The sequence below is a fragment of the Clostridium sp. CM028 genome (genome assembly GCF_030585565.1).
Lineage (GTDB): Bacteria > Bacillota > Clostridia > Clostridiales > Clostridiaceae > Clostridium_AD > Clostridium_AD estertheticum_B.
Map to the genome: position 1 here is coordinate 2,675,172 of NZ_CP077766.1, position 57,671 is coordinate 2,732,842.

General features: G+C 32.0%; 51 protein-coding genes, 1 pseudogene, 4 riboswitches and 1 other annotated feature (2 of these 57 cut by a window edge). Of the genes and pseudogenes, 42 read left to right on the forward strand and 10 right to left on the reverse strand.

What is annotated here, in order from left to right; all coding sequences use genetic code 11:
* The 9 genes from rpsD to rpsI form a co-directional block, all read left to right on the forward strand.
* Positions 1-228, forward strand: partial view of a 30S ribosomal protein S4 gene (gene rpsD / locus KTC94_RS12680; RefSeq protein WP_165414261.1) — the 3' portion only. 393 nt of this gene lie to the left of the window's left edge; the window shows 228 of its 621 coding nt (coding positions 394-621); the start codon falls outside the window, past its left edge; it ends in the stop codon at positions 226-228.
* A 63-nt stretch (positions 229-291) separates the two neighbouring features.
* Positions 292-1,239: a DNA-directed RNA polymerase subunit alpha gene (locus tag KTC94_RS12685; RefSeq protein ID WP_216302374.1), complete on the forward strand. Its 948-nt coding sequence runs from the start codon at positions 292-294 to the stop codon at positions 1,237-1,239.
* A gap of 12 nt (positions 1,240-1,251) precedes the next feature.
* The gene (gene rplQ, locus KTC94_RS12690; protein WP_165414263.1) at positions 1,252-1,593 is read left to right on the forward strand and encodes a 50S ribosomal protein L17; all 342 of its coding nucleotides are present in this window, start codon (positions 1,252-1,254) and stop codon (positions 1,591-1,593) included.
* Between the two features lie 80 nt (positions 1,594-1,673).
* The gene (locus KTC94_RS12695) at positions 1,674-2,519 is read left to right on the forward strand and encodes an energy-coupling factor transporter ATPase (protein ID WP_220319772.1); all 846 of its coding nucleotides are present in this window, start codon (positions 1,674-1,676) and stop codon (positions 2,517-2,519) included.
* Positions 2,504-3,358, forward strand: a complete 855-nt coding sequence (locus KTC94_RS12700) for an energy-coupling factor transporter ATPase (RefSeq protein ID WP_165414265.1) — start codon at positions 2,504-2,506, stop codon at positions 3,356-3,358. The genes KTC94_RS12695 and KTC94_RS12700 overlap by 16 nt, the downstream gene beginning before the upstream one ends.
* 78 nt (positions 3,359-3,436) lie before the next feature.
* Positions 3,437-4,240, forward strand: a complete 804-nt coding sequence (locus KTC94_RS12705) for an energy-coupling factor transporter transmembrane protein EcfT (RefSeq protein ID WP_216302376.1) — start codon at positions 3,437-3,439, stop codon at positions 4,238-4,240.
* Between the two features lie 62 nt (positions 4,241-4,302).
* Positions 4,303-5,043 carry a tRNA pseudouridine(38-40) synthase TruA gene (gene truA, locus KTC94_RS12710; protein ID WP_165414267.1) on the forward strand — a complete coding sequence of 247 codons (741 nt, stop codon included), beginning with the start codon at positions 4,303-4,305 and terminating at the stop codon, positions 5,041-5,043.
* Between the two features lie 164 nt (positions 5,044-5,207).
* Positions 5,208-5,642: a 50S ribosomal protein L13 gene (gene rplM / locus KTC94_RS12715; protein WP_165414268.1), complete on the forward strand. Its 435-nt coding sequence runs from the start codon at positions 5,208-5,210 to the stop codon at positions 5,640-5,642.
* Positions 5,643-5,666: 24 nt separating this feature from the next.
* A complete protein-coding gene (rpsI, locus tag KTC94_RS12720; protein WP_165414269.1) occupies positions 5,667-6,059 on the forward strand; it encodes a 30S ribosomal protein S9 in 393 nt (130 codons plus the stop codon).
* A 115-nt stretch (positions 6,060-6,174) separates the two neighbouring features.
* Here the strand turns inward: rpsI and KTC94_RS12725 are convergent, their stop codons facing one another.
* Entirely contained in the window at positions 6,175-6,819 is a 645-nt protein-coding gene (locus KTC94_RS12725) for a superoxide dismutase (protein WP_220286296.1), read from the reverse strand.
* Between the two features lie 393 nt (positions 6,820-7,212).
* Here KTC94_RS12725 and KTC94_RS12730 point away from each other — a divergent pair, with 393 nt between their 5' ends.
* Positions 7,213-8,829, forward strand: a complete 1,617-nt coding sequence (locus KTC94_RS12730; protein WP_216302378.1) for a Na/Pi cotransporter family protein — start codon at positions 7,213-7,215, stop codon at positions 8,827-8,829.
* Between the two features lie 224 nt (positions 8,830-9,053).
* Positions 9,054-9,767 (forward strand): N-acetylmuramoyl-L-alanine amidase CwlD, encoded by a 714-nt coding sequence (gene cwlD, locus KTC94_RS12735; RefSeq protein ID WP_220319773.1) that lies wholly within the window; start codon positions 9,054-9,056, stop codon positions 9,765-9,767.
* Positions 9,768-9,941: 174 nt separating this feature from the next.
* Here the strand turns inward: cwlD and KTC94_RS12740 are convergent, their stop codons facing one another.
* Positions 9,942-10,721, reverse strand: coding sequence for a DUF3048 C-terminal domain-containing protein (locus KTC94_RS12740; RefSeq protein ID WP_216302380.1), 780 nt, complete (start codon positions 10,719-10,721; stop codon positions 9,942-9,944).
* Positions 10,722-11,279: 558 nt separating this feature from the next.
* On the opposite strand from KTC94_RS12740, the gene trxA reads away from it, so the two are divergent.
* On the forward strand, positions 11,280-11,597 hold the full coding sequence (gene trxA, locus KTC94_RS12745) for a thioredoxin (RefSeq protein WP_216302381.1): 318 nt from the start codon (positions 11,280-11,282) through the stop codon (positions 11,595-11,597).
* Positions 11,598-11,807: 210 nt separating this feature from the next.
* Positions 11,808-12,677 (forward strand): NAD(P)/FAD-dependent oxidoreductase, encoded by an 870-nt coding sequence (locus KTC94_RS12750; protein WP_216302382.1) that lies wholly within the window; start codon positions 11,808-11,810, stop codon positions 12,675-12,677.
* Between the two features lie 130 nt (positions 12,678-12,807).
* Here the strand turns inward: KTC94_RS12750 and KTC94_RS12755 are convergent, their stop codons facing one another.
* Positions 12,808-13,362 carry a cell wall hydrolase gene (locus KTC94_RS12755; RefSeq protein ID WP_216302383.1) on the reverse strand — a complete coding sequence of 185 codons (555 nt, stop codon included), beginning with the start codon at positions 13,360-13,362 and terminating at the stop codon, positions 12,808-12,810.
* Positions 13,363-13,484, reverse strand: a riboswitch (cyclic di-AMP (ydaO/yuaA leader).
* Between the two features lie 78 nt (positions 13,485-13,562).
* Positions 13,563-14,597, reverse strand: a complete 1,035-nt coding sequence (locus KTC94_RS12760) for a hypothetical protein (protein WP_220319774.1) — start codon at positions 14,595-14,597, stop codon at positions 13,563-13,565.
* A gap of 235 nt (positions 14,598-14,832) precedes the next feature.
* Here KTC94_RS12760 and cdaA point away from each other — a divergent pair, with 235 nt between their 5' ends.
* The 7 genes from cdaA (at position 14,833) to glmS (ending at position 23,699) form a co-directional block, all read left to right on the forward strand.
* Complete coding sequence (gene cdaA / locus KTC94_RS12765; RefSeq protein ID WP_165414282.1) at positions 14,833-15,681, forward strand: diadenylate cyclase CdaA; 849 nt, start codon at positions 14,833-14,835, stop codon at positions 15,679-15,681.
* Positions 15,651-16,925, forward strand: coding sequence for a YbbR-like domain-containing protein (locus KTC94_RS12770; protein ID WP_220319775.1), 1,275 nt, complete (start codon positions 15,651-15,653; stop codon positions 16,923-16,925). Before cdaA ends, KTC94_RS12770 begins: the two co-directional genes overlap by 31 nt.
* Positions 16,906-18,504: an NAD(P)/FAD-dependent oxidoreductase gene (locus tag KTC94_RS12775; RefSeq protein ID WP_216302386.1), complete on the forward strand. Its 1,599-nt coding sequence runs from the start codon at positions 16,906-16,908 to the stop codon at positions 18,502-18,504. The genes KTC94_RS12770 and KTC94_RS12775 overlap by 20 nt, the downstream gene beginning before the upstream one ends.
* A 358-nt stretch (positions 18,505-18,862) precedes the next feature.
* Positions 18,863-19,249: a DUF2089 domain-containing protein gene (locus tag KTC94_RS12780; RefSeq protein ID WP_220319776.1), complete on the forward strand. Its 387-nt coding sequence runs from the start codon at positions 18,863-18,865 to the stop codon at positions 19,247-19,249.
* Positions 19,249-19,662 (forward strand): hypothetical protein, encoded by a 414-nt coding sequence (locus KTC94_RS12785; RefSeq protein WP_165414278.1) that lies wholly within the window; start codon positions 19,249-19,251, stop codon positions 19,660-19,662. The genes KTC94_RS12780 and KTC94_RS12785 overlap by 1 nt, the downstream gene beginning before the upstream one ends.
* Positions 19,663-20,043: 381 nt before the next feature.
* Positions 20,044-21,393, forward strand: a complete 1,350-nt coding sequence (glmM, locus tag KTC94_RS12790; protein WP_220286300.1) for a phosphoglucosamine mutase — start codon at positions 20,044-20,046, stop codon at positions 21,391-21,393.
* A 479-nt stretch (positions 21,394-21,872) separates the two neighbouring features.
* A complete protein-coding gene (gene glmS / locus KTC94_RS12795; protein ID WP_220286301.1) occupies positions 21,873-23,699 on the forward strand; it encodes a glutamine--fructose-6-phosphate transaminase (isomerizing) in 1,827 nt (608 codons plus the stop codon).
* Between the two features lie 375 nt (positions 23,700-24,074).
* Here the strand turns inward: glmS and KTC94_RS12800 are convergent.
* A pseudogene (locus KTC94_RS12800) lies at positions 24,075-24,896 on the reverse strand (sensor histidine kinase); the annotation flags it as partial.
* Positions 24,897-25,246: 350 nt separating this feature from the next.
* On the opposite strand from KTC94_RS12800, the gene KTC94_RS12805 reads away from it, so the two are divergent.
* A complete protein-coding gene (locus tag KTC94_RS12805; RefSeq protein WP_220319778.1) occupies positions 25,247-26,593 on the forward strand; it encodes a radical SAM protein in 1,347 nt (448 codons plus the stop codon).
* A 248-nt stretch (positions 26,594-26,841) separates the two neighbouring features.
* Here the strand turns inward: KTC94_RS12805 and KTC94_RS12810 are convergent, their stop codons facing one another.
* The gene (locus tag KTC94_RS12810; RefSeq protein WP_220319779.1) at positions 26,842-29,283 is read right to left on the reverse strand and encodes a transglycosylase domain-containing protein; all 2,442 of its coding nucleotides are present in this window, start codon (positions 29,281-29,283) and stop codon (positions 26,842-26,844) included.
* Between the two features lie 544 nt (positions 29,284-29,827).
* A riboswitch (SAM riboswitch) is annotated at positions 29,828-29,946 on the forward strand.
* A 93-nt stretch (positions 29,947-30,039) separates the two neighbouring features.
* A riboswitch (SAM riboswitch) is annotated at positions 30,040-30,143 on the forward strand.
* A gap of 117 nt (positions 30,144-30,260) precedes the next feature.
* On the opposite strand from KTC94_RS12810, the gene KTC94_RS12815 reads away from it, so the two are divergent.
* From KTC94_RS12815 to KTC94_RS12840, 6 genes are all read left to right on the forward strand, one after another.
* Complete coding sequence (locus tag KTC94_RS12815; RefSeq protein WP_220286305.1) at positions 30,261-31,268, forward strand: methionine ABC transporter ATP-binding protein; 1,008 nt, start codon at positions 30,261-30,263, stop codon at positions 31,266-31,268.
* Entirely contained in the window at positions 31,258-31,902 is a 645-nt protein-coding gene (locus tag KTC94_RS12820; RefSeq protein WP_216302393.1) for a methionine ABC transporter permease, read from the forward strand. Before KTC94_RS12815 ends, KTC94_RS12820 begins: the two co-directional genes overlap by 11 nt.
* Before the next feature lie 50 nt (positions 31,903-31,952).
* The gene (locus KTC94_RS12825) at positions 31,953-32,756 is read left to right on the forward strand and encodes a MetQ/NlpA family ABC transporter substrate-binding protein (protein ID WP_220319780.1); all 804 of its coding nucleotides are present in this window, start codon (positions 31,953-31,955) and stop codon (positions 32,754-32,756) included.
* A gap of 223 nt (positions 32,757-32,979) precedes the next feature.
* Positions 32,980-34,509: a sodium:alanine symporter family protein gene (locus KTC94_RS12830; RefSeq protein ID WP_220286307.1), complete on the forward strand. Its 1,530-nt coding sequence runs from the start codon at positions 32,980-32,982 to the stop codon at positions 34,507-34,509.
* A gap of 148 nt (positions 34,510-34,657) precedes the next feature.
* On the forward strand, positions 34,658-35,242 hold the full coding sequence (rbr, locus tag KTC94_RS12835) for a rubrerythrin (protein WP_165414776.1): 585 nt from the start codon (positions 34,658-34,660) through the stop codon (positions 35,240-35,242).
* Between the two features lie 200 nt (positions 35,243-35,442).
* A complete protein-coding gene (locus tag KTC94_RS12840) occupies positions 35,443-35,766 on the forward strand; it encodes a hypothetical protein (protein ID WP_216302396.1) in 324 nt (107 codons plus the stop codon).
* Positions 35,767-35,871: 105 nt separating this feature from the next.
* Here KTC94_RS12840 and KTC94_RS12845 read toward each other — a convergent pair whose 3' ends face one another.
* Positions 35,872-36,414, reverse strand: a complete 543-nt coding sequence (locus KTC94_RS12845; RefSeq protein WP_216302397.1) for a DUF1003 domain-containing protein — start codon at positions 36,412-36,414, stop codon at positions 35,872-35,874.
* 73 nt (positions 36,415-36,487) lie between these two features.
* Positions 36,488-37,429, reverse strand: coding sequence for a YncE family protein (locus KTC94_RS12850; protein WP_220286308.1), 942 nt, complete (start codon positions 37,427-37,429; stop codon positions 36,488-36,490).
* Positions 37,430-37,737: 308 nt separating this feature from the next.
* On the opposite strand from KTC94_RS12850, the gene KTC94_RS12855 reads away from it, so the two are divergent.
* From KTC94_RS12855 to KTC94_RS12910, 12 genes are all read left to right on the forward strand, one after another.
* Complete coding sequence (locus tag KTC94_RS12855) at positions 37,738-38,082, forward strand: metalloregulator ArsR/SmtB family transcription factor (protein WP_216302399.1); 345 nt, start codon at positions 37,738-37,740, stop codon at positions 38,080-38,082.
* A 47-nt stretch (positions 38,083-38,129) separates the two neighbouring features.
* A complete protein-coding gene (arsB, locus tag KTC94_RS12860) occupies positions 38,130-39,194 on the forward strand; it encodes an ACR3 family arsenite efflux transporter (RefSeq protein WP_216302400.1) in 1,065 nt (354 codons plus the stop codon).
* Between the two features lie 85 nt (positions 39,195-39,279).
* Entirely contained in the window at positions 39,280-39,675 is a 396-nt protein-coding gene (arsD, locus tag KTC94_RS12865) for an arsenite efflux transporter metallochaperone ArsD (RefSeq protein ID WP_220319781.1), read from the forward strand.
* A gap of 204 nt (positions 39,676-39,879) precedes the next feature.
* On the forward strand, positions 39,880-41,622 hold the full coding sequence (gene arsA / locus KTC94_RS12870; protein ID WP_220319782.1) for an arsenical pump-driving ATPase: 1,743 nt from the start codon (positions 39,880-39,882) through the stop codon (positions 41,620-41,622).
* Positions 41,623-41,711: 89 nt separating this feature from the next.
* Positions 41,712-41,777, forward strand: a riboswitch (Fluoride riboswitch).
* Between the two features lie 64 nt (positions 41,778-41,841).
* Positions 41,842-43,023: a sodium:proton antiporter gene (locus KTC94_RS12875; RefSeq protein WP_220319783.1), complete on the forward strand. Its 1,182-nt coding sequence runs from the start codon at positions 41,842-41,844 to the stop codon at positions 43,021-43,023.
* A gap of 421 nt (positions 43,024-43,444) precedes the next feature.
* Complete coding sequence (locus KTC94_RS12880; protein WP_165413837.1) at positions 43,445-43,687, forward strand: hypothetical protein; 243 nt, start codon at positions 43,445-43,447, stop codon at positions 43,685-43,687.
* Between the two features lie 96 nt (positions 43,688-43,783).
* Positions 43,784-44,215 carry an arsenate reductase ArsC gene (locus KTC94_RS12885; RefSeq protein ID WP_220319784.1) on the forward strand — a complete coding sequence of 144 codons (432 nt, stop codon included), beginning with the start codon at positions 43,784-43,786 and terminating at the stop codon, positions 44,213-44,215.
* A 607-nt stretch (positions 44,216-44,822) separates the two neighbouring features.
* A complete protein-coding gene (locus tag KTC94_RS12890; RefSeq protein ID WP_165413835.1) occupies positions 44,823-46,505 on the forward strand; it encodes a ribonuclease J in 1,683 nt (560 codons plus the stop codon).
* A 324-nt stretch (positions 46,506-46,829) separates the two neighbouring features.
* Positions 46,830-47,735 carry a metal ABC transporter substrate-binding protein gene (locus KTC94_RS12895; RefSeq protein WP_304518728.1) on the forward strand — a complete coding sequence of 302 codons (906 nt, stop codon included), beginning with the start codon at positions 46,830-46,832 and terminating at the stop codon, positions 47,733-47,735.
* Positions 47,736-47,920: 185 nt separating this feature from the next.
* Positions 47,921-48,163, forward strand: a complete 243-nt coding sequence (locus KTC94_RS12900) for an HAD family hydrolase (RefSeq protein ID WP_304518729.1) — start codon at positions 47,921-47,923, stop codon at positions 48,161-48,163.
* A 117-nt stretch (positions 48,164-48,280) separates the two neighbouring features.
* Entirely contained in the window at positions 48,281-49,318 is a 1,038-nt protein-coding gene (locus KTC94_RS12905; protein ID WP_220319786.1) for a Gfo/Idh/MocA family protein, read from the forward strand.
* Between the two features lie 201 nt (positions 49,319-49,519).
* Positions 49,520-51,178 carry a glutamine--tRNA ligase/YqeY domain fusion protein gene (locus tag KTC94_RS12910; RefSeq protein WP_220319787.1) on the forward strand — a complete coding sequence of 553 codons (1,659 nt, stop codon included), beginning with the start codon at positions 49,520-49,522 and terminating at the stop codon, positions 51,176-51,178.
* Between the two features lie 53 nt (positions 51,179-51,231).
* Here the strand turns inward: KTC94_RS12910 and thrS are convergent, their stop codons facing one another.
* Both thrS and KTC94_RS12920 read right to left on the reverse strand, forming a co-directional pair.
* Complete coding sequence (gene thrS, locus KTC94_RS12915; protein WP_165413831.1) at positions 51,232-53,169, reverse strand: threonine--tRNA ligase; 1,938 nt, start codon at positions 53,167-53,169, stop codon at positions 51,232-51,234.
* 134 nt (positions 53,170-53,303) lie between these two features.
* Positions 53,304-53,506, reverse strand: a binding site (T-box leader).
* A 102-nt stretch (positions 53,507-53,608) separates the two neighbouring features.
* Positions 53,609-54,361, reverse strand: coding sequence for a polysaccharide deacetylase family protein (locus KTC94_RS12920; RefSeq protein ID WP_220319788.1), 753 nt, complete (start codon positions 54,359-54,361; stop codon positions 53,609-53,611).
* A 275-nt stretch (positions 54,362-54,636) separates the two neighbouring features.
* On the opposite strand from KTC94_RS12920, the gene KTC94_RS12925 reads away from it, so the two are divergent.
* The 3 genes from KTC94_RS12925 to KTC94_RS12935 all read left to right on the forward strand — a co-directional run.
* On the forward strand, positions 54,637-55,704 hold the full coding sequence (locus KTC94_RS12925) for an NlpC/P60 family protein (RefSeq protein ID WP_220319789.1): 1,068 nt from the start codon (positions 54,637-54,639) through the stop codon (positions 55,702-55,704).
* 633 nt (positions 55,705-56,337) lie between these two features.
* Complete coding sequence (locus KTC94_RS12930; protein WP_165413827.1) at positions 56,338-57,018, forward strand: response regulator transcription factor; 681 nt, start codon at positions 56,338-56,340, stop codon at positions 57,016-57,018.
* Positions 57,019-57,021: 3 nt separating this feature from the next.
* Positions 57,022-57,671, forward strand: the 5' portion of a protein-coding gene (locus KTC94_RS12935) for a cell wall metabolism sensor histidine kinase WalK (protein ID WP_258280609.1). It continues 772 nt past the right edge of the window; only the first 650 of its 1,422 coding nucleotides appear in the window; it begins with the start codon at positions 57,022-57,024; the stop codon falls past the right edge of the window.

Consider the following 57,671-nt stretch of genomic DNA (forward strand, 5'->3'; position numbering starts at 1 on the left):
GTAGATATTCCTTCTTACAGTTTAACAGCAAATGAAGTAGTATCTGCATGTGAAAAGAGCAGAGCTACTGAGAAGTTTAAGGTTTTCATTGAAAATCCTAAAGCTTTACCAAATTGGTTAGAAGCTAACTTAGAGAAATTTGAAGGAAAAGTTTTAGCACAACCAACTAGGGAAGATATAGATGTTCCTGTTAATGAAACGTTAATCGTCGAGTTATACAGCAAATAGTCATTAATATAGAATCAGTTGCCCTCATAATAGGTTGCCAATTAAAAAAGAGGAGGGTTTATTATGTTAGAGATAGAAAAGCCAAAAATAGAATGTGTAGAAACAGCTGAAGATGGTTCTTATGGTAGATTCGTAATTGAACCATTGGAAAGAGGCTATGGTATAACTTTAGGGAATGCATTAAGAAGAATTCTTCTTTCTTCATTACCTGGAGTTGCTACAAGTGCAGTTAAGATTGATACAGTACTTCACGAATTCTCCACTGTTAAAGGTGTTAAAGAAGATGTTACAGAATTAATTCTAAACATCAAAAGCTTAGCACTTAAAATGGAGGGAGAAGGTCCTAAAACAATTTATATTGATGCTAAAGGACCTGGAGTAGTTACTGGAGCAGATATTAATACTGATGGAGATATAGAAGTCGTTAATACCGATTTACATATAGCAACATTAGATGATGATGCTAAATTATACATGGAACTAACTGTTAACAAAGGTAGAGGATATGTGTCTATGAGTAAAAACAAGACAGATGAATTGCCAATAGCTACAATACCAGTAGATTCAATTTACACTCCAGTTAAGAGAGTAAATTTTGCTGTTGAAAACACTAGAGTAGGCCAGATTACTGATTATGATAAATTAACTATTGAAATTTGGACTAATGGAACAATTAGACCAGATGAAGCTATTGGTTTATCAGCTAAAATCCTTATCGAACACTTTAAGTTATTTATGACATTAACAGATCATGCTGATAATGTTGAAATAATGGTTGAAAAAGAAGAAGATAAGAAAGAAAAAGTTCTTGAGATGACTATTGAAGAACTTGACCTTTCCGTTAGAAGCTATAATTGCTTAAAAAGAGCTGGAATTAATACAGTTCAAGAACTAACAGAAAGATCAATGGATGATATGATGAAAGTTAGAAATTTAGGTAAGAAATCACTTGAAGAAGTTGAACAGAAACTTCAAGCTTTGAGTTTGAACTTAAAACTAACTGAAGAGTAAGGAGGAGAACACATGGCACAATATCGTAAATTAGGACGCGCCACTGATCAAAGAATTGCAATGTTTAGAAGTCTTGCAACTAATTTGTTGAAATATGGAAAAATTGAAACTACAGTAACTAGAGCAAAAGAAACTAGAAAATTTGCTGAAAGAATGATAACTCTTGGAAAAAGAGGAGATCTTCATGCTAGAAGGCAAGCACTTGCATTTATTACTGAAGAAAGCGTTGTTAAAGATTTATTTGAGAATATTGCACCCAAGTATGCTGAGAGAAACGGCGGATATACTAGGATAATGAAAATGGGTCCAAGAAGAGGCGACGCAGCAGAAATGAGCATAATAGAATTAGTATAGTTTGAGAAAAGGGGATTAAGTGGGAACAAACTTAATCCCCATTTTCATATTCATATTTATAAACGTAGGGAGTGACACTTATGGGTGAAAAAATGGTTATATGTAATAAACTTGTTTATAAGTACCCTCGAAGTGAAGATGAACAACCTAAAGTAGCCATAGATGGATTAGATTTAGAGGTTAACAAGGGTGAATTTTTAGTAGTATTAGGTCATAACGGCTCAGGAAAATCTACCTTTGCTAAACATGTAAATGCACTTTTAATACCAACTGAAGGGGAAATCTATGTAGATGGATTGCAAACCTCTGTAGAATCTAATCTATGGAAAATTAGGAATGTAGCTGGCATGGTATTTCAAAATCCAGATAATCAAATTGTTGCAACGATTGTAGAAGAAGATGTAGCATTTGGTCCAGAGAACTTAGGCCTAGATCCTAAAGAAATTAGACAAAGAGTGGATGAATCATTAAAAAATGTAAAAATGTACGAATATACAAAACATGCTCCACATTTACTTTCAGGTGGTCAAAAACAAAGGGTAGCTATCGCTGGTATTCTTGCTATGAGGCCGAAGTGTATTGTTTTTGATGAACCAACAGCTATGCTTGATCCATTTGGGAGAAAAGAAGTTATTAGAACTATTAAAGAAATAAACAAAAAACATGGCATAACAATAATTTTAATAACCCACAACATGGAAGAATCAGTAGAAGCTGATAGAATTGTAGTTATGGATAGTGGCAAAATCGTAATGAATGGAAAACCTAAAGAAATATTTAGAAATGTACCTGTTATGAAAAAAATAGGTTTAGATGTTCCAATGGTGACAGAACTAGCGTATGAACTTAAGCAAAGTGGTATTAATATAGAAACAGATATATTAACTATAAATGAGATGGTGAATGCATTATGTCAATTAAAATAGAAAACTTAACGTATATATATATGCCAAAAACTCCTTTTGAAAAAAAAGCTATAGATAATGTATCTATAGAAATAAAGCAAGGGGAATTTGTAGCACTAATTGGGCATACAGGTTCAGGGAAATCTACCCTAATACAACATATAAACGGACTGTTAAAACCAACATCAGGTAGAATATTAGTAGACGACATAGATATAACAAACAAAAATGTGAAATTGACAAACATAAGAAAAAAGGTTGGACTAGTATTTCAGTATCCTGAATATCAACTTTTTGAAGAAACTATTGAAAAAGACATTGCTTTTGGGCCACAAAATTTAGGCTTAGATAATGATGAAATAAACAAAAGAGTTCAGCGAGCTATGAAAATTGTTGGACTGGATTATGAAGAGTATAAGGACAAATCACCTTTTGAAATAAGTGGTGGTCAAAAGAGAAGAGTAGCTATTGCAGGAGTAGTGGCTATGCAGCCAAAGGTCTTAATTTTAGATGAACCAACTGCAGGACTCGATCCAAAAGGAAGAGACGATATCTTAAGTAAGCTTGTTGAATTGTACAACCAAAATGACATGACTATAATTTTAGTATCGCATAGTATGGAAGATGTGGCCAAGGTTGCAAATAGAATTGTAGTAATGGATAAAGGAAAGTGTATTCTAGACGGGTCGCCACAGAAGGTATTTAGTGAAATAGAATTATTAGAAAGTGTAGGTCTAGCAGTGCCACAGGCAACATACTTAATTAGGGAACTACGTAATAAAGGATTCGATTTATCACAAGATATATTTACCTTAGAAAAAGCTAAACAAGAATTGCTTAGAATATTAAAAAAGAATTAGTATAAATTTTTTGTATTAAGAAGACATCATATATAAAGCAGTAATATGTGCTTCTTTCAGCACAGTGGAGGAATTTGTATGATCAAAGATATTACAATAGGTCAATATATACCAGGGGAGTCTTTTGTACATAAATTAGATCCAAGATTTAAGATACTAATATCCCTTTTGTTTATTGTGGACCTATTTTTGGTAAATAATTTTATAGGCTATTTATTTATAATTATATTTCTTTTGGCCACAATAATAATAGCTAATTTGTCATTTAAGTACATTTATAATGGGTTAAAGCCTATTTTAGTTTTATTACTTATTACAGCAGTATTAAACATTTTTATGACTAGCGGGAAAGAGTTAAATTTAATTTTTCACTATGGGTTTATAAATGTTTATAAAGAAGGTCTAATAGTTGCAGCGTTTATGATTCTTAGACTTGTGTTTTTAATTATGGGAACATCAATATTGACATTGACTACATCTCCAATAGAGTTAACAGATGGCATAGAAAATCTTTTAAATCCATTTAAAAGAATAGGCGTGCCAGCCCATGAGTTAGCAATGATGATGACTATTGCATTAAGGTTTATTCCCACTCTTATGGATGAGACTGATAAAATTATGAAAGCACAAATGGCAAGAGGTGCTGATTTTGAGTCTGGGAATTTGATAAGTAGAGCAAAAAGTTTAATCCCTATTTTAGTACCCTTGTTTATAAGTTCTTTTAGACGGGCTGATGAATTAGCAATGGCTATGGAATCAAGATGTTACAAAGGTGGAGAAGGAAGAACTAGAATGAAACAACTAAAGATAACAAAAAAAGATTATGTTGCAAGTTTTGCTTTTACACTGTTGTTTATTATTACTATTGTTAGTAGAACATAATATTCTACTAAAGTGCAAAGGATTATTAAATCCTAGGTATAAATAGAAAAGGACGTGGAATAGTGAAAAATATAAAGCTCATAATAGAATACGATGGAACAAACTATTCAGGTTGGCAAAGGCAAAAGCAAAATAATGTTAGAACTATTCAAGAAAAAATAGAGCTTGCTATTGAAGAGATTACAGGTGAAAAAACTCAAATTACGGGGTCTAGTAGAACAGATGCCGGAGTTCATGCAAAAGGGTATACAGGAAACTTTTATACTGATAGTAAAATATCTGCGGAAAAATTCACAGGAGCTATAAATAGTAAGCTCCCCTTAGATATTGTGATTTTACATTCTATTGAGGTTCCATATGAGTTTCATTCAAGGTATAATAGTAAAGGGAAGCGGTACAGTTACACTATACTTAATAGGCGAGAGTCTGTTGCCGTAGGACGTAATTACATATATAACCATAAAGAGATATTAGATGTAGATGCTATGAAACTAGGGGCGTTATATTTTATAGGTACTCATGATTTTTCTGCATTCAAAAATCTGGGCAGTTCGGTTAAAACTTCTGTACGAACTATTTCGCAACTAGATATAATAAAGGATGAAGAACTTATAAAAATATATATTGCTGCTGACGGATTCCTTTATAATATGGTTAGAATAATAGTTGGAGCGCTAATTAGGGTTGGAGAAGGAAAAATTAAACCTAATGAAATTAAAGATATAATTGAGTCAAAAGAGAGAGCAAAGGCTGGAAAATCTGCTCCACCCGGGGGATTATGTTTGGAGGAAGTTTTTTATTAAAATAAAAATCAATAAAATTCAAACAGCACGTGTAAAAACATTGACACACCCGGTAGAATGTATTATACTTATTAATGTTTGTATAAAATATCGTGTATAAGATCCACTAGCCCCGGATCTTTAGCATAGGAAGTTAATTGTTAAAAGTTCAGGGAGGGAAAATAATGAAATCATACTTAGCAAAACCACTAGAAGTAGAAAGAAAATGGTTCGTTGTAGATGTAGAAGGAAAAGTTTTAGGAAGAGCAGCTAGTCAAATAGCAGCTATATTAAGAGGAAAGCACAAACCAACATTTACACCACATGTTGATACAGGTGACTTTGTAATTGTAATAAATGCTGATAAGATAGTTTTAACTGGTAAGAAATTAGACCAAAAAATGTTAAGACATCACTCTTTTTATCCAGGTGGATTAAAAGAAGTTCCATATAGAATAGCAATAGTTAAAAAACCTGAGTTTATTTTTGAAGAAGCAGTAAGAAGAATGCTTCCAAAGGGACCATTAGGTCGTCAAACACTTAAAAAATTAACTGTATACAGAGGATCAGAACATAAAAATGAAGCACAAAATCCAGAACCATTAGTGCTTAAATACTAATTAGATTCGGAGGGAGGATACATAATGGCAAAGGTTCAATATATAGGAACAGGAAGAAGAAAAAAATCAGTTGCTAGAGTAAGACTTGTACCTGGCGAAGGTAAAATTGTTATAAACAAAAGAAACATAGAAAATTATTTTGGATTAGAAACTTTAATTCTTATAGTTAACCAACCTTTAGTATTAACTGGAACTAAAGATAAATTTGATATTCTAGTTAATGTAAATGGTGGTGGATATACAGGTCAAGCTGGAGCAATAAGACACGGTATTTCTAGATCTTTATTAAAAGCTGACGAAACTTTAAGACCAGAGCTTAAAAAAGCAGGATTTTTAACAAGAGATCCAAGAATGAAAGAAAGAAAGAAATACGGCCTTAAAAAAGCAAGAAAAGCATCTCAGTTCTCAAAGAGATAGTCTTTATAAAGTCAAAAATCCCTCAAACAATCATGTTTGGGGGATTTTATTTCTTTTAAACTTATAAAATGATTTAAAATCACCTATAACTGACAAATGTTTAGAAAGTTATCTATTAAAAAAGACTATATGGATAATATCTATGTTGGTTCATATTCGCCGATCTCATTGAAAAAACGTATTTTTCGAATCTGTCATTTAAAATACTCCAATTTATATTTTCAATAAATGTAGAAATATATTTTTTCTTATCTGTTCCAAAATCCATGAAATATGCATGCTCATAAACATCCATTACTAATATGGGGAAAGATTGCCATACTGCTCCAGTATCGTGTGAATCGCTTCCTATTATGTGTAATTTGCTATCAAGCGAATCAATAGAGAGAACTACCCAACCTCTCATGGATAATCCTACATTTGTAAGATAGGAGATAAAATCATCATAGGTCGCAAACTGATTTATTATAGCATTAAATATGGGACCATAAGGGGTGTTACTTCCCCCAGTCATGTTTTCAAAATAAAGGTTGTGAAGCTTTACCCCATTCAGTGCATATGTTTCGCCCAGTTTTAAACTGCGCATTTTGGAATAAGTGGCATTGCTATCAGTATAATTACCGGGTATATAGGGAATGTTCCAAATTTCATTTAATTTGCTTACGTAACCCGAATATAGTTTGTAATGCTCATCTAGCTGCTTCTTGGAAAAGCCATTCACCGATTTAAAATCAAAAATGTAAGGCTTTAAATTGTACATTAGATCACCTCTATAAAATATTTTATTCCATTATATTTTAATTATATGATATGTAATGGAAATTTATTATAATATTATTTTATATGGATAGTTAAATCATCTCCTGTGGAGCTGCAACAGCTTTGAAGAAGCTGCATTGACGGCTTTAGAAGGAGCTTTATACTCCTACTGAAGTTTTTATTTGTTAGGGTATATAACTACCACTTATAGAAGTGGGAGACTTCCCCTCTGGAATGTCGTTAAAAGTAAATACCTCATATGTTATGTTTGTGTTAAGTTTTTTAAAGTCTATGTTAAATATGTCGTAAATTACTTAACATAAAGTATAAACCTATAGTATTATTTGTGTGAATGATTAAAATACTTATAATACATTAGACATGGAGGAATTTTATGCAGGCTATAAATATGGTTATAGGCCTTTTCGGAGGCGTCGGGTTATTCTTATATGGAATGAAAATGATGGGTGATGGGTTAATAAATGCATCAGGTGAAAAACTCAAAAAGATATTTGATAAAATAACATCTAATCCTATTAAAGGTGTAGCTACAGGAGCTGCAATAACAGCAGTTATTCAAAGCAGTAGTGCAACTACAGTAATGGTAGTTGGTTTTGTTAATGCAGGACTTATGGACCTATATCAGGCAGCGGCGGTAATTATGGGAGCGAATGTTGGAACCACTATAACAGCGCAGCTAATTGCATTTAAACTTGATAATATAATGCCAGTATTTTTAGGAATAGGTTCTTTAACAATATTATTTTCAAAAGATAAAAAGGGTAGGGAAACAGGCAATATTATATTAGGCTTTGGTATTCTTTTCTTAGGAATGGAATTAATGAAGAATGCTATGTCTCCACTAGCTAATTCGCCAGCTTTTGCAACTTTAATAATGAAATTGGAAGGAAATACTATCTTAGCAATTTTAACAGGAGTACTTATGACTTCAGTACTCCAAAGTTCTTCTGCGTCCACGGGTATTTTAGTAGCATTAGCTTCTACATCAGCACTGCCACTCGGAGTGGCGGTACCAATTTTATTTGGTAATAATATAGGCACATGTATAACGGCTTTATTATCGAGTATAGGAACGTCTAAAACAGCAAAGAAAGCAGCTCTAATACATCTGTTTTTTAATATATTTGGTACATTAATTTTTATTCCACTAATAAACCCAGTAATACAACTTGTACAAGTTATAACACCGGGTGGGAGTATAGGTATAAAAAGACAAATTGCGAATGCCCATACAATATTTAATATAACAAATACCATAATTATGGTGCCATTTATTAGATATCTCGTTTTACTTGTTAACAAGATTATACCTGGAGAAGATGAAGTTGTAATAATGGGGGTTAAGTATATAGATGATAGATTACTAGAGACACCAGTTATTGCGGTTGGGCAAACATCGCAAGAGGTAGTTAGAATGGCTAACTTAGCAAAAGAAAATGTACAGCTTGCTATGGAGTGTTTTACTAACAATAACGAAAGTAATATAAGAACTGTTTATGAAAATGAAAAATTAATAAACTTACTTGAAGATGAAATTACATCATATTTAGTAAAGCTTTCATCAACACAATTATCGGAGGAACAAACTAAAATAGTAACTTCTATGTTCAATGTAGTAAATGATATAGAGCGTATAGGAGATCATGCTGAAAATTTAGTGGATTTAACTAGTGAAAAGATTCAAAAGAATTTGAAATTCTCAAAAGAAGCTATAGAAGAGTTAGATGGAATGTATAAATACATAGTAAATGCCCTAGAAATTAGTATTGAGAGTTTTGAAAACAATGATATTATGAAAGCAGAATCCGTTATGGCAATAGAAAGTAGAATTGACAGTTTAGAAAACGAATTAAGATCATCACATATAAGAAGATTAAATAGTAGCGGATGCGGGGCTACAGTTGGGACAATGTACCTAGATATTATTAGCAATTTTGAAAGAATAGGAGATCATGCAACCAATATCGCAGAAGTGGTAATAAACAAATAATCATAATTTATATAAGTGAAATATATTTACATAGAACTTGAGGAAAGCAGAAAGCAGTCGCTATAATTTTTAGCGGGTGCTTTTTGTTTTCCGTTAAATTGTAAATATAAATACTGCATATAGATTTTTATAAAAAAGGATCTAAAGCAAATATGAAAATACTAATAAATCATCTGCAAGTTGAATAAAGTTAACATATATTAATAAATAAAAGGGTGGATGAATTGAGGTATAAAAATAACAAATTAGTAGCAATTATCATAGTAATCATTGTAGGGATGGTAGGCTTTATAGGCGTAAATCTAAGCTTTTCAAAAGAAACTATGAATGCTAGTAAAGGGAATAAAAAAATACTCATCGATGCCGGACATGGAGGGATGGATGGTGGCACAAGCTCTCAAAATGGTACTGTAGAAAAAGATATAAATTTAAGTATAGCAAAAAAGCTTAAAGAGAGCTTAAAAAAAGCAGGATATGAGGTAGTTATGACAAGAGAAGAAGATACAGGATCTTATTCAAAAAGTGGAACTATAAGGTCAAATTACAATGAAGATTTAAAAAATAGATGTGATTTAAAGAAATCAAGTAATTGTGACATGTTAATTAGCGTTCATTTAAATTATTTTTCACAGAGTAAATATTATGGAGCACAAGTATGGTACTCAGATTATAAAGATAGCGTTACATTAGCTAGTACAATTCAAAAAAACCTTAGGGTAGATTTGGATCCCAATAATAAGAGAATACAGAAGCCTGCTAAAAATGCTTACAAGTTATTAAGGGTGAATGACAATATGCCAAGCGTTATAGTGGAATGTGGATTTTTATCAAACAATGAAGAAGAACAAAAATTAAAGTCAGATGAATATCAAAGAAAAATTGCAGACTCCATAAGCAAATCTGTAGACGAGTTTTTTAACAGTAATCCAAAAGAGTAAATAAGTATAATGGAGCAAGTTTGGACTAGTTTGAATAATAATACTTATTTAAATGTGGGTAACCTAAAAAGGCATATTATTTTAGAAATATGCTTTTTGGTTTGTAATTAAATTTTCATAATAATACAGCTTTGAAGATGACGATGAACAGATTTAAAAAGGATAATTTAATTGCTAATCGTAGGCTATAGAAGAGGTTTCATCAATAAAAGTCCACCATGTAGGGCCTGGCATTAGTGAAATAGGGTCTCCTTTTCGGTCTGTAATATTTATTTTAGAATTATTCTTCCTATCCCATTTAATATCTTGAGCTTTTCCGCTACAAAACAATAATCCGGTGCCACAAGATTCAGATGAAGCTAAGGTTTCATCATTTACAATGTTACCGTGTACAAATTGCACAATAACATTAGTTAGCTTTACAGGAGTATTATTATCATTATCAATGTTTAAGCCTCTATAATGATAATACTCTCCATTTTGATATAAAAAATTTGAAGATGAATCTTCATTAAAACTTATAAAAATGGAAGTTGCATTGATACCTTTAAGGGCTTTTGTTTCAACGTTATTGGAAAATTTTAATATTGGTAAATATGAATTACAATAATCTTTTAAATTAATTGTTGAACTAACATTTTTAGCACTTTCTTGGCTAAACATAGCTTTATAAGTAAGGCCATTAGACTTACTTAAAAACTCAAGGATCAAATCTGCATTACTAAGTCCCTTAATAGATGGTTCATTAGTAGTATTAATAAAAGTTGCAATTTTTTTGAGCTGGGCAGAATAAGTTTTAGAAACTCTTTCACCTGTATATTTTGGTGTAGTTATTTGATCATGTAAATTAAGGTAACAAATATGCATAGTAAACCTATAAACAAATAGTGAAAGAACTAATACTAAAATAGAACTTAAAAAATATATGATAAAAGTAAAATTTTTCTTTGCCATAAGGTCCTCCCATAGTGTCTATATATAATATTTTAATAGTCTTATTTAACTAGGAACAGGTCGTAAGTAGTAAAATTATTAGAAGATTAACGAGATTTTCTTTATTCAGAGAACCTCTTTATAATTAGTGGCATTAATATCATAATATGAAATAATTAAAATTTTAATACAAAATAATAATATATTTTGTATTATTATTAATCTAATTATATTAAAAAAAATAAATCCTGTGATATAATTAGATTAATCATAAGTACAATCAAAGTATAAGTAAGAATAAAAAAACACAATATAATAATGCTATAGTGAAAAAGATGTTAGGAACATAAAAATAAATAACGATACAAAGGTATTTCGGACATTTTTAAGATTTGGTTTGGGTATACTAATTCTGAAATGTGTATATAAATTTAGAAATTTTACAACAATGACAGTTATACAAAAAAAATTTAAATCCAACAGATTTAAGTTTGAAATATTATTGACTAGTAAAATAATAAGGTATACAATTAAGCTATAAATATACCCTGGTGGGGTATAATAATTGGAGGTAATAATATGATTAAAGAAGTTAATGATAAAAATTTTAATGAGGAAATTGGAAATTCAGATAATATAGTTGTAGTTGATTTTTGGGCGCCTTGGTGTGGACCTTGTAAAATGTTGACTCCAGTAATTGAAGAATTAGCAAAGGAAATGGGAACAAAAGTTAAATTTGCAAAAGTAAATGTAGATGAGAGTCCTATGATATCATCAAAGTATAAAATTTCAAGTATTCCAACAGTTATGGTATTTAGCAAAGAAGCAGTTAAAGAAACTATGGTAGGATTCAGACCTAAAGCAGACTTAAAGAAAATAATAGAAAATCATATATAAAATATTACAGCACTAAAAATGATGATTGATATGGTAATAAAGTTAAATAAAGTAATGTAAGTATTAAATAGAAATGTTTGGAGATAGATATTTTAAATTTTTATAATTTAAATAAATATCTCCATTTTCTAAGTGAAGAATTTTTATTTATCATAGGGACAAATAAGTAGAATGGCAGATACTAGGATGAAAACATAAGGAGGAGAAATTATGGGTGAGAGATATGATATAGCTATAATTGGAACAGGCCCAGCAGGCCTTGAAGCAGCTATTAGTGCTAAAATTAGAAATAAAAACATAATAATTTTTGGAAGCAAAGAATTAAGTCCAAAGCTAGTAAAAGCAGCAAAGGTAAACAATTTTTTAGGGTTCTATAACGTTTCAGGAAAGGACCTTAAGAATGAATTTGCAGCACATGTTGCTGCCATGGGGATAGGTATTGTAAATGAGAGAATAAATAATGTTTATGCCATGGGGGATTATTTTGCTTTGATGGTAAATGAAAAAATATATGAGGCTAAAGCAATAATTTTAGCTACGGGGATAGAATACACGAAAGCATTAAAAGGAGAAGAAGAGTTTTTAGGAAAAGGAGTAGGGTACTGTGCTACTTGCGATGCTCCATTATATAAAGGAAAAACAGTTGTTATAGTCGGATATAATAAAGAAAGTGAAGAAGAAACTAATTATGTAAGTGAATTGAGTGGAAAAACATATTATATCCCTATGTACAAAGGGGAATACGATTTAAATTCTAACGTGGAGATAATAAAAAATAAGCCTTTAGAAATAGTTGGTGAGGATGTGGTAACTAAGGTTATTTTAGAGAAGGGCGAGATAACTACAGATGGAATTTTCATGCTAAGAGATAGTGTGTCTCCTAGTCAATTGGTGCCAGGTCTTGAAATCGAAGAGGGACATATAAAAGTTGATAGAAGTATGAAAACCAATATAGAAGGATGTTTTGCAGCAGGCGACTGCATAGGTAAGCCATATCAGTATATTAAGGCTGCAGGTGAAGGATTAGTAGCAGCATTAAGTGCAGTTACCTATTTAGATAAAGAACATAAAAATAAATAAGATAGATGCTGACTATTTATTTTTATGTTATTAACAATAAAATTAGGTAGCTAACTGTAGTTAGAACTAGCTGTAGCTAGAATTAACTAAAGTGAGCTACCTGGCTGTAGCTTATAACTACAGTTTTTTTTTATTTAACTACAAAGAAAACATGATTTCCTATAGTTTTTACATTTGTTTTTTTTATACCTATCATCCACTGAGAAGTAGATATTTCAGGGTTATAAAAGAAAACAGCATTATATGTAGGATCTTTACCTTTTAATGCATCTAATACAGCAGTGTAACAAGCAGAATCGGGAATAACATTCGCTTTGCCATTGTGAATTATTTTCCCATCTTTAACACAAGAAAAAGCGTTTTTTTGATTTATAACACCAGAAATAGATTTTGGGAAATGACCATCACGAGCACGATTTAGTATAACGGATGCTACTGCGAGTTTGCCGATATCAGGTTCACCACAACTCTCGGCGTATACAACTTGCGACATTAAATAAATGTCGTTATCAGTAATGTAAATTGAGCTATTTGACTGTTTAAATACTGCTACTGCTTCTAGTTTATCGTTATATAAATCTTTAATTTCTGAATCAAATGAGTATAAATTTTTACCATTTACTCTTAAACTAGGCAATACTAATAATAATGTTAGCATACAAGATAAAAAAGCAAATTTTTTCATAGTATCTCTCCTTTTGCCTACGGAGTTAGCTGACGGGTTCGGGAAAGGTTTAACCTACACAATAAGTGATTCACCCCAAATGCTTGGTTCCTCCGTATTTTTTACTTCGGCTAATAATAGTGTGACCAAGAGTACGAAAATAATACGCTAAATTTTTATATTATAACGAAAAACAATGAAGTTATAAAATATATACGTATTTATTTATTATTCTTTAGCTGAGTATAGACTTTAATAAAATCATTATAAGAACGTTCCACTTGTGTAAATAGCACATTAGAAGAATTGTATAGAGCATCTAATGCGGCGGTGTCTACAGCCGTACTTAAAGTTTGAACTTTCTCACTTGTTAGCGCAAGTTTAAAATCCCTTAAATAGCTTTCCTGGTTATCTAATAAAAGTTTGAAGGATTCATAAGTAGTAATAGCCGCAGGAGGCACAGATAAACCTTTAAATGTAGTTTGCATTTCGCTTAATTTTGTAAAATCACTATCTACTAGCGACAAAAGGTCATCATAGGATATCTCTTTTTTTCTCGCTTTTATTACATTTGAGTAAAAATCAGTTTTAGCATCTAAAAAATCCACGGATAAGCTATCAGTTTTATTGATAAATTCCTGAGTTTGTTCCGATTTAATATCTGTTTCTTTTCTTATCATTACGGCGCTATAACTGTAATTAAGTACATTATCAATGAAGACTAAAGATGTTCTTGGCAGTGTTATTTCAATATTACGAATATCTACTAAGGAGTAAAAATTCATGCAATCATTTCTAAAGGTTTTAAGATCCTCCACGGATTTTTCTACATCTCGACCAGAAGGATTATTTAAAATTGCTAGTGTTTGTCTGTATATTAATAGGTTTTTGTCTAAGCCTGATTTTAAATTTTCATGATCTTTTTTATATTTCGCGGTAGGTTCTGAATTTGATAAATTATCGCGGAGCTTAGCTAAATCTTTAATAATACTAGGCAATTGTTCTTTGGCATAACCAACATCTATTGTTTGACCACTATTAAACTGTCCTGTATTGTTATTAACTGTATTAATAATATTAATATTAGTTATTAAGGCAGTTTTATAGGAATCATATACCTTATTTATAGATTTGTAATAGATAGTTAAGGAAATACCTATGGAGATCATGATAATAGATAGAAAAAGTATGATTTTAAATGTTTTTCTTTTGTTATTAGTATCTATAATATCTACATTTTCTTTTTGCTCGTTCAAAAAAACTCACTCCCTTATTATTTGTCTTGTATTCATATATTAATTTAATACATATATTATTCTAGTTTAGTTACAGAATTATACTCTTAGAATGTAAAAGTGGTATATGTTGAATAAAATTACTTTGAAATGTGTGCTTAATTGTTATAATAAAATTAAATTATAATATATACTAATAAAGCAAATCATGGTGTATAATTGTAAATAGGAGTTTTAGTAGAGGGGTGTGGGCTTTATGGAAGTATTTAAATTAATGATAAGCACAATCAAAAATATAAGCATATTTTCAATTTTGGATATATTAGTGGTGGCGTTTATATTCTATAAAAGTTACATGCTAATGAAAGAAACAAGAGCTATACAGTTATTAAAAGGAATGATTTTTATTTTTGTGCTTATTCCGATAAGCCAATTGCTTAATTTAACAGTATTAAATTGGGTTTTAAATAAGACAATAACAATTGGTGTTTTGACTATTGTTATCATCTTTCAACCAGAAATAAGAAGGGCGTTAGAGCACATCGGAAGGACCGCTTTTGCTGATAAACACGTATTTGAAGATGAACAAATAATGGAGAAGGTTATAACTGAAATTGTCAATGCCGTTGAAATTTTATCAAAAAGTAAAACAGGGGCACTAATAGTAATAGAACAAAGGACAGGTATTGCAGAAATTATTAAAACAGGAACCGCATTGGATGCTGTAATATCTACAGCTTTACTAGAAAATATATTTGTAGTTAATACCCCCCTTCATGATGGGGCTACAATAATTAGAAATGATAGAATAATCGCGGCAGGATGTTTTCTGCCTTTAACAAATAATGATGTAATAAGTAAGAAACTAGGGACGCGGCATAGAGCGGCAATAGGAATAACAGAAACTTCAGATGCTCTAACAATAATAGTATCAGAAGAAACAGGAACTATATCTATAGCAATGAATGGAAGATTGCTAAGGAACTATGACAAGGATAAGCTTAAAAAAATACTTCTTCAAATAATAAAAAGAAGACAAACTAAAAAAATAACCTTAAAGGAGAGAGTAAAGGCATGGATAAAAACGGAAAACAAGAATTTATAATTAAAATTTGCTGCGTAATAGCTGCCTTTGCTTTATGGCTTTTTATATCAAGCACAGAAAATCCACTTACTGCTTATAAGCTTCAAAACATACCTGTACAGCTTTTAAATACAAATGTATTAACCCAGTCAAATCTCGTTTTAGTACCAGGGCAAGATTTAACAACATCCATAAATATCAAAGGGGCTAGTACTAGTATAATTTTGGGTAAGAAAGCAGAAGATTTCACATTAGTTGCAGATTTAAGTGCATATGCTCTTAAAACTGGAGAACAAATGATTCCTATTGAAATAAGAAAAAGCCCTAATAATATAACAGTGGTAAATAGTAATGGTCTTTTTATAAAGGTAAACTTAGATAAACGGATTGAATCTAATCTACCTATAAATGTAATTACAAGTGGAAAACCCAAAGAAGGCTTCTATGCATCTGAACCAGAAATATCCCAAAGTAATGCTAAAGTAGTAGGTGGGTCAAAGTTTGTAAATGTAGTGAAAAAAATATTAGTAGAAGTTAATATACAAGACGTGGAATCAAATATTGCAAAAACATACACGCTTAAACCAGTAGATGAAGAAGGTAAGGAAGTAAAAGGAGTGGTTGTAAACCCAGTTCAGATAGATGTTAAGATTCCTATAAGGAAGACTAAGTCTGTAGGAGTAACGGTGAAAACCATAGGAGTTTTGAATCCTAATTTTACGCTAAAGAGCATAAAAGTGCAACCAGAACGGTTTGATGTAACAGGAAGTGTAGATGCACTTAAACAAGTGGAAAATTTAAACACGGAAGCTATTGACCTAAGTAAAATAAACAAAAGTACTACGATGAATGTTAAAGTATTAATTCCAGGTGGATTAAGTTTAGTTAGTGGTACTGCTTTAGTTAAGGCTGAGATTAATTTAGATGAGGTAGTGAAAAAGAATATAGATGAGGTAGTGCAAAAAAAACTAAGTCAAGACATCAAATATATTAATTTAGATGAAAAATATCAAGTGAAACTCGAAAAAAATAATGACTCACTACTGGTTTCAGGTACGCAGGCCGTTATGGATTCTTTGGATTTGACAAAAATTAGCGCCGTAGTAGATTTAGCTAATTTAGTAGAAGGAGAACACTCTGTGAAAGTAGTGGCAAGTATGCCAGAAGGAGTAAATTTAATATCACAAGACCAAGATAAAATATTAGTAACTATTACGAAGAAACAAACGGAGGTAATGACAGGAAATGACAATAAGAGTGAATAACATAGTCCTAGATATAGACGATACTATAGATACTATAAAAACAAAGGCAGCAAAAATAATGAGAGTTGATGAGAACGAAATAAAAGATTTTAGAATAGCTAAAGAATCCATAGATGCTAGGAAAAAAAATAACATTAAATTTAATTATGCTGCTTGTATTAAAATGGATGATGAATTAAAAATTGTAGAGAGGGCAAATCATAAAGATGTTAAACTTGAAGAAGTTAAGTATAATGCTGAGTTTGAATTTGGAACGAGTGAGATGCAGCATAGACCTATAATCGTAGGAATGGGTCCAGCAGGTATGTTTGCTGGGCTTCTTATGGCGCAAAAGGGATACAAGCCTCTAATTATTGAAAGAGGAGAACAGGTAGAGCTTAGAACAAAAAGCATAAACAAATTTTGGACTAGGGCGGTGCTCAATACAGAATCAAATGTGCAATTTGGTGAAGGTGGAGCGGGAACCTTTTCAGATGGAAAGCTAACTACAAGAATAAAGGACACTAGATGTGACTACATATTAGAGGAATTTGTGAAAGCTGGTGCACCTGAGGAAATATTGTATATTGGCAAGCCTCACATAGGTACAGATGTGTTAAAAGAAGTTGTGAAAAATATAAGGGAAAGTATTATTAAACTAGGTGGAGAAGTAAGATTTAATAGTAAGCTTTCCGATATAAAAATTAAAGATAAAAAGGTGAAAAGCATAATAGTAAATGGGGAAGAGTTGCCTTGTGATAGCTTAATTTTAGCTCCAGGACATAGTTCCAGGGATACATATGAAATGTTATATAAAAAAGGCGTATTTATGTCTAGTAAGCCATTTGCAATGGGGGTTCGAATAGAGCATCCTCAGGATATGATCAATGAAAATCAATATGGAAAATATGCTAACCACCCAAGGTTAAAAGGTGCTGATTACAAGCTTACTTATACAAGTGGAAAATCTGGAAGAGCAGTATATAGTTTTTGTATGTGCCCAGGCGGACAAGTAGTCTCGGCAGCTTCAGAGCAGGGATGCCTTGCAATAAATGGTATGAGTGAATATAAGAGAGATAAGGCTAATGCAAACTCAGCTGTAGTGGTATCTGTAGGACCTAAAGACTTTGGAACAGACGACCCACTTGCTGGTATTGAGTTTCAGAGGCATTATGAAGCACTAGCTTATAAAATTGGAGGATCAAACTATAATGCACCCGTGCAATTAGTTGGAGATTTCCTTAAAGGAATAGACAGTAACAAAATAGGGAGTATAAAACCAAGCTATACACCGGGATATAAATTTGCTGATCTTACTGGGTGTTTGCCTAGTTATGTAACAGATGCTATAAAAGAGGCTTTACCTAAATTTGATTATAAAATAAAGGGTTTTGCAAGAGAAGACGCAGTTATGACTGGTATTGAAACAAGAACATCGGCGCCAGTAAGAATTGATAGAAATGAGGAATTACAAAGTATATCTCTAGAAGGATTATACCCAGCAGGAGAAGGAGCGGGATATGCGGGTGGAATAATTTCTGCGGCAGTTGATGGATTAAAAACAGCAGAAAGTATAATGAAGAAATGGAAACCTGAATAAGAGCTCATCCTTAGTAAGTGGCTTAGAGCGTGGTTTGTTTTCTAGCTTTATAAAATAATCTATATAGGCAGCTCCAAAAAAATTGACTAGCATACCAGCTAGTTATTTTTTTGTAACACCTGCCTTAAATCATCTCCTGGGTCGCTGAACAGCTATGAAGAAGATGAATTAACGACTTCAGAAGGAGATTTATACTCCCACTGAAGTTTTCTATTTGTTAGGGCATATAATTCCAACTTATAGAAGTAGGAGACTTTCATTCTGAAATATCGTTAAAAATACTGGAATAATTAATTTCTATGTTGAATATTTCAATTAATGATAATATAATGAATACAATGGAAGAAGGTGGTAAAACATGGCATGCAAAATATTAAGTAAATGTCCAGTTTGTAGCTCTAGATTAAAAGCAACTAGATTGAAATGTGATGGATGTAATACTGTGGTAGAAAACCAATTTGAATTATCTAGATTTGATTATTTAAATAGTGAACAGTTAAATTTTGTTGAAGTATTCTTAAAAGCTAGAGGAAACATTAAGGATATGGAAAAAGAGCTTGGCATAGCATATCAGGCAGTTACAGCAAAGCTAGATGAGGTTATTGAAGCACTTGGGTATACTTTTTTAAAGCAAAAACCAGCCACTGATAAAAAGGATGTATTAGATATGTTAGACAAAGGTGAAATTACTGCTGATGAAGCATTAATAATGCTAACAACATTTCAGAAAAAGGAGGGGAAATAATGAATGAAGAAATCTCAAGAATATTAAGAATGGTTGAAGAAGGTAAAATTAATTCAGAAGAAGCTATGCAGCTTATAGACGCTTTAAATGGAGAAAGTAAAGAATTTATTATTTTGGATAAAGTAGCAGCAAATAATAGCCACACTAAAGGCAGAACACATGCTAAAATGCTTAAAATAAGGATAAAATCTAAGGGAAATGACAATGCAAATATTAACATTCCACTGAAATTTGTAAGCGGTATGATAAAAACATTTGGAAGAATTCCAAACGTAAATGTAGATGGCATGGAAAATGTAGATATGGATGCAATGACTCAAAGTATATTAGATGCCATAGATAATGGAATGGATGGGAAAATTGTAGATATAAAAAGTGGAGATGGAGACGCAGTTGAGATTGTTATAGAATAAGCCAGCTTCTTAGAAGCTGTGAAGCTACCCAGGAGATGATTTAGCCCAACCCAAATAAGTGAGTTGGGCTATTTTTTTGATAAGTATATTGTAAAATACTGAGACTTTTTTTACAAATACTTATACCTGTAGTATAATATGATTAAGTTTTATTCATTTATGCAAAAAAAGCTTTGATATATATGTACATAAATAGTAAAATAAAACAATGAATTTTCCGCATAAATATAATTTAAGTTAGAAAGTAGTTTTCAGTGAATTAATATAAATAAAAAAAGGCCAATGAGGGTTTAAAAATAAAACACTAGCAAATTGATTAGTTGTTTTGTTTAGGATGACCTGTAATAAATCCATATAATATTGAGAAAGAGGTAGAAAAATATGAGTAGAATGTTCGGGACAGATGGAGTACGTGGTATAGCAAATACAGAATTAACAGTGGAGCTTGCATATAAGTTAGGAAGATCAGGAGCGTTTGTATTAACAAGCGGAGCTCATAAACCTAAAATTTTAGTAGGAATGGATACAAGAGTTTCGGGAGATATGTTAGAATCGGCCTTAGTTGCAGGGATTTTATCGGTAGGGGCAGAGGCAATATGTCTTGGAGTAGTTCCTACACCCGCTATAGCATATTTAACTAGAAAATATGGAGCAGATGCAGGGGTTGTTATTTCAGCTTCTCACAACCCGGTAGAATATAATGGAATAAAATTTTTTAACAACAATGGGTTCAAGCTGTCTGATGAATTAGAGGATACAATACAAGCAGTCATAGAAAGTGATTTTAAAGGAGTACCATCACCAATAGCAGGTGATTTAGGTAAGAAAACAGTTAATCACAGTGCTGTAGAGGATTATATAGAATTTGCTAAATCTACTATTTCAGGAGACTTAAAAGGACTTAAAATAGCATTAGATTGTGCTAATGGGGCTTCGCATATTACTTCAGTAAAAGCTACAAGAGATCTAGGAGCTGAGGTTTTAGTTATTAACAATGATCCAGATGGCATAAATATAAATAGAGACTGTGGATCTACTCATCCTGAGCATTTAATGGCTTTTGTTAAAGAAAATAATTGCGATTTAGGACTAGCGTTTGATGGTGATGCAGATAGATGTTTAGCTGTAGACGAGAAAGGAAATCTCATAAATGGAGATTTTATAATTGCTATTTGTGCTAAACACTTAAAGGATATTGGTAAATTAACTAAAAATACAGTAGTAGTAACAGTTATGAGTAATTTGGGCCTTGATATTGCGATGAAGGAAGAAAACATAACTACAGTTAAAACTAAAGTAGGAGATAGGTACGTACTTGAGAAAATGCAAGAAGAGGGTTATAGCCTAGGTGGAGAGCAATCAGGACATGTAATTTTCCTGGATTTTAATACTACAGGGGATGGACTTGTATCAGGACTTCAATTAGCCACTGTTATTAAAGAATCAGGAAAACCATTATCGGAGCTTGCAGCAATGATGACAGAACTTCCGCAAGTATTAGTTAACGCAACAGTACCTAATGATAAAAAGGACATACATGAAACTGATAGTGAAATAGTTGAAGAGATTAGAAAAATAGAAGAAAAATTAGATGGTTGTGGAAGAGTGCTTATAAGGCCTTCAGGTACAGAGCCTTTAGTGAGAGTAATGCTCGAGGGTAAAGTACAAAGTGAATTAGATGTAATGGCGCATGCTCTTGCGAAATTAATCCAGGAAAAAGCAAATAAGTAAGATAGTATAAAATTTCATGATTACTAAATAATATGGAAAATAACATGAATTATAGTAGAAAAAAGTAACTATTAAGTTAACTTATCATTAAAAGCATTGACGTTTAGGCTATAAAATGAATATAATAGACTGAAAGCTTATGTGAAAGGTTCATAAGCTTTCAGTTTACGTATTTGTGAATGTAAATATTATGGTAAAGGAGGATAGAGAGAATTAGATGATTTTAAAGCGCCAGGACTCATAATGAGCATTAGTAGTTATTATGCATTATGAGTTGACGAGGATGGGGAGTATCGAATCTTCGGCGGATGCCCCGCGGTAGCGCACTACCGTTAATGGTTGATAAAAGCGATTAGTGATTTTCGTTACAAGATCAATCTGGTGTTAAAACCTTTATAAATATTACGAATAGCACTAAAGGTAATAAAGCACTTTAGTGTTGATTTGTGTAAAATTTTAAATTTGAGAGGAAGATGAATATGTGCGGAATAGTTGGATATTTTGGAAAAAAACAGGCTTCACCAATCTTGGTAGAAGGTCTTAGTAAATTAGAATATAGAGGATACGATTCAGCAGGAATCGCAATTATAAATGATGGAGTTTTAAGCGTTACAAAGTGCAAAGGAAGACTTGCAAATTTAGAGGCTCAATTATTAGAAGAGCCGCTTATTGGACAAGTGGGTATAGGACACACTAGATGGGCCACTCATGGTAAACCATCAGATGAAAATTCTCACCCACATACTAATGAAAAAGGAACTATTAGTGTAGTTCACAATGGGATCATAGAAAATTATATACGTTTAAGAGAATGGTTAATGACAAAAGGATATAAATTTACATCTGAAACTGACACAGAAGTAATACCACATCTTATAGATTTCTACTTTGATGGAAATATTGTTGAAGCGGTAATGAAGGCTACTACTAAAATGGAAGGTAGCTATGCAATAGCAGTAATATCAAGTGATGAACCAGATAAATTAGTGGCAGTAAGAAAAGATAGTCCGTTAATAGTAGGTATTGGCAAAGATGAATTTTTTGTAGCTTCAGATATACCAGCAGTATTAAACCACACAAGAGAAGTATATTTATTGGAAGATAACGAATTTGTTGTAATTTCAAGTGATGGAATAAAGCTTATTAATGCTGAAAACGAAGTTATAGAGAAAGAAGTATTCCATGTAACTTGGGATGCAGAAGCCGCTGAAAAAGGTGGATATGAGCACTTTATGCTAAAAGAAATCCATGAACAACCAAAGGCAATCAGAGACACAATGACTTCAAGAGTAGTTCTAGGAGAGCCAATATCTCTAGATAAAATAACTATAACTAAAGAGCAAATTCAAAATTTAAATAAAATATATATAGTAGCATGTGGAACTGCATACCATGCAGGAGTTGTAGGTAAATATGTTATAGAAAAACTTGCAAGAATACCAGTAGAATTAGATATAGCTTCTGAGTTTAAATATAGAGACCCAATAATGGACGAAAATACATTGATGATAGTTATTAGTCAATCAGGAGAAACTGCAGACACTATGTCCGCTTTAAGGCTTGCAAAGTCAAAAGGTGCTAGAGTTATAGCAGTAACTAATGTAGTCGGTAGCGCAGCTTCAAGAGAAGCAGACGACGTACTATACACTTGGGCTGGACCAGAAATAGCAGTTGCATCTACTAAAGCTTATGTAACTCAGCTTATAGCGATGTATATAATAGCATTATTCTTTGCTCAGAATAACGAAACATTAAGCGTAGATGAATTAGAAGAAATTAAAGCAGCTATGCTAGAGCTTCCAGAAAAGGCAGAGCAGGTGCTTAAAAATAAGGAAACTGTTCAAAAATTCACAGCGAAAACTTATATGCATAGAGATATGTTCTTTATAGGCCGTGGACTTGACTATGCAGTTGCAATGGAAGGTTCATTAAAGCTTAAAGAGATATCATATATCCATTCAGATGCCTATGCGGCAGGAGAGTTAAAGCATGGTCCTATAGCGCTTATGGAAGAAGGAACTATAGTTATAGCACTAGCTACTCAAGAAGAATTATTTGATAAGATGGTAAGTAATATAAAAGAAGTAGCTACTAGAGGAGCAAAAGTATTTGCTTTTGCGCCAGAAGGACACACTGAAATTGAAAAATCAGTATACTCCGTAACTTATATACCAAAAGTAATGGATATATTAGCACCAGTAATTTCAGTAATTCCACTACAATTATTATCTTACTACATGGCAATTCAAAAGGGTTGCGATGTTGATAAGCCAAGAAATCTTGCAAAATCAGTAACGGTGGAATAAGAAAAAATAGATGATACACAAACATGTGTATGTTTTAAGAAAGTCTTAAACTGATTGCTGTTTAGCGACATTGCAGCTCCGCAGGAGATGATTTAACGTATAAATTTTTAAAAATAAAGCATGAAAAAATATATGATAAATATATTTTTATTCATGCTTTATTTTTATGAGCAAAAAAAGTATATATTTTATTACACTTGTTCTTCATTTAACGACATTTCAGAAGGAAAGCCTCCCACTTCTATAAGTGGGAGTACCTACTATAAGTAGGAGTTACTTGCCCTAACAAATAGAAAACTTCAGTTGGAGTATAAATCTCCTTCCGAAGTCGTCAATTCATCTTCTTTAAAGATGTTCAGCTCCGCAGGAGATGATCTAATTAAATGTAACTGTAACCTTAAATAAATCCCCATCCACAGTTATATTTAATTGTCCACCTTGGAGTTCTACAAAGCTTTTGGCTATGGCTAGTCCAAGTCCCGAACCTTCTGTGTTACGTGCTTTGTCTCCTCTTACGAATCTTTCCACTATGTCATTAACATTAAATTCAATTTCAATAGCTGTCATATTTTTCAATGTTATTTCAATTTTATCTTCTCTAGAAACAATATCAATGTAAACTCTAGAACCTTTCATAGAATACTTTGTTATATTGATTATAAGGTTTTCAAACACTCTAAACATACGCTGGCTATCCAAATGCAATATTACTTTTCCTTCTGGATACTTTGTTTTTACTACTAGTGATGCTGCTGATATTTTATCATCTAGTTCTAATAAGGTTTGTTTCATTAAGGCCACAACATCCACATCAACTAAATTTAAATTTATATTTCCACTTGTAGCCTTGCTCACTTCAAATAAATCCTCAATTAATTCCTGTAATCTTTGTGATTTCCTATCTAATGTATCTAAATACTCCTTATGCTTTTCTGCTGAAAGATTTTCATCCTTTAATAAATCTGTATAAGTAATAATAGATGTTAAAGGAGTTTTTAAATCATGAGATACATTGGAAATAAGCTCTGTCTTCATTTTTTGACTCTTTACCTCTTCGATAACTGCCTTTTTAAAGCCCTTTTGTATACTTTCGATTTCTTTCTTAAAATCATTGAATACACCTAAATTTTCTTCAATAGTTACATCTAAATTGCCTTCCGCTATTTTACATGTAGCTTCAAAAAGCTTATTATATTTGTAGGTCATCTCATTATAAATTTTTCTTACCACCTCTCTCAATTTCATATCTTTATGACACTCTTAACTTTTAAAGATAATGTTGGGGTAATTCTAAAGATTTTCTAAAGACTTATCCCTATTCTAACTTTGAAAACAAGATTAATACATACTCGAGAAGTGACTCCAAATAAGAAGAGCAGAAATCCCACGTTTCAATCTCTTATGTGGAGTCACGCAGGAGAAAGTTATACGGGCGGGGAAAATAGAAAAAATAGTAAGTTAATTATGGTATGTAATGGTATAATTTATTAGGGTCGTCTCACTAGCGTAGAATATTATGCGATATCGCTTTATTTAAGGAGGATTATATGAAAATCAAATTAATTCAACCTGCAATGGTACAAAGACCTATGGATACAAAATTAAAAACAAGAATGTCTCCTTCGTTAGCTTTATTAACAATAGCAAATCTTACGCCAAAAGAGCATGAAGTTAATATTGAGAATGAAAATGTTGAAAAGATAGATTTCAATGAGCTGGTAGATTTGGTGGTTATAACTGTTACTGTAGATGTTATGAATAGAGCAGTAGAAATATCAAAGGAGTTCCAAAAGCGTGGTGTAACAGTAATTGCGGGGGGGATACACATAACATCAGATCCAGAGGGAACTGTTGATAGTTTTGACGCAATAAGTGTGGGAATGGCTGAGAGAGTTTGGGTAAAGATACTTAAGGATAAAGAAAACAATTCGCTTAAAAAGATATATTATGATATGGAAAATATTTCGGGAGAAGAAATAGTATCACCTAATTATGATATTATTGATAATAAAAAATATTTATATACTAATATAATTAGCACAAGCAGGGGATGCCCATTTCAATGTGATTTCTGCTATAATAGTTGCAAAAATGTACTTAAAACCTATATTAATAGACCTATAGATGATGTAATTAAAGATATAAATAAATTAAAAAGAAGACATATAATGTTTATTGATGATAATTTTGTTGGAAATCCAAAATGGACAAAAAAATTATTAAAGGAAATGAAACCTCTTAAATTAAAGTGGAATGCAGCAGTTACTTCTAATATAGTTGACATGCCTGAACTATTAGATGAAATGAAGGCGGCAGGCTGTCAAAGCCTTTTTATAGGTTTTGAAAGTATAAATAGTAAGTCATTAAAAAGTGTTCATAAAGTACAAAATAGTGTGAATAGATATGAGAAGCTTGTGGATGAAATTCATAAAAGAGGAATAATGATAAATGCTAGTTTTGTTTTCGGATTAGATGAAGATGATGCCTCAATATTTAAGAGTACATTAGAATGGGTAGTTAAAAATAAAATAGAAACGGTAACATCCCATATTCTTACCCCCTATCCTGGCACAAAGTTATACTTATCATTATTCGAGGAAAATAGAATAGTAGATTTTAATTTGTCTAATTATAATACTGCCCAAGTTGTATATAAACCCAGGAGTATGACAGCAAAAGAATTATATAATGGCTATCTATGGATATATAAAGAGGTGTACACGTTTAAAAACATAATGAAAAGACTGCCGAAATCCAAAAAACAATGGATTCCATTTTTAACATTTAATTTTTGTTATAGAAAATTTGGAAAACTAACTGAGATCTTGTGCAATATAGTTTCTTTTAAAAATATAGGAAGATTTTCTAGCTGGTTGGCTTATAGAACAAAGTAGGTGGCGGAAACTAATAAAATTTTGAGAAAAGAAGGCAAACTCATAATCTTCCAATACGATTGTTTAAGAAAGGATTTGTATATAGGATATCAACGGTATGCTTAAATATAGCGGTAAAAAAAGAGGGGAAGTATTTTTAAATACTTCCCCTCTTTTAAAATAAAATATAATTACTGATTAATGACACTTCAGAAGGAAAGTCATTAATAGTGCAGCAGCGTAGGTGATGATTTAACGTTCGCGCTGGTTTATTGTGCAGGGGGTGGGGTTGGGTCTGGGGCTGGGGTTGGGGCTGGAGCTGGGTCTGGAGCTGGGGTTGGGGCTGGTGGTTGTTCATTTGCGGCTGCGTCTGCAGCCGCTTTGTCTGCAGCTGCTTTGTCTGCAGCTGCTTTTGCTGCGGCTTCATTTGCAGCTGCTGCGTCAGCAGCTACTTTGTCTGCTGCTGCTTTATCCGCAGCTGCTTTGTTTGCAGCATCATCGCTTGCTTTTTTTGCAGCATCATCGCTTGTCTTTTTTGCAGCATCATCGCTTGCTTTTTTTGCAGCATCATCACTTGCTTTTTTTACATCATCATCACTTGGTTTTTCTATGACTTTCTTTTCTGCTTTTATTTTACCATTTTCATTTAATTTGATATATAGAGTATTCATTAATACCCCATTTCTATCAACTACTGTATTAGGACGAGTAAAGTCTTTTTGTTCTAGACCTTGGTGTAGGTACTCCATATATTCTTTCCATATCTGACCTGGTTCTTGAGCTCCATACATGTTTTGTGGCGCTGGAATATCATCTCCTACCCATACAGAGGTTGTATAATAAGGTGTATATCCTACAAACCAAGCATCTTTTGATTGATCTGTAGTTCCTGTTTTACCTGCAGTAAAGGGATAGTTACTAAGGGCTAAATTTGCATGACTTTCTGTTTTTGTTAGTACACCCTTTAAAGTATCTGTCATAAGATAAGAGGCACCACTATCATACACTGTAGTTTGCTTATGTTTATTTTCAAATAATACTTCATTAACTATTGTATTTGTTATTTTACGTACATTAGTCGGACTTATAAATTCGCCGTTTCTTGCAAGGGTTGAATAACCTGAAGCCATTTCAACTGGCGTAACACCCTTTGTAAAACCACCTATAGCAATTATAGGGTAAATATCTTGAGGAGTTGTATATTTAAACTCCATGTTTTGTAAATATTTCAACGAATTCTTTACGCCCATTTCTCCCACTAATCTAACCGGGATAGTGTTTATAGATATCTCAACTGCATATCTTAAAGATACAGAACCTCTGTATTTAAAATCAACATTAGCGGGACCATTATCAAAGGCTTTGTCTTCATATTCACTAGCGGGAATGTAGCCTTTTTCAAATGCAGGGGTATATGCGATTAATGGCTTTATAGCGGAACCTGGCTGCCTTACACCTAAGAAGGCTCTGTTAAAGGTGTTACCATCTTGGCTTCTACCTCCAACTATAGCTACTACTTCTCCAGTATTATTATCTATAGTAACGCTTGCACCTTGCTTTTCATATAAATCTGTTTTGTTATTGGTGCTTGTATATTGAGCCAAATGACTATCTACTACACTTTGTAATTTTTCTTGTTTTGCAGTATCAATAGATGTATCTATTCTATATCCTCCACTAAGAAGTTGTTTTTCTTTAGACTCATATTCATCATTATACTTAGTGAAATAAGTGTTTCTATCATTATCATTACTAAAAGAATATTTAGAAACGAAACCATTTTGCTCCATTAACTTTAAGGTTGCATTGTGAACAGCATATTGAATATCATAGCTCATAGGTTCAGGTGCTGTACGAGGTTTAATATTTAATTTAATAACTTCTGATTTTGCTGTATCAAAATCATTTTGTGAAATTTGTTCTAAGCTTAGCATTTTATCTAAGACTAAGTCTCTCCTCTTTATAACATTGTCCAGCTGAGTCACGGGGTTATAAACAGATGGATTATTAGGTATTGAAACAAGCATAGCTATTTGAGATAAATCTAAATCCTTATTATTCTTTTGAAAGTAAAATTGTGAAGCACTTTCAATACTATAGCATCCATTGCCGAAGTTTATATTATTTACATAAAACTCTAATATTTGATCTTTTGAATATCTTTCTTCTAATTTATTTGCTATAACAGACTCTTCCAATTTTCTCGACAAGGTTACGTCAAATGTAAGGAATACATTTCTTGCAAGTTGTTGCGTTATTGTTGAACCACCTTGTACGATAGCTCCCTTGGATTTTATATATACCCAGACAGCTCTCCTTATACCTTTATAATCTATACCACCATGTTTATAAAATCTTTGGTCTTCTATTGAAGTGACAGCTTTACCTACATAGGGATTTAAGTCTGCTTCTTTTGTGTAATAATATGTATTGGTCTTAAATTCTTTTAATAGTTTACCATTAGTATCAAAAAATTGTGTTGGTTTTCGGGTATTAAAGGAGGTTTCGTTTATGGTTTGTGCTATATTGTTAGCATCTTTTATAGTTGCCTCTATTTTAGGCCCATATTTAATATAACCATATCCTAAAGTTATCGTAGCCGATACGAAAATTATTGCAGAAAATATCAATAAACCTTTAACGATTTTTTTCCAAAGTTTCTTTTTAACCGGTGCTGTTTTTATGGGTTCTACATTTTTATTATCATCCATTAATATCTCCTCCTTTTTTTATTATACAAAAAATGTCCAGGGTTAGCCCTAAATGACCACGCTTCATACATACTGTAAAGGGGGGGCTTACTTGGTCGCCATAAGTATTTTCCTGTTTTTAGTCCTATATTCAATTGTTATTACTGAATTCTAATACTAGGTCACATAAAAGAGACCTTATGGGTCTCTCTTATACTATTAAAAAAGTGCTTAGTTTATGTGTGTATAATACAATTATTTTACAATTTTGTCAATAACACTAAGTTATATGATGTGATTTCTATTGATGTTAATTATTTCTTATTGGCATTTCAAACATTAGCCATACAATGTATCCTCCTAGAACAATATAATTATTACAATATATTATAACATAAATAATGTAACATGAATATTTATGTTATATATAAAGTATGAACAAAATATATATTATGATGAAACATCATTAGACAGTTGCATGATGTTTGGAGAAGGTGTATATAAAAACTTCTTTACATAGCATTCATATAGTGATATTATAAATCTAATTTAATAAATAAGTTAATTCTCATCAAGAGAGATAGAGGGACTGGCCCGATGACATCTCGGCAACCATCAGACGTATTGTCTGAATAGGTGCTAAATCCTGCGTTAATTTCATTGTAAATTAGCGGAAGATGAGAGAGGTGTCTTTGTAATTTTATACCTCTTTCATCATTATATAATGATGAAAGAGGTTTTTGTTTTTTTGAATAGATGTAAATAAAATTTAATAGTGTCTTATCAAGAGAGGTGGAGGGACTGGCCCTATGAACCCCGACAACCAGTATCATATTATGATACATGGTGTTAATTCCTGCAGCATTGCTGCAAGATAAGAATAAGTTTGGAAGTAGTGCCCAAGTTTATTCTTGGGCTCTATTTTTTTAGAGTGATGTTTAAAGAAAGGATCAAAAGGTAAAGATGAATTATAAGAAATGAAAAGGAGAAGGGATATCATGATTAAAGTTCGAGGTGTAAGTAAAAGTTTTTCAGGGGTTAAAGTGTTAAATGATGTTTCATTTACAGTGGAGGAGGGTGATATTTATGGTGTTATTGGTCACAGTGGAGCTGGTAAATCCACTTTACTTAGATGCTTTAATGGGCTTGAAACCTATGATACAGGTACCATTAATATAATGGAAAAAGGGGTGAAACAGCTAAGTTTGAAAGAACTTCGCGAGTTTAGGAAAAATGTAGGCATAATATTTCAAAGTTTTAATCTTATTAACAGTAAAAATGTTTTTGAAAACATAGCATTTCCACTAGAAATATGGGGAAACGATAAAAATTTTATTAAAAAAAGAGTAGATAGCTTAATAGAGTTAGTAGGACTTAAGGATAAAGCAAACACCAATGTAAAACAACTTAGCGGAGGGCAGAAGCAAAGAGTTGGAATTGCAAGAGCGCTTTCACTTAATCCGAAAATATTACTTTGTGATGAAGCTACCTCTGCACTAGATCCTAAAACTACAAAATCTATATTAGAGCTTTTAAGGGCTATCAATAACAAATTTAATATAACAATTATTGTAGTTACCCATCAGATGGAAGTGGTCAAAGAAATTTGTAATAAATTTATTCTTTTAGAAGGAGGGGAAATTAAAAGCCATGGCATTACCGATGAACTATTTATTAGGCCAACAAAGGAAATGCAAACACTTATGGGAGAGGAAGAATTACTACCTAGCACGGGATATAACATTAAAATATTTTTTACAAAGGAAATTACCCAGAGTTGCCTTATAACATCAATTGCCAGGGAGTTAAATATTGATTTTTCAATAGTATGGGGCAGGCTTGAAAAATTTAGGGATAACGTAATGGGAAGTCTCATAATAAATGCAAGTAAAGAGAATAAGAAGAAGATATTAAACTATTTAGATGAAAAATCTATAGAGTGGGAGCTTATTAATTATTCTGTGCAGCTTGAGAAGCACAAGGGAGAGAGTATAAATGCTATTTAAAGATATTTTATTACCTGCACTAAAAGAAACTATATATATGGTAACATTATCCACGATTTTTACAGTTATTTTAGGGTTTATTTCAGCAGTAGGATTAATTATAACTGGACCTATTGGCCTAAGGCCAAACACTTTAATCTATAAAATCTTAAATTTAGTAATAAATGTACTTAGGTCTTTTCCGTTTATTATACTAATGATATCTATATTCCCTTTAACTAAGCTTATAGTTGGAACAACAATAGGTACTAATGCAGCTATAGTTCCTCTAACGCTTGGTGCAGCACCTTTTGCTGCAAGAATAATAGAATCTGCACTTTTAGAAGTGGATTATGGAATTGTTGAAGCAGCTAAGTCATTTGGTGCAAAAACCTATCAAATTATATTTAAGGTTATGTTAAAAGAGGCAATGCCGTCTATAGTTCTTGGAGTTACGTTAACAATAATAAACATTATAGGTTACTCAGCTATGGCTGGGACAATTGGTGGAGGGGGACTTGGAGATGTAGCCGTAAAATATGGTTACTATAGATTTAAGTCAGATATCATGATATACACTGTAATTATATTAATTGCAGTTGTGCAAGTAATTCAAGCCTTAGGAAATATATTGTACAGAAAAATGATTAAATAAGTTTTGAATTATAAAAATATTAAAAGAAAAATAAGAGGAGGAAATTAAAAATGAAAAAAACATTAAGCATATTATTGACAATAGTTGTAATTTTTACACTGAGTGGATGTGGAGCAAAAAAAGAGGCGGATGTAACTGAGAAAAAAATCATTAAAGTAGGTGCGTCACCAGTGCCTCATAAAGAAATATTAGAGGCTATAAAGCCGATTCTCGCAAAAGAGGGATATACTCTCGAAATAGTAGAATTTACTGACTATGTAACACCAAACACTGCACTAGCCGAGGGACAATTAGATGCTAATTTCTTTCAACATATTCCTTATTTGCAATCCTTTAGTAAAGAAAAGGGAGTGGACCTAGACTATACTGTAAAGGTTCATCTTGAACCTATGGGTGTGTACTCTAATAAATATAAAAAGCTAAGTGATTTAAAAGATGGAGCTAAAATAGCCATTCCAAGTGATCCTACAAATGGAGCAAGAGCACTTAGAGTGCTTGAGAAGGAAGGGCTATTAAAACTAAAAAGTGGAGATCTTATTTCTAAACTTGATATTACTGAAAATAAAAAGAATTTTAAAATAACTGAATTAGACGCTCCTCAGCTTCCAAGGATTTTAAAAGATGTGGATGCAGCAGTTATAAACTCAAATTTTGCAATAGAAGCCAATTTAAATCCGACAAAAGACGCACTAGCAATTGAATCAAAAGATTCGCCTTATGCAAATGTGCTTGCAGTTAGAAAAGAAGATAAAACTAAACCTCATATAGAAGCACTTTCAAAGGCATTAAATTCTCCAGAAGTTAAAAAAATTATTGAAGATAAATATAAAGGAGATATAATTCCTGCTTTCTAAAAAAAATATAAAACCATTAATCATTTTGCTTTGGGCGTAATAGTCGAAAGTAAGATGATTTTTTTATAGTAAAGCATAAAGTTTAACGACATTTTTATACTTTTATTTTTTAAAAAATTCATTTTATACCTTATTAGTGTATAATTACCGTATGCAAATAATTTTTGGAGTAATTAATTCTAAAATGCAAATAAGGATAACATTATAATATGGAGGTTTAAAAATGAGTGTATTATTTCAAGCAATAAATAATTTTTTTGATTTTATAGTTCCTATTGCGGATTTTCTATGGGAATTTCCAACTAATTTTAAGTGGTATCAAAACATCCCGGTTTTAGGTAATTTTGCCTTTGCAGTTATTTTACTTTTAGGAACAGGAATTTATCTTACATTTAAAACTGGATTTATTCAAGTTATGGCATTTAAAAAAGGAATTAAGATTCTTGCTACAAAAAAGGAAACAGATACTGGGGTTAGTTCATTAGCATCATTTTTACTAAGTTCTGCTATGCGTGTAGGTCCAGGTAATATTATGGGGGTTACAGGTGCAATATCTGTTGGCGGACCAGGGGCACTATTTTGGATGTGGGTTTCAGCTTTCTTTGGTATGTCCACGGCTTTTGTAGAATCTGTACTTGCACAGCTTTTTAAAGAGAAAAATGGCAAGGAGTTCGTAGGTGGACTCCCATTTTATGGTCAAAAGATTTTGGGCAATAAACGGTGGGTAGGTATTGTACTGTCTTCACTTTTTATAATATATGCACTGTTTGTTATCCCATCTCAAGCTTTTCATTTATTTACAAGTTTCGGTTCAATAGCTGATACTATAGCTGGAAAAACCTTTGGACGTCAATCTACAGTTTATTATGGTATAGCAATAGTCTTAATAATTACTGTTCTTTTGACTGTAATTGGAGGAATAAAAAGAGTTACTGCAGTTACAGATATACTAGTACCTATTATGGCAGTTATTTATACACTTATAGTTATTTTAATAATATTAGTTAATTTAGATAAAGTTCCGTATTTCTTTAAAGAAGTGATTGGTGGAGCATTTAAGCCCAATGCATTATTTGGTGGGGCATTTGGTGTAGCTTTAGCTCAAGGAATTAAGCGTGGGTTAATGTCCAATGAAGCTGGGCAAGGAACAATTACAATGGCGGCTGCTACAGCGGAGAATAAACATCCTGCAGAACAAGGTTTTGTACAATGTCTAGGAGTTTTTCTTGACACAATGGTAATATGTAGTATGACTGGATTTGTTATTGTTATGGCACATGTTTGGACAGGCACTGCTGGAGTTTCATGGGAAAGTATAGAAGCGTCGAAACTTACAGTTTACCTATCCTCAATCAAATACTTAGTTCCTGGTACTGCATTAGATGGAACAGTTACAATTATTGTTTCGCTATGCTATGGAATGTTTGCATTTACAACATTGCTCGGTTTAATATTGTTTGCAGAAGTCTCCGCAAATTTAATATCTAGAAATAAGAAATTTATTATGGGAATACGTTTGGTTGGTGCATTATTCTTTGTTCCATTTGGCGCATTAACAGTTCTTGCTGGTTTAGAACTTACAAATTTATGGTACATAGGTGATTTTGTAAATATTGTTTTAGTTTATGTAAATGTTCCAATTATATTAATTGGGTCTAACTATGCATTAAAAATATTGAAAAATTATAAAAAAACCGATGGAACTAAATTCAAATCAAAATCTATTGGTGTTGATACTGATGTTTGGAAATAAGGTACATACTTAGAATAAACTTAATTAATAGGTAATTTAGTAAACTTTCTTAAAATAGTATGGATTAAAAGAAGCAAAGTATACTATTTAGGGTATACTCTAATAGAGGTAATTATTTTCTTTAAGTAGAAAAACAAGGAGGCATTTTATGAAAACATTAAAGGGTACAAAAACAGCTGAAAATCTTATGAAATCATTCGCAGGTGAATCACAAGCTAGGAATAGATATACTTATTATTCATCTATAGCGAAAAAAGAGGGGTATGTACAAATAGCTAATATATTCATAGAAACAGCAGATAATGAAAAAGAACACGCTAAAAGATTTTTTAAGTTTTTAAATGAAAGTTTAAATGGAGAAGTGGTAGAAATTAATGCCACATATCCTGTAGGTCTTGGAGATACTAAAGCAAATTTATTGTCAGCAGCAAATGGAGAAAATGAAGAGTGGTCAGATCTTTACCCAGCATTTGCGAAAGTTGCGCAGGAGGAAGGCTTTGATGATATCGCGTTTGTTTTTAGAAAAATTTCTGATGTTGAAAAGCATCATGAAGAAAGATATAGAGAACTATTAAGTAATATAGAAAATAATACAGTATTTAATAAAGAAGAATCAGTTATTTGGAAATGTAGAAACTGTGGTTATATTTTTGAGGGAAAAAGTGCTCCGAAAATATGCCCAGCTTGTGTACATCCTCAAGCATATTTTGAAATATTCTCTGAAAAATATTAATAGCATTTCAAATGATGCAGTATTAAAAATGCCGTAGCAACCTTCGTGGATTCTTAATATAAAAAATAAAAACAACCCCCATTTTGATTTAATTAATTTGGGGGTTGTTCTATATCACGCTTTGACTTGGTAGTTGTAATGTATAAATATTCAGTGTAAATTATTTAACGACATATATTAATGTAGCAAGAGAAGGGAAAATGTACAGTGCATTTACGGTTCTGGGGAAAGATAAAGATAAAATATATATTTGGTTATTAAAGGAAGGTTATTTTAAAGAGGGAGATAAGCTAATCCTAGAAAGTGGAATAGCAATTCCCGTAGTTCTATATATCAAGAATGGTAAGAATGGAATTGAAATTACCAATCATAAATATCCAGAGGATGGAATTGGCTATGAGAAAGGCATGAAAAAACGGTTTGCTTATTATGTTAAAAACACAATTGGTAGTAATTACAATGAACGTGCAGACAAACTTGAAAAAATTATAAAAAATAGATCTGATGAAGATTTTAAAAATTAAAATATAACTCAAAATATGAATTCAATAGATTTAAAGTAAACACTGAACTAAACTTGTATCAACAATGCGAGTATCGCTTTCAAGAAATTTTGGGTTTTTACTCAGTTATTTTGTTTTTTGTAAACTTTCAATATATTCAAGCATTATAGATTGATTCTTAACTAACATTTTTTGATCTTCAATTAATAAATCTATTTTCTTATGCAAATCTTGAACGATCAACTCTGATTTCAGATTTATTTTATAATCATTTTTTGATTTTATTCTATCTTTATCTTCCTGTCTATTCTGACTCATCATTATTACAGGTGCTTGTATAGCGGCAGTACACGATAGTACTAGATTAAGAAGTATAAATGGAAAGGGATCAAATGAATTCTTTAAGATGATATTTAATACTATCCATATTCCTATAATTGCTAATGCTGCAATTATAAAACCCCAGCTGCCTACTGATGCGGCTATTTTATCAGCCATCTTGTTTCCAAAAGTAAGAGTTTGTTTATGAGTAATCGTAGTATCTTTGGATATCTTATTTCCTATTAAGTCATGCAATAGATCTTCTTCAATATCGTTAAAAATCTCTCCTTGCTCTAATATTTCGTTTACAATTATTTCTGTATCTAAAGTATCATTTCCATTTGACATAGTAATACCCCCTTAGTTGTCTAAGTACCCCTATTTTAATAGGGAAATTGATATAAATTAAAGATATGTTCCTTTAGATTTTTCGCGTTGATTTATTAAGTATTTGCGAATTATGAAGTTTTTTATTTTCGTTGCTTCTTAGAATATAAATTCTATTTGGGTGATTATATCCCATAGATAGATATGAAGTTCCGTGATCTGTTGCCATTGTTAAGCCTTCACTTTCTCCTGCTTTATTTATAGGATAAGAGGTAATTATTTTACCCTCATAGTTAAATACTGTAACTTTATTATCTGTATATAAATAAATATACATCCCATCAACATCTAAACCTTGTGGAACGCCTTGATTAGGAATACGAAAGGTAGTCACTGTACTCATATCAGCTAAATTTATAATAGTAAACATAGGGGTTCCATTATCACCACCATTTAAAACGGTATGCAATATTAAATAATCATGGACATTATCTATTGCAAGTAATGCCGATGTTCCTAAACTTGAATAATTTAAATCAGCTTGTATTGTACTTGAATCATAATCAACTACATAAACATGAGTTGGATTAATGCCGCCTCCATTTGCAACATAAATTTTTCCTGTACTAGCTCTATATGCAATTTCGGCAGAATGACCCATAGCCATAGGGTCTGTTTCAGAGATTTTATTTCCTGTTAGATTATATTTAACTATTTTCCCACTTCCATTTTTTAAATCAAAACTACAATAAAAATATCCATTATGGAATGTAAGCCCTTGCATAACACCTGTATCTGGTAAATCAAATAGTAGTTCATATTTGTTTTTTTTAGTTGTAATAGGAATATGGTTAGATAATGGCTTATCGTAAATAGCATTTGATGAGTCTAATTTTTTTACCTTACAATTAATGGGATCCGTTGTATGCACAGCTACCTGTGCCGTCATTTTTAGTGCTTCTTTTGGCTTAATAGAACATTCTATTATAATAAAAAATAAAGCTAAGATAAATATACATATTTTACAAACTTTCATTTAAAAACCCCTTCCTTTTGCTTTGGGTTTGCTTAGCGATGCTGACAATATTAGATTATACTATATTGTTAAATAATTGACAACTGTGGGAATGTTAGGAAAGTAAATTATTTAATATGTATTAAATAATCACATAGAAGCTATTGACAATAAATTCTATTTGGTATAGTATATGAGTAGATGTTCATGTACGAATTAGTAACGAAATAATATTCGGTTAGATCCCATTGTAACAAATGGGGTTTTAGAGACATACTATATGATTATAGGAACATATAAAGATACAAGAAAAAGTAGGAGGGAAAAGAGTGGTTGATATATTTAAAGCATTAGCGGAAGAAAACAGACTTCGTATAATGGCACTTATTATTCAAGGTGAAATGTGTGTATGCGAAATCGAAGAGTGTCTAAATATGACGCAGTCAAATGTTTCACGGCATTTAACATCACTTAAAAAGTGTGGGATATTAGAAAGTTACAAAAAGGCACAATGGACATACTACAAAATAGATAATAAATTTATAGAGAAAAACCCAGACTTATTTGCTTATTTAATAAAGGAACTCAAACAGATATCTTGTTATAATAGCGATTGTGAAAAACGGGATAAATGTAAACTACAAAATTTATGTGATTGTAAAACACAAAGTTAACGACATTTCAGTACCACAGGTGATGATCTTAGGAGGAGTGATTAATTATGAGTGAAGTTAAAACACCAGAGATTGGATTTTTTCAAAAATACTTGACTGTTTGGGTAGCTATTTGTATGAGCGTAGGTGTGCTTATTGGCAAGTTTATTCCAGGGATTCCGGAATTCTTAAATAAGTTTGAGTACTCCAGGGTTTCCATCCCAACTGCTATACTCATTTGGGTAATGATTTATCCCATGATGATGAAGGTAGACTTTCAAAGCGTTAAAAATGTAGGAAAGAACCCTAAAGGGTTATATGTAACATGGATAACGAATTGGCTTATAAAACCATTTAGTATGTATGCAATAGCTTCATTTTTCTTTTTTGTAGTATTCAAAGCATTTATAACACCGGAACTAGCTACACAATATCTTGCAGGAACCATATTACTTGGGGCCGCTCCATGTACTGCCATGGTATTTGTGTGGAGCCACCTTACTAGAGGTAATCCTGCATATACTGTTGTGCAAGTAGCCACAAATGATTTAATCATTCTGGTTGCATTTATACCTATCGTGAAATTTCTTTTAGGTGTCAGTAACATCACAGTTCCTTGGAATACACTCATTTTATCAGTTGTTTTGTTTGTTGTTGTTCCACTAGTTGGGGGCATTTTAACTAGAATTACGGTAACAAAGAAAAAAGGCACAGAGTACTTTGAAAATACATTCCTCCACAAGTTTGATAATGCAACTACCGTTGGATTGCTACTTATGTTGGTATTGTTATTCTCATTCCAAGGTGAAACTATAATAAACAATCCAATGCACATTTTACTAATTGCTGTACCACTAACTATTCAAACATTTTTGATTTTCTTTATTGCTTATTTAACAAGTAAAAAATTAAGACTAACGCATGATATTGCCGCACCTGCTGGAATGATTGGGGCATCAAACTTTTTTGAACTTTCAGTTGCTGTTGCCATTTCTCTGTTTGGCATGGATTCTCCTGCAGCTCTAGCTACAGTGGTAGGAGTGTTAGTTGAAGTGCCAGTAATGCTGATTCTTGTAAGAATAGCAAACAAAACCAAGCATTGGTTTCCACAACCAGTAGTTCATAATAATTAAGAATATTAAAAATATTAAAAGTGATAATAATAATAAAAAGTAATAAAAAGTATTAAAATAATAAAAATGATTGGAGAGATTATTAATGAAAAAAATGCAAATATTTGAACCAGCTATGTGTTGCTCAACAGGACTTTGCGGCGTAGGCGTAGATCCAGAGCTTCTTAGGATTTCGACTGTCCTTAGTGCATTAAAGAAAAATGGAGTTGAGGTTGAGAGGTTTAACCTCACAAGTTCACCACAGGAATTTGTGAATAACAAAGTAGTTAATGACTTTATAAATGAAAAAGGCATTGATGGGTTGCCTGTTACTGTTTTGGACGGTGAAATCGTGTTAATAGGTAAGTACCCAACCAATGAAGAACTAGTTAAATTTCTAAATATAGAATTTAGCTTTTTAGGTGAAGAGCGAAAGACTTTCAAAATAAAAGTAACTCCTAAATCAGGGGATTGTGGCTGTTCTGGTGGGAAATGCTGTTAACGACATTTTAGAAGGGAAGTCTCCCACTTCTGTAAGTGGGAGTTACATGTCCTAACAAATAGAAAACTTCAGCGGGAGTATAAATCTCCTCTGAAGTCGTTAATATGCAGCTCCGCAGGAGATGATTTAATAATGTAACCGAAGCGTATCAAATACAAGCCAAATTACAAAAGTACTTAATAATGAAGCTGGAGGTAAATAAACATGGGAATTTTTAATCCGCAAAATATTAAACTTACAAAATATTTATTTTACACAGGCAAAGGTGGTGTAGGTAAAACTTCAACCGCTTGCGCTACAGCAGTCATCCTTGCAGACGGTGGGAAAAAGGTGCTTCTTATAAGCACTGATCCTGCGTCAAATTTGCAGGATGTTTTTAACACTGAGCTGACAAATAAAGGTATCCCAATTAAGGAAGTTCCAAATCTCGTTGTTGCTAATCTTGACCCAATTCAAGCGGCAGCCCAGCACAGAGAGAGCGTAATCGCACCTTACCGTGGTAAGTTGCCAGATGCAGTGCTTAAAAACATGGAAGAACAACTTTCTGGATCCTGCACTGTTGAAATCGCAGCGTTCAATGAATTTTCAAAATTCATAACCGATGAAAGATTGCAGGAGGAATATGACCATATTATATTTGATACTGCGCCTACTGGTCACACACTTAGAATGCTTCAATTACCATCGGCTTGGAGTAATTTTATTAGCGAAAACACACATGGTGCATCCTGTTTAGGCCAGCTTTCTGGTCTAGAGAGTAAAAGAGAAATCTATAAAAAAGCAGTAGAAACATTATCCGATGGAGAATTAACAACACTTATGATTATCTCTAGGCCTGAAATGACACCACTTAAAGAGGCGGAAAGAGCATCAAAAGAACTTTCGCAGATTGGTATAAACAATCAAACAATGATAATTAATGGTGTGATGAGCTCTTATGATGACAGCGTGTCCGAAAGTCTGTATCAAAAACAGCAAAAGTCACTTAAGGAAATGCCACAGGGACTTCAGGGAATTACTACCTACATGGTACCCCTCAGAGCTTACAATATAACAGGTATGGAAAATGTCAGGGCACTTCTTACCAAAGATAATTATAGTGTCAGCAATGAAAAGATAAACGCTGAAACCATTCCTCAGTTAAAAGATGTTATTGAAGAACTGTATAAAAGCAACAAAAAGGTAATCTTCACTATGGGCAAGGGTGGCGTAGGTAAAACTACAATTGCGGCGGCCATTGCTTTGGGATTATCAGCAAAGGGTAAAAAAGTACACCTTACCACAACTGACCCTGCAGCCCATCTCAAATTTGTTATTAATGAGAGTAGTAATATTACGATGAGCCACATTGATGAGCAGGCTGAACTTGAAAAATATAAGGATGAAGTGCTGTCTAAGGCAAGAGAAACTATGGCAGATGATGATATTGCTTATGTTGAGGAGGACCTCCGATCTCCATGTACACAGGAGATTGCAGTATTTAGAGCATTTGCAGAAATAGTAGAAAAAGCGGTCGATCAGATCGTTGTCATCGATACCGCTCCAACAGGGCATACTTTACTGCTACTTGAGTCAACTCAAAGCTATAACCAAGAAATCAAACGCTCACAAGGCGATATTCCACAATCTGTGAAAAAACTGTTGCCAAGGCTCCGAAATGCTGATGAAACTGAAGTCATCATTGTAACTCTTGCTGAAGCTACACCTGTATATGAAGCAATTCGTCTTGAAGAAGATTTAAAACGTGCAAAAATTGCGACAAAATGGTGGGTTATAAACTCATCACTACATGCGACAGGTACAACCAATAAATTGTTAGCCGCAAAGGCAAGCAATGAAATTGAATGGATTAACAAGGTTGATGCGCATGCAAACGGTAAATTTGCGCTCATCGCGTGGAGTCCTGATGAAATTAAAGGTGACAAGTTAAATGAGTTATTACTATAAATTCTAGATATCAGGAACTTTGGTGGAATTGGTATTCGTTTTCATGTGCCTAACTATTGATTTAATTTATTTGTGGAGTATAATATATTTATAAGATAGGTGATGGAGTTCACCTTAACCATTGCAATTTTGCAATTAATGACTCCTACTTAGTGGTTTATGCTAAGTAGGAGTCTTTTGTTTTGTAAAAAACATCAAAGAAAAGGGAGGGATTGTAATATGGCAATGAGTTTAGCGATTATAATTATTCTAGGACTAATGGCCAATAAATTATTTGAAAAATTAAAACTTCCAGGACTGCTTGGAATGCTAATTTTGGGGGTGTTACTAGGACCTTATGGTACAAATATAATAAGTTCGGATATACTTAGAATTTCACCAGATTTAAGAAAAATTGCACTTATTATTATCCTGCTAAGAGCGGGCCTTGGGATTAAAAAGGATACTTTAAACAAAGTCGGGGTTCCTGCCTTAAAAATGAGTTGCATACCTGGTATTTTTGAAGGGCTTAGTATTATGTTTATAGCAAGCTATGTACTTGGAATAACAAAAGTTGAGGCTGGAATGCTTGGATTTATAATAGCTGCAGTTTCACCAGCAGTAGTTGTACCACCTATGCTTAATTTTATATCCAGAGGGAAAGGAGAAAAAAAAGGCATACCAACCATAATACTCGCAGGAGCTTCTATTGATGATGTTTTTGCGATAACTATATTTTCAACTTTCTTAGGTTCATATGGCGGTAAAAATGTAAATATACCAATGAAAATATTGGATATTCCCATATCTATTTTTATTGGAATAGCAATTGGTGTCATTGTAGGAGCTTTATTAGTAGTGACATTTGAAAAATATCACATGAGAGATACTAAAAAAACTTTAATAATAATTGCTGCAGCAATTATGATAACAGGAATTGAAGATGTTTTTAAAAATATAGTACCCATTGCAAGTCTTTTAGGCGTAATGACTATTGGTTTTATCCTTTTAGAAAAATACGCTAAAGTAGCTAATAGAATATCTTTAAAACTTAAAAAGGTCTGGGTAATTGCAGAAATTTTACTTTTTGTATTAGTTGGAGCGGAGGTCAATATATATGTTGCCTCATCATCAGGTGTATTAGGTTTAATTATTATTGCAGGTGGACTAGTAGCAAGAAGTATAGGGGTATTAGTATCATTAATGGGTACTGATTTAAATGCAAAAGAGAGACTGTTTTGTGTGATCTCATATATTCCTAAAGCGACTGTGCAGGCGGCCATGGGCGCAGTACCATTAGCTGCTGGGGTTGAATCCGGAGAACTTATATTGGCAATTGCTGTATTGTCCATATTTGTAACCGCACCACTTGGAGCTATAGGTATTAAAGTAGCAGGGGAAAAGTTATTGCCAGACGACTAGATTTCATATTTATATTACTACTGTGTTAAATCATCTCCTGCGGAGCTGAACAGCTTCAAAGAAGATGGATTGACTACTCCAGAAGGAGATTTATAATCCCACTGAAGTTTTCTATTTGTTAGAGTAGGTAACCCACACTTATAGACGTGGAAAACTTTCCTTCTGAAATGTCCTTAAAAGACGTCCTATTTATAGATTTTAGAATAAAAATTAAATAATAATTGTTTTATTTTTAAAAATATGGTTAATAATTATAAATGGGTACCATAACTATTAACTTTATAAAAAAATATTATAATAAATACAATATAATATATCAATGAAAGTTGATTATATATGAACAATTATATATAATAGAGTGTAGGATAAAAATCATAATATATATAATAATATTATTAGTATTATACGAGGAGGAATGTAAATGAATATAGACGTAAACACGCCAACAGATGACCTGTTAAAAACATGGGCTATGTATTCACAAAAGCTTATCTACACTATGCTTGAAAAAGAAGAACTTGATGAATTTAAAAAAATAAAATTAGTCCTAGTAACAAAAGGAATTATTAATTTAGAAATACATAATGTTTATGACAAAGAATATATTTTGCACTACACTAAGCAAGGCGGTATATTTAAAAAGCAAATAATGTTAGATAAATAACTAACTTAGAATAAAATTTTTTAAGAAAATGACTAGTGATTATGCTAGTTATTTTCTTATATTTATATATAGAAATTTTAGAAGGAGAATGATGTTATGAAACTAAAAGTAGCATTTATATGTGTTCATAATTCTTGTAGATCACAAATGGCAGAAGCGCTCGGAAAGATATTTGGGTCATCTGTGTTTGAAGCTTATTCAGCAGGTACTGAAACTAAGCCCCAAATTAACCAAGATGCGGTAAGAATAATAAAGAATTTATACAATGTAGACATGAATGAAACTCATGCATCAAAATTAATAGATGATATACCAGAAGCTGATATTGTAATAAAAATGGGATGTAATGTATCATGTCCAATTATGGCACACAAGTATGAAGAAGATTGGGGTCTAGAAGATCCCACTGGGAAAGCTGATGAAGAATTTATAATAGTGGCGAAAATAATCGAAGAAAAGGTTAAAAGCTTAAAGAAAAGAATAGAAAATAACGAAATTGATCTAACAGCATTAAAGATGAAAATTTAATAGCACCGTAGATGATGATTTAAGGTTGAGAAATTACTTCTCAACCTTTTTTATATAATAATTGGATATAATCAATTGTTATATGGTATAATTATATTTAACTAGAGTAAAGGTAACATTGGTTAATGTATTTATTAGGAAATTACAAACATTTTATTATTTTAACGACATTTCAAAAGGGAGGCTCCCACTTCTATAAGTGGAAGTTACGTACCCTAACAAATAGAAAACTTCAGTAGGAGTATAAATATCCTTCCGAAGTCGACGATTCATCTTCTTCAAAGATGTTTAGCTTCGCAGGAGATGATTTAACGTTTAGTATGATAAGAAAAGTGTTATAAAATATATAGTTAAATAAAGAGAGTGGTGTTTATATAATAAGCGGCGCTTTGAAATATAATTTTATTAAAAATATAAAAGAAAAGGTAGGTGAAAAACCTGATTTATGGCTAGGTAATAGGAAGAGAATACTTGGAATAGTAAGTTAATATTAGTATAGTGGTACTGACCTAAGTAGTTGAGTCCTGTGATACTGTCATTATGTTTAGTCGACAAAACGAAAATATTGGATGGATAGATTGCCAAATATTTAGGAATCAGGGAAGTATTGAATAATAATTATAAAAGTAAAGGTAAAAATAAAATTAGAGTTATTCCAATAGGTGGACTTGGAGAAATTGGAAAAAATATTACTGCGATAGAATACAAAGAAGAAACTATCATAATAGATTGTGGAATAGCATTCCCAGACGTGGATATGTATGGAGTGGATTTAGTAATTCCTGATATAACATATCTTTTAGAGAATAAAGATAAGATAAAAGGGATTTTTCTAACCCATGGTCATGAAGATCATATAGGCGCATTACCATATGTTTTAAAACAAATGAATGTTCCAGTGTATGGAACACGTCTAACGCTCGGACTTGTAGAAAATAAGTTGCAAGAACATGGAATATTGGCAGATTGCACCCTAAATGTAGTAAAATCGGGAGATATTATAAAGCTAGATAAAATCAGTGTAGAATTTATAAGAGTTAGTCATAGCATAGCAGATGCCTGCTCCATTTGTATACACACGCCTATTGGTAGAATTATACACACAGGTGACTTTAAGATAGACTATACTCCAATTGATGGAGAAGTTATCGATTTAGAGCGATTTGCAAAATTAGGTGGGCAAGGAGTACTACTACTAATGGCTGATAGTACTAATGTAGAACGCCCTGGATTTACTATATCTGAAAAAGTAATTGGAGAAACTCTAAATAAAATATTTTATAAGGCAGAAGGCAGAGTAATAGTAGCTTCATTTGCATCAAATATTCATAGAATACAACAAATTGCTAATGCTGCAGTTTCGAATGGAAGAAAAATAGCATTTAGTGGAAGAAGTATGGAGAGAATTTCTGAAGTAGCTATGAATCTCGGATATTTACATATACCGCCGGAAGCTATAATTACTGTATCAGATCTTCATAATTACCCTGATGATAAGGTAACAATAGTAACTACTGGTAGTCAAGGTGAACCGCTAGCTGCATTAACAAGAATGGCATCATCAACTCATAGAAGTATCCAAATACAAAAAGGTGATTTGATTATTTTATCTGCATCTCCTATTCCAGGGAATGAAAAGTTCATATACAATGTTATAAATGAACTATTCAAAAAGGGAGCTAATGTAATATATAATACTACAGAGGAAATTCATGTTTCTGGGCATGCGTGTCAAGAGGAATTAAAATTAATCCATACGCTAGTTCGTCCTAAATATTTTATGCCAGTTCATGGTGAATATAGACATCTTAAACAACATGCGTTGCTTGCAGAGAAATTAGGAATGGATTCTGAAAAGATTTTTATTGCAGAAACAGGACAAATATTAGAAGTATCCCCAAGCGAATGTAGAATAGCAGGAAGAGTTCAAACGGGAGCCGTAATGGTAGATGGACTTGGAGTAGGGGACGTTGGGAATATCGTTCTTCGAGATAGAAAGCATTTAGCAGAAGAAGGTATACTTACCGTGGTAGTTACTATAGAAAGAGAAACTTATAGTATAGTAGCAGGACCAGATATAATAACTAGAGGGTTTGTATATATGAAAGAATCCAATGAACTTATTAATGAGGCCAGAGACATTGTGAGAAAAGAATTAGAACAGTGCTTAAATAATAAGATTAAAGAGTGGGTAGTAATAAAAGCTAGTATCAGAAACGCTTTAGGCCAGTTCTTATATATAAAAACTAAGAGAAGACCTATAATTATACCAATAATAATGGAAATTTAAGAAAACTAAATTTTTATGTTCTTTATTTTTAACGATATCTCACAAGGAAGTCGCCCACTTTTATAAGTGGGCGTATAAATCTCCTTTTGAAGTCGTTAATTCAGCTCCGTTGCAGCTGTTCAGCTTCGCAGGAGATGATTTAAATAAGTAAAAAAGTATGTATTATAATAATACATACTTTTTTTTATATACTTTTTGTTAAAGTCGAATAAAATGTTGACAGATTGCAAATACTTGGATATAGTATAAAGGTAAATGCAAATCATTTGCAACAAGCAACAATAATATAACAGCACTACAGGTGAAGGTTTAAGGAGTGAAAAAATATTGAGAAAAATTATTAATGCCATACTTTTAACATGTATGATAGGTACATTAGTTGGGTGTTCAAATGCTACAACCAGTAAGCAAAGTGACCAGTCAAAACTACAAGTGGTAGTGTCTTTTAATCCATTAAAGGGATTTGTGCAGGCTATTGGGAAAGATAAAGTAGAAGTGAGAACAATAGTACCGGAAGGTTCTGAACCACATGAATTTGAACCGAAAATAAAGGATATGGAAAACATAAGTAAAGCTAGTTTGTTCGTCTATACGGGATTTGGAATGGAATCCTGGGTAGATAAAACTTTAACGGCTATAGATAATAAAAATTTAGTTGTAGTTGATTCATCTATTGGGGTAAATCCAATAAAAAACGAGGGCGAAAAAATTAAGGAGTATGGTCAATATGATCCACATATATGGCTGAGTCTAAGAGAAGCGAAAATTCAAACTAAAAACATAAAAGAAGCATTAGTTAAGGCTGATCCAAAAAATAAAGATTTTTATGAGAAAAACTTCCAAGAATTCTCAGATGAACTTGATAAGCTTTATAACGAATATAAAGTAAAATTTGATGCAGTAACAAATAAGAATTTTGTTACAAGTCATGCTGCTTTTGGGTATTTGTGCAGAGATTTTGGCTTAAAGCAAAATAGTGTAGAAGGTGTATTTGCAGGAGGTGAGCCTACCCCTCAAAAATTAAAGGAGATAATAGATTTTTCCAAGAAAAATAAAATAAAAGTTATTTTTATGGAAGAACTTGCAAGTGCAAGAGTATCTGAAGCCATTGCAAAAGATTCAGGTGCTAAGGTGCAAAAAATATACACAATAGAAAGTAATGAAGGAAATAAAACATATATAGAGAGTATGAAAGAAAATCTATCCAATATATATAATAGCTTAAAATAATAATTAACCCCATCTTAGATTAATTAAGGTGGGGTTAATTAATTTTAATTTCTTAATGTTATCAGCAGATAACCTTATATACTATTTGATGTCTATAGTCTATTGTTTGTTCCTATTGTATAATTAAACTAACAAGAATTTAATATATAATTACAAAATTCACTGTTTGAAAAGTAGCACCTTTTATTGTAGAAGTTATGAACAAAAGCTCTAGTAAAAGGTCAGGCATAGAAAAGCTTGCAGGGGAATTAGAAATAAAGCCACATGAAATTATATGCATAGGGGCTTTAGGGAATGATAAACAAATGATTGGGTATGTAGGACTTGGAGTGGTAATGGGGAATGCCTTTGTGGAAATTAAAAAAAACGCTGATTATGTGATAACTGATCAGTTCTATCTTGGGATAGACAAGTTCTATCAAAAATAATATGAGCTACATTATGTATACATTATATATAGTAAGGTGGAGATACTATGTTTGCAGAGGAAATTGTAGAAAAGACAAACGTAGAGCTTACATAAAATGAAAGCGGGGTATAAATCTATGAAAAAAATAAACTTTGCGATAATAGGATATGGTGGTATAGCAAAAACTCACTTATTAGCAGTTTACGACGCTAACGTAAGGTTTTCACTCCCTTATGAGTTAAATTTAACACATATTGTAACTAGAAAGCCTACAAACATACCCATAAGTTGTGTGAGAAATGTTACGGACATTGAAGAGGTCCTTAAGGATGAACAAGTTCATTTTATAGATATATGTACCCCGAATGATTCACATTTTGATATTGTAAAAAAAGCAGCTGCGTATGGAAAAGCTATTTACTGTGAAAAGCCTCTAGCAACGAATATTTTTGATGCTATGGAAATGGAGAGACTTGTTAAGAAAAATAATATAATAAATTCTGTAGCCTTAGTTTATAGATTTATGCCCGCTCTCTCTCTATTAAAAAGAGAACTTGAAAAAGAGACCATAGGGAAGATTATAGATTTTAAAGTTAGAACTTATCATGACAGTTATTTAAATGAAAAGAAAAAGGGCACTTGGAGAACTGGGAAAAATTCTGGCGGAGGAGCACTACTGGATTTAGGTGTTCATTTAATTGACATGATACAATTTACTATGGGAGATATAGAAGAAGTAGAAGCGAAGACTAGGATTTATTTTAAGGAAAGAGCAAAGGTTGATGAAATTGCAAATTGTGATTTTATATTAAAAGATGGAACTTTCGGAAGTCTAGAGGTTTCAAGAGTATTTACTGAAAGAGAACAAACAGATGATTTCGTAGTTTATGGTAGCAAAGGTAGTATAAAAATTAATTTTAACAATCCTTATGAAATTGAAATATATAGATATGAAAGTAGCTCAACAGAAATTAAAAATGTAGCATCAGGAGATAGTCTATTAAAATATTATGCTGACAAAAGGAACTCCCTAGGATTTTTCCAAAATTGTCATACAGCTTCACTTATAAATTTTGCTAATAAAATTTTTAATAATTGCAGCGATGGCATTGATGGCGATTTCTCAGATGCATTAAAATGCCAGAGAATAATTGATAAGGTGTATGGGAGATAGGCATTAAACCACTATAAACAAAACGGGATACTTAAAAAGCATAACATTTAATACCGCGCTACGTAGAAAAAAAACTGTTTTTGTGATATATTTATTAGCATATAGGTAAAACTTACAAGGTATGTGAGGTATACAAGGTATGCGAAGCATACAAGATATGATTAGCATAAAGTATGCTAGATTAAAAGGAAGGTGTCAAATATGGAAAATAAAACGACTTCATCAAATTTTATAAGAAATATTGTTAAGGAAGATATAGAAAGCGGAAAACACAAAAAAATAATTACTCGTTTTCCACCAGAGCCAAACGGATATTTGCATATTGGGCATGCAAAGTCAATTATTTTAAATTTTGAATTAGCAGATGAATTTAAAGGTAAGACAAACTTACGTTTTGATGATACTAACCCAGCAAAAGAAGACAAAGAGTACGTTAAATCTATAGAAGAAGATGTAAAATGGCTTGGATTCAAGTGGGATGATTTATTTTTTGCATCAAACTATTTTGATGAAATGTATAAACGTGCTGTATTATTAATAAAAAAGAATATGGCTTATGTGTGCGATCTTACAGCTGAGGAAATGAAAGAGTACAGAGGTACTTTAAGAGAGCCAGGTAAAGAAAGCCCATACAAAAATAGAACTGTGGAAGAGAACCTAGATCTATTTGACCGTATGAGAAAAGGTGAATTCGTTGATGGATCCAAGGTTCTAAGAGCTAAAATTAATATGAGTTCTCCTAATATAAACATGAGAGATCCAATAATTTATCGTATATCTCATGCGGTGCATCATAATACAGGAGATAAATGGTGTATTTATCCTATGTATGATTATGCGCATCCAATAGAAGATGCAATTGAGGGTATTACACATTCGATTTGTACTTTAGAATTTGAAGATCATCGTCCATTATATGATTGGGTAGTAAATCAATGCGAAATGGAAAGTACGCCAAGACAAATAGAGTTCGCAAGATTAAATATAACAAATACAGTAATGAGTAAAAGAAATCTTAAGCAATTAGTAGACGAAGGAATTGTAGATGCTTGGGATGACCCACGTATGCCAACTATAGCAGGACTAAGGCGTCGTGGCTACACACCAGAAGCTATACGCAATTTTTGCAGAGAAATTGGCGTTGCAAAAGGTAACAGCACTGTAGATGGACAAATGCTAGAGCACTTTATAAGAGAAGATTTAAGTCCAAAGGCGCTTAGAACTATGGCAGTTTTAAGACCATTAAAAGTAGTTATTACAAATTACCCAGAAGCTCAAGTGGAAATGCTTGAAATTGAGAATAATCAAGAAAATCCAGAAATGGGAACTCGCCAAGTCTCATTCTCAAGAGAAATATATATAGAACGAGAAGATTTCATGGAAAATCCACCTAAGAAATACTTTAGATTGTTCATAGGTAACGAAGTAAGGCTTAAGGGAGCATACTTTATAAAATGTAATGAAATGATTAAAGATGCTGACGGAAATATATGTGAAATTCATTGTACTTATGACCCAGAAACTAAGAGTGGTAGTGGATTTACAGGGAGAAAAGTTAAAGGAACAATTCACTTTGTAGATGTAGTAAATGCAGTGCCTGCAGAATTTAGGTTATATGAGCCTTTAATTTTAGATGAGAAGCAAGAAGAAGGAAAAACTTTCATAGATCAAATAAATCCGGATTCTATAGAAATATTACAAGGGTTTATAGAACCAAATATGAAGAATTCAAAACCACAAGATAAATTTCAATTCTTCAGACATGGATATTTTAATGTAGATTCTAGATACACAACCGATGATAAAATAGTGTTTAACAGAATAGCATCTTTAAAAAGTTCATTTAAAATTAATAAATAAAAGTTAATAAAAAAAGCAAGTACAAGATTTTATCCTGTACTTGCTTTTTTTAATTATAATAGCTTAGTTTCTATTTCTTCTTTAATTCTTGAAATAAATGAGTCTAAAGAAGTTGCACCTTCATCACCATTTTTGCGGCTTCTAACAGAGACTTCATTTAGTTCTGCCTCTTTTTCACCAACTATTAATAGGAAAGGGGCTCTTTCATTACGAGCTTCACGAATCTTGTAGCCAATTTTTTCTGCTCTAAAGTCTGCAGAGGATCTGATTCTTGATTCCTTAAGCTTTGCAACTACCTTTTCTGCATAATCATGATATTTTTCAGAAATAGGTAATACCTTAACTTGTAGTGGTGCAAGCCAAGTTGGGAAAGCACCAGCATATTTTTCGATAAGCATTGCAAGTGTTCGCTCATAGCAACCAATAGAAGTTCTATGGATAACATATGGACGCTTTTTAACTCCATCTTTATCAATATAAGTCATGTCAAATCTATCTGGCAGTGCGAAGTCAATTTGCACTGTAATTATAGTATCTTCTTTACCATGAACATTTTTGAATTGAAGGTCAAGCTTAGGACCGTAGAAAGCAGCTTCACCAATAGCTGTTTTATAATTTATTCCTAAGTGATCTAGTATATCTTTCATCTTCGATTCAGTTTCTGCCCAAGCCTCAGGGTTGTTAATATACTTATCTTTATTTTTGGGATCCCATTTAGAGAATCTGTAAGTAATATCATTTTCGATTCCAAGTGTTTTCATTACATAGTTAATTAAATTTATAACATCTTTAAATTCTTCTTCTAATTGTTCAGGGGTAACAACTAAATGACCCTCTGAAATAGTGAACTGACGTACTCTCATAAGACCATGCATTTCACCGGAAGATTCATTTCTAAATAAAGTTGAAGTCTCCCCATATCTAATTGGAAGGTCACGATAACTCTTTTGATCTGCATTATAAATTGTAAATTGGAATGGGCATGTCATTGGGCGAAGTGCCATGACTTCTTCATTTTTAGATTCATCACCAAGGACAAACATTCCATCTTTATAATGATCCCAGTGACCAGACATTTTATATAAATCGCTCTTAGCCATAAGAGGAGTCTTAGTTAAAACATAACCTCTTTTTTCTTCCTCATCTTCAACAAAACGTTGTAATAATTGGATTACCCTTGCGCCATTAGGCATAAGTAGAGGCAAACCTTGACCTATAACATCTGATGTTGTAAAGAATTTTAGTTCACGGCCAAGCTTGTTATGGTCTCTTTTTTTAGCATCTTCCATCTTCTCTATATGAGCATCTAAATCGGATTTTTTAGTGAAGGCAGTTCCGTATATACGGCTAAGCATTTTGTTTTTCTCGTTACCTCTCCAGTAAGCTCCTGCAACTTGAGTAAGTTTAAATGCCTTTACATACTTTGTAGACATTAAATGTGGTCCCGCACAAAGATCTGTAAATTCGCCATGTTTGTAGAATGATAATTTTGCGTCAACTGGTAGGTCTTCAATTAATTGAACTTTAAAATTTTCATCTCTTTCTTCCATAAAAGCAATAGCTTCATCTCTTTCAAGCTCGAATCTTTCTATTGGAAGATCTTCTTTAACAATCTTTTTCATTTCTACTTCGATTTGTTTAATTTCATCTGCTGAGAAAGAATCTTGTTTATCAAAATCATAGTAGAAACCCCCATCTATAGCAGGTCCGATGGCAAGTTTTGTACTAGGGAACAATCTCTTTACTGCTTGAGCTAAAATATGAGTAGCACTATGCCTAAAGGCTTTTTTACCTTCTTCGCTATCAAAAGTTAATATACTAACATCGCAGTCCTTAGTGATTTTATAACGTAAATCTACGATTTCATCATTCACCATTCCAGCACAAGCAACTCGTGCAAGGCCCTCACTAATATCTTTCGCAATTTCAATTACAGTCATTTCAGATTCATAAGTTTTAATTGAACCATCTTTTAATTTAATGTTTATCATATGTATTGCTCCTTTCTTTTATCTTATAGGGTTAAGTCATATTTGAGAAATAACACTAGCATAAATATTATGCGCAATTCTTTAAACCTATATTTTTATAAAACAAAAAAAACCCGTCCCAATTCTAATTATAGAATTGGGACGAGATTATAATTTCCCGCGGTTCCACCCAAATTGTTTATAAAATAAACCACTTAATAATTATAACGGAATTACCGGACTTTATTGAAGTCACTCAGAGGCAGTCTTCAGCCAATTTCATTTAAGAATACTTCCAGCTAAGGTATCCTTTCTCTGTAAATGTGCCATGGCTTACTTTTCTCTTCGTAGAATTAAATTATTATATTTATATTAATTATAGCACTTGCACTAAAGATGTCAAGGTAGCAAATAAAGTTATTTAGGCGTTTTCAACAAAATAAATAGTAGGTAAGATTTTCTATTTTACTACTTTAAATTGTGGTGGATAAGTATTTTCAGAGAGTACATCAAAGATGAAACCTTGATTTGTAAGACCCTCAATAATTTCAGGTAAGGCTTCAACTGTTGTGGTTTTTGGATTTAAATCATGCATTAATATAATGGCGTGTTTAGTCCGACTAGATTGAGTTAAAACTGATTCTATAATCTTATGTTTGTGCTGACAAAAAGCGGAAGCATCACTAGAATCAACATTCCAATCAAAGTATTTATAACCATCCTTATTCATTTCACTAATTACAGTGTTCATTATTTCCATGCCACCGTAACTGTGACTAATAGTATTATTAGAGCCACCAGGATATCTTAAAATATGACTAGGCTTTTTACCTGTAATTTCAGTAAGGAACGAATCTAATTTTTTTACGTCTTTTTTAAAATTATCTGGCGATGCATAAATACTATTATAATCATGACTGTAAGTGTGATTAGCTAAAGTGTGCCCATCGTCAGAAATTTGTTTATACAAAAATCTTGATTCAGGGTGACCATTTACAAAAAAAGTAGCCTTAATATTATATTTTTTTAGGACTTTTAAAATTTGTAAAGTGTTGCTAGATACCCCGTCATCGAAGGTTAAATAAGCTATTTTAGTATTATCTAATTTGGATTTATATAAGACTTCATCCTTTTTGATAGTACTTTCGAGGATCTTATTTTGTGATTTTAACTTCTTATTGTCCTCATGAATCTGAGCTATTTGATGCGACAATAAACTATGTTGATGTTCACTTGAAACTACGGTTACTTGGCTAACTGCGACTCCTAAAAACGAAGTAATGCATAAAGTAAAAATAGAAATTTTTACTATTAGGAATTTTAATGAGTGCTATAATTGTTAACCGTTTTGTCAGGTTTCACGAGAAGTTTATTTTATGTAATGTTTCCCAATTGCATAAAAATGGACAATTTTCATAACAAATACATAAAACTGTGGTATATTTCTTAGGAAGTTATAAATTCTAAACAAATGAAGGGGATGTACTAATGAAGAATGCATTAAGAAATCTTGCAGTTATGATGATATTAATTTTTAATTCAAACGTAACTGTATTAGCTGTTGGACCAAATGCAGAGGTGCAGAAGAATGACTCATTATCTAAAATTGAAGGACAAAGAGAAAAAATCGAAATGAAAATAGAAGAATTTGATAATGAAATTCAACAAAACATGGCTAAAACAGAAGAGAATAAAGATAAAATATCTAAAACTGAAAAGGCAATTGAAAGTGCCGCAGTGGAGATTAATCAGGTTGAAAAAGAGGCTGAAAAAGAACAGAAGGTATTTAATAGTAGGATGAGAACCATGTACATAAACGGGTTTAATGGGTATGCGAGCATAATACTTGATTCAGAGAGTTTCGGTGATTTTGTATCAAGAGTAGAAAATATAAAAACCGTTATAGAATATGATAAAAAAGTAATGGATGAGTTTGAAGATACCAGAAAAGAATTAAATGAAAAACAGCAAAATTTAAACAAGACAAAGAAGGTATTATTGAGTTTACAAGTAGAAAATAAGCAGAAGTTAAATAAGATGATTGCAACTAAAGAATCACAAAACAAATTACTGGCTGAGCGAAATAGCAAGGAAAATCTTCTTCCAGGAGGGACAAGCAATCCACAAATATTAGCAACTAAAAACATAACAAAAGCAAAGGAAGCATCACCTAAATTTACACCTTCAAGAGGCGCAGCTACTCCATCAAGTAATGCTGTAATAGCCTATGCTTCTAACTTTCTTGGCACACCATATTTATGGGGCGGTTCATCGCCAGCGGGATTTGATTGCTCAGGATTTACGCAATATGTATATGCACATTTTGGAGTATCCATAGGAAGGACAACCTTTGATCAGATAAATGATGGCGTACAAGTGTCTAGAAATAGCCTTCAATCCGGAGATTTGGTGTTGTTTGGAAGCGTTGGTAATCCCCATCATGTAGGTATATATGTAGGGAATAATACATATATACATGCTCCTAGTACAGGAGATGTGGTTAAAGTTTCAGCTATGACAAGATCAGATTTTATATCAGCTAGACGAGTGAAATAGAAAATACATAATTAAAAATAGTAAAGCATAAAATTTCTACTTTGTGACGTGCAAACGAAAGAGAATTTTATGTTTACCATACAACATAGTGGGGACGGTTAACAATTATTAGTTATAATTGTTAACCGTTTTTGAAGTTTTACGAGGAGTTTATTTTCACAAAATAATTCCAAATTGATAATCTTCACAACAACTACATAAGTTTTTGATAAATTTTTTCTATGATTATAATTTACTTTATCATATTACAAATCTTAGTATCCATGATTACTAATAGCTCTTTATTAACCTTTGAATAGGATGAATATTGAATTTATGGATTTTTAAAGACATTTTATTTGGATATCTTTATATTAGGATGAGTTTCGGTTATCATAGTAATAACAGCATTAGACAATTGATTTTTTCTTGCAGAATTTCACTTTCATATTATAATTCCTTTATATATCGATTATGCTAAACCTTAGGGGAATATAATAATGATCGGAATTTAATTTAAACAAGTAGGGACGGTTAACAATTATTTGTCTTTTAATTGAAGAAATAAGTGGGGACGGTTAACAACCTTTTAGCTTTTATAATATAAAAATGTGTAACTATCAACTATTAGGATTAAAGAAGGGGTAATTAAACATGGATAATATATTGATTATTGAAGATGAAGAAAAGGTTTCAGAAATATTAAAAGCATATCTTGAAAAAGAAGGCTATAGAGTACATTGCACCACAAAGGGACTGGAAGGCATAAAACTTTTCGAAAAAATTGAATTCAGATTAGTTATTTTGGATCTAATGCTACCGGACATATCTGGCGAAGAGGTGTGCGGTGTGCTAAGAAAGATTTCTGAAGTGCATATATTTATGCTTACGGCAAAGGGTACATTAGAAGATAGAATACAAGGATTAAACCTTGGAGCAGATGAGTATCTTGTTAAGCCTTTCAGCCCGCGAGAACTAACAGCAAGAGTAAATGCTTTATTTAGAAGGATTAATGTAAATAAGTTTGAAACAAAAGTTTATAATAATGGAGATTTAGAAATTAATTATGACAAAAGGATAATTAAGGTACGCGGGACAGAAATAGCTCTTACACCAAATGAATTTGACATAGTGCATATTCTTTCATCTAACAGGGGAAAAGTATTCACAAGAGAGCAGCTTATTGAGAGAATAATGGGAATAGATTTTCAAGGTTTTGATAGAACGATAGATGTACACATTAAAAATATACGTAAAAAAATAGAAGAAGACAGTAGAAATCCTAAATATGTAATAACCGTAACTAGAATTGGTTATAAATTTGGTGGTGATTAATTTATGAGAATTATAAACTTTATGCGAAGTATAAAATTTACGCAAAGCATAAGAAAAAGGTTAAGTATTATTTTGGTATGCACCTCTATATTAGCGCTTTTTTTGTCTACACTTTTGGTGAATATAACAATATCAAGAACCTTCAACAGGTACTTAGTCGAAATACAAAATAAGAGGGATATTAGAATAGTAAAATATTTAGAAGAAGTATATAAAAAAAATGGTAAGTGGTCAGAAACTTCAGGAATAGAAATTATGCATGAAGCCTATATGAGTAGATACTGCCTTACTCTTAAGGATGAAAATAAAAAAGCCGTTTGGGGAATGAACGCTAATGACATAGTTAACAATACTAATATCACTATGCACGTCAAAAATGAAGGGGTTTATACTACAAGTACCTTTGAAATAAAATCTAAGGACAAGATTGTAGGATACATAGAAATAGGGCAATACGCACCAGTTCTATTATCCAAAGAAGATGTGGATTTTAAACTCTCAATAAATAAGAGTATTATTTTAAGTGTCGTACTTTCAATTTTAATAACAATATTAATTAGTCTTTTTATTTCGAAGCAATTCTCTACTCCGCTTAGGCAAGTTTCAAAGATTTCAGTCAATCTTTCAAATGGAAACTATAATGCAAGGGCAAA

What these genes read in the sequence shown, in the direction of transcription:
- KTC94_RS12740 (WP_216302380.1), bottom strand. Translation starts at nt 10,721, where the DNA reads ATGGCAAAGAAAAATTTTACTTTTATCATATATTTTTTAAGTTCTATT.
- trxA (WP_216302381.1), top strand. Translation starts at nt 11,280, where the DNA reads ATGATTAAAGAAGTTAATGATAAAAATTTTAATGAGGAAATTGGAAAT.
- KTC94_RS12700 (WP_165414265.1), top strand. Translation starts at nt 2,504, where the DNA reads ATGTCAATTAAAATAGAAAACTTAACGTATATATATATGCCAAAAACT.
- KTC94_RS12840 (WP_216302396.1), top strand. Translation starts at nt 35,443, where the DNA reads ATGTACAGTGCATTTACGGTTCTGGGGAAAGATAAAGATAAAATATAT.
- KTC94_RS12845 (WP_216302397.1), bottom strand. Translation starts at nt 36,414, where the DNA reads ATGTCAAATGGAAATGATACTTTAGATACAGAAATAATTGTAAACGAA.
- KTC94_RS12695 (WP_220319772.1), top strand. Translation starts at nt 1,674, where the DNA reads ATGGGTGAAAAAATGGTTATATGTAATAAACTTGTTTATAAGTACCCT.
- KTC94_RS12755 (WP_216302383.1), bottom strand. Translation starts at nt 13,362, where the DNA reads ATGAAAAAATTTGCTTTTTTATCTTGTATGCTAACATTATTATTAGTA.
- rpsI (WP_165414269.1), top strand. Translation starts at nt 5,667, where the DNA reads ATGGCAAAGGTTCAATATATAGGAACAGGAAGAAGAAAAAAATCAGTT.
- KTC94_RS12885 (WP_220319784.1), top strand. Translation starts at nt 43,784, where the DNA reads ATGAAACTAAAAGTAGCATTTATATGTGTTCATAATTCTTGTAGATCA.
- KTC94_RS12850 (WP_220286308.1), bottom strand. Translation starts at nt 37,429, where the DNA reads ATGAAAGTTTGTAAAATATGTATATTTATCTTAGCTTTATTTTTTATT.
- KTC94_RS12770 (WP_220319775.1), top strand. Translation starts at nt 15,651, where the DNA reads ATGGATAAAAACGGAAAACAAGAATTTATAATTAAAATTTGCTGCGTA.
- KTC94_RS12730 (WP_216302378.1), top strand. Translation starts at nt 7,213, where the DNA reads ATGCAGGCTATAAATATGGTTATAGGCCTTTTCGGAGGCGTCGGGTTA.
- thrS (WP_165413831.1), bottom strand. Translation starts at nt 53,169, where the DNA reads ATGATAAACATTAAATTAAAAGATGGTTCAATTAAAACTTATGAATCT.
- KTC94_RS12725 (WP_220286296.1), bottom strand. Translation starts at nt 6,819, where the DNA reads ATGTACAATTTAAAGCCTTACATTTTTGATTTTAAATCGGTGAATGGC.
- KTC94_RS12780 (WP_220319776.1), top strand. Translation starts at nt 18,863, where the DNA reads ATGGCATGCAAAATATTAAGTAAATGTCCAGTTTGTAGCTCTAGATTA.
- KTC94_RS12925 (WP_220319789.1), top strand. Translation starts at nt 54,637, where the DNA reads ATGAAGAATGCATTAAGAAATCTTGCAGTTATGATGATATTAATTTTT.
- KTC94_RS12705 (WP_216302376.1), top strand. Translation starts at nt 3,437, where the DNA reads ATGATCAAAGATATTACAATAGGTCAATATATACCAGGGGAGTCTTTT.
- KTC94_RS12750 (WP_216302382.1), top strand. Translation starts at nt 11,808, where the DNA reads ATGGGTGAGAGATATGATATAGCTATAATTGGAACAGGCCCAGCAGGC.
- KTC94_RS12875 (WP_220319783.1), top strand. Translation starts at nt 41,842, where the DNA reads ATGGCAATGAGTTTAGCGATTATAATTATTCTAGGACTAATGGCCAAT.
- glmS (WP_220286301.1), top strand. Translation starts at nt 21,873, where the DNA reads ATGTGCGGAATAGTTGGATATTTTGGAAAAAAACAGGCTTCACCAATC.
- arsA (WP_220319782.1), top strand. Translation starts at nt 39,880, where the DNA reads ATGGGAATTTTTAATCCGCAAAATATTAAACTTACAAAATATTTATTT.
- arsD (WP_220319781.1), top strand. Translation starts at nt 39,280, where the DNA reads ATGAAAAAAATGCAAATATTTGAACCAGCTATGTGTTGCTCAACAGGA.
- KTC94_RS12685 (WP_216302374.1), top strand. Translation starts at nt 292, where the DNA reads ATGTTAGAGATAGAAAAGCCAAAAATAGAATGTGTAGAAACAGCTGAA.
- KTC94_RS12820 (WP_216302393.1), top strand. Translation starts at nt 31,258, where the DNA reads ATGCTATTTAAAGATATTTTATTACCTGCACTAAAAGAAACTATATAT.
- glmM (WP_220286300.1), top strand. Translation starts at nt 20,044, where the DNA reads ATGAGTAGAATGTTCGGGACAGATGGAGTACGTGGTATAGCAAATACA.
- rplM (WP_165414268.1), top strand. Translation starts at nt 5,208, where the DNA reads ATGAAATCATACTTAGCAAAACCACTAGAAGTAGAAAGAAAATGGTTC.
- KTC94_RS12825 (WP_220319780.1), top strand. Translation starts at nt 31,953, where the DNA reads ATGAAAAAAACATTAAGCATATTATTGACAATAGTTGTAATTTTTACA.
- arsB (WP_216302400.1), top strand. Translation starts at nt 38,130, where the DNA reads ATGAGTGAAGTTAAAACACCAGAGATTGGATTTTTTCAAAAATACTTG.
- KTC94_RS12880 (WP_165413837.1), top strand. Translation starts at nt 43,445, where the DNA reads ATGAATATAGACGTAAACACGCCAACAGATGACCTGTTAAAAACATGG.
- KTC94_RS12775 (WP_216302386.1), top strand. Translation starts at nt 16,906, where the DNA reads ATGACAATAAGAGTGAATAACATAGTCCTAGATATAGACGATACTATA.
- KTC94_RS12905 (WP_220319786.1), top strand. Translation starts at nt 48,281, where the DNA reads ATGAAAAAAATAAACTTTGCGATAATAGGATATGGTGGTATAGCAAAA.
- KTC94_RS12785 (WP_165414278.1), top strand. Translation starts at nt 19,249, where the DNA reads ATGAATGAAGAAATCTCAAGAATATTAAGAATGGTTGAAGAAGGTAAA.
- KTC94_RS12810 (WP_220319779.1), bottom strand. Translation starts at nt 29,283, where the DNA reads ATGGATGATAATAAAAATGTAGAACCCATAAAAACAGCACCGGTTAAA.
- KTC94_RS12815 (WP_220286305.1), top strand. Translation starts at nt 30,261, where the DNA reads ATGATTAAAGTTCGAGGTGTAAGTAAAAGTTTTTCAGGGGTTAAAGTG.
- cdaA (WP_165414282.1), top strand. Translation starts at nt 14,833, where the DNA reads ATGGAAGTATTTAAATTAATGATAAGCACAATCAAAAATATAAGCATA.
- KTC94_RS12805 (WP_220319778.1), top strand. Translation starts at nt 25,247, where the DNA reads ATGAAAATCAAATTAATTCAACCTGCAATGGTACAAAGACCTATGGAT.
- rplQ (WP_165414263.1), top strand. Translation starts at nt 1,252, where the DNA reads ATGGCACAATATCGTAAATTAGGACGCGCCACTGATCAAAGAATTGCA.
- KTC94_RS12910 (WP_220319787.1), top strand. Translation starts at nt 49,520, where the DNA reads ATGGAAAATAAAACGACTTCATCAAATTTTATAAGAAATATTGTTAAG.
- KTC94_RS12930 (WP_165413827.1), top strand. Translation starts at nt 56,338, where the DNA reads ATGGATAATATATTGATTATTGAAGATGAAGAAAAGGTTTCAGAAATA.
- rbr (WP_165414776.1), top strand. Translation starts at nt 34,658, where the DNA reads ATGAAAACATTAAAGGGTACAAAAACAGCTGAAAATCTTATGAAATCA.
- KTC94_RS12830 (WP_220286307.1), top strand. Translation starts at nt 32,980, where the DNA reads ATGAGTGTATTATTTCAAGCAATAAATAATTTTTTTGATTTTATAGTT.